Source organism: Imhoffiella purpurea, from assembly GCF_000585215.1.
Lineage (GTDB): Bacteria > Pseudomonadota > Gammaproteobacteria > Chromatiales > Chromatiaceae > Imhoffiella > Imhoffiella purpurea.
The window spans coordinates 1-57671 of sequence record NZ_AONC01000021.1; the positions used below are offsets into that span (position 1 = coordinate 1).

The 57671-nt window shown below is 65.3% G+C and carries 48 protein-coding genes and 1 pseudogene (1 of these 49 running past the window's edge); 18 read left to right on the forward strand and 31 right to left on the reverse strand.

Annotated elements, in window-relative coordinates; translation table 11 throughout:
* The 4 genes from D779_RS06900 to D779_RS06915 all read right to left on the reverse strand — a co-directional run.
* On the reverse strand, positions 1 to 559 hold a 559-nt coding region (locus tag D779_RS06900; RefSeq protein WP_043751580.1), incomplete at its 3' end, for a hypothetical protein.
* A 19-nt stretch (positions 560 to 578) separates the two neighbouring features.
* Positions 579 to 1040 carry an OsmC family protein gene (locus D779_RS06905; RefSeq protein WP_043751583.1) on the reverse strand — a complete coding sequence of 154 codons (462 nt, stop codon included), beginning with the start codon at positions 1038 to 1040 and terminating at the stop codon, positions 579 to 581.
* A gap of 50 nt (positions 1041 to 1090) precedes the next feature.
* Entirely contained in the window at positions 1091 to 1543 is a 453-nt protein-coding gene (locus D779_RS06910) for a gamma-glutamylcyclotransferase family protein (RefSeq protein ID WP_043751588.1), read from the reverse strand.
* 6 nt (positions 1544 to 1549) lie between these two features.
* Entirely contained in the window at positions 1550 to 2137 is a 588-nt protein-coding gene (locus tag D779_RS06915; RefSeq protein ID WP_043751592.1) for a DJ-1/PfpI family protein, read from the reverse strand.
* 174 nt (positions 2138 to 2311) lie between these two features.
* Here D779_RS06915 and D779_RS06920 point away from each other — a divergent pair, with 174 nt between their 5' ends.
* Together D779_RS06920 and D779_RS06925 are read left to right on the forward strand one after the other, a co-directional pair.
* A complete protein-coding gene (locus tag D779_RS06920; protein ID WP_052347912.1) occupies positions 2312 to 3136 on the forward strand; it encodes a DMT family transporter in 825 nt (274 codons plus the stop codon).
* A 78-nt stretch (positions 3137 to 3214) separates the two neighbouring features.
* On the forward strand, positions 3215 to 4270 hold the full coding sequence (locus D779_RS06925) for a quinone-dependent dihydroorotate dehydrogenase (RefSeq protein ID WP_043751790.1): 1056 nt from the start codon (positions 3215 to 3217) through the stop codon (positions 4268 to 4270).
* Between the two features lie 40 nt (positions 4271 to 4310).
* On the opposite strand, the gene D779_RS06930 is transcribed toward D779_RS06925, so the two are convergent.
* The 8 genes from D779_RS06930 to D779_RS06965 form a co-directional block, all read right to left on the reverse strand.
* Positions 4311 to 7337: an EAL domain-containing protein gene (locus D779_RS06930; RefSeq protein ID WP_232424101.1), complete on the reverse strand. Its 3027-nt coding sequence runs from the start codon at positions 7335 to 7337 to the stop codon at positions 4311 to 4313.
* Between the two features lie 70 nt (positions 7338 to 7407).
* Positions 7408 to 10410, reverse strand: a complete 3003-nt coding sequence (locus D779_RS06935) for a chemotaxis protein CheB (protein WP_043751597.1) — start codon at positions 10408 to 10410, stop codon at positions 7408 to 7410.
* A 320-nt stretch (positions 10411 to 10730) separates the two neighbouring features.
* Positions 10731 to 12179: a glycosyltransferase gene (locus tag D779_RS06940; RefSeq protein WP_043751600.1), complete on the reverse strand. Its 1449-nt coding sequence runs from the start codon at positions 12177 to 12179 to the stop codon at positions 10731 to 10733.
* A 508-nt stretch (positions 12180 to 12687) separates the two neighbouring features.
* A complete protein-coding gene (locus D779_RS06945) occupies positions 12688 to 12942 on the reverse strand; it encodes a YfhL family 4Fe-4S dicluster ferredoxin (RefSeq protein WP_043751604.1) in 255 nt (84 codons plus the stop codon).
* Between the two features lie 124 nt (positions 12943 to 13066).
* Complete coding sequence (gene coaD / locus D779_RS06950) at positions 13067 to 13543, reverse strand: pantetheine-phosphate adenylyltransferase (RefSeq protein ID WP_043751606.1); 477 nt, start codon at positions 13541 to 13543, stop codon at positions 13067 to 13069.
* Positions 13544 to 13803: 260 nt separating this feature from the next.
* The gene (gene rsmD, locus D779_RS06955; protein WP_043751610.1) at positions 13804 to 14379 is read right to left on the reverse strand and encodes a 16S rRNA (guanine(966)-N(2))-methyltransferase RsmD; all 576 of its coding nucleotides are present in this window, start codon (positions 14377 to 14379) and stop codon (positions 13804 to 13806) included.
* Positions 14369 to 15739: a M16 family metallopeptidase gene (locus D779_RS06960; RefSeq protein WP_043751793.1), complete on the reverse strand. Its 1371-nt coding sequence runs from the start codon at positions 15737 to 15739 to the stop codon at positions 14369 to 14371. Before D779_RS06960 ends, rsmD begins: the two co-directional genes overlap by 11 nt.
* Positions 15729 to 17108 (reverse strand): M16 family metallopeptidase, encoded by a 1380-nt coding sequence (locus D779_RS06965; protein WP_043751613.1) that lies wholly within the window; start codon positions 17106 to 17108, stop codon positions 15729 to 15731. Before D779_RS06965 ends, D779_RS06960 begins: the two co-directional genes overlap by 11 nt.
* Positions 17109 to 17300: 192 nt before the next feature.
* Between D779_RS06965 and ftsY the strand changes: the two genes are divergently transcribed.
* The 3 genes from ftsY to ftsX are packed head-to-tail and all read left to right on the forward strand — an operon-like array spanning position 17301 to position 20313.
* On the forward strand, positions 17301 to 18647 hold the full coding sequence (gene ftsY, locus D779_RS06970) for a signal recognition particle-docking protein FtsY (RefSeq protein ID WP_043751616.1): 1347 nt from the start codon (positions 17301 to 17303) through the stop codon (positions 18645 to 18647).
* Positions 18648 to 18675: 28 nt separating this feature from the next.
* Entirely contained in the window at positions 18676 to 19344 is a 669-nt protein-coding gene (gene ftsE, locus D779_RS06975; RefSeq protein WP_043751619.1) for a cell division ATP-binding protein FtsE, read from the forward strand.
* A gap of 3 nt (positions 19345 to 19347) precedes the next feature.
* Positions 19348 to 20313 (forward strand): permease-like cell division protein FtsX, encoded by a 966-nt coding sequence (ftsX, locus tag D779_RS06980; RefSeq protein ID WP_043751621.1) that lies wholly within the window; start codon positions 19348 to 19350, stop codon positions 20311 to 20313.
* Here ftsX and D779_RS06985 read toward each other — a convergent pair.
* The 10 genes and pseudogenes from D779_RS06985 to D779_RS07020 all read right to left on the reverse strand — a co-directional run bounded on the left by D779_RS06985 (position 20310) and on the right by D779_RS07020 (position 30033).
* Complete coding sequence (locus tag D779_RS06985) at positions 20310 to 21107, reverse strand: endonuclease/exonuclease/phosphatase family protein (RefSeq protein WP_043751624.1); 798 nt, start codon at positions 21105 to 21107, stop codon at positions 20310 to 20312. The two genes, ftsX and D779_RS06985, sit on opposite strands and share 4 nt — an antisense overlap.
* 186 nt (positions 21108 to 21293) lie before the next feature.
* Entirely contained in the window at positions 21294 to 21920 is a 627-nt protein-coding gene (locus D779_RS06990) for a c-type cytochrome (RefSeq protein WP_043751626.1), read from the reverse strand.
* 272 nt (positions 21921 to 22192) lie between these two features.
* Positions 22193 to 22612, reverse strand: coding sequence for a copper chaperone PCu(A)C (locus D779_RS06995; protein ID WP_232424102.1), 420 nt, complete (start codon positions 22610 to 22612; stop codon positions 22193 to 22195).
* 105 nt (positions 22613 to 22717) lie between these two features.
* Positions 22718 to 23347 (reverse strand): SCO family protein, encoded by a 630-nt coding sequence (locus D779_RS07000; RefSeq protein WP_043751632.1) that lies wholly within the window; start codon positions 23345 to 23347, stop codon positions 22718 to 22720.
* A 33-nt stretch (positions 23348 to 23380) separates the two neighbouring features.
* On the reverse strand, positions 23381 to 24022 hold the full coding sequence (locus D779_RS07005) for a carbonic anhydrase (protein ID WP_043751635.1): 642 nt from the start codon (positions 24020 to 24022) through the stop codon (positions 23381 to 23383).
* Positions 24023 to 24140: 118 nt separating this feature from the next.
* Entirely contained in the window at positions 24141 to 24551 is a 411-nt protein-coding gene (locus D779_RS07010) for an OsmC family protein (protein WP_043751637.1), read from the reverse strand.
* A gap of 168 nt (positions 24552 to 24719) precedes the next feature.
* Positions 24720 to 24893 carry an ATP-binding protein gene (locus tag D779_RS21590; RefSeq protein ID WP_081763377.1) on the reverse strand — a complete coding sequence of 58 codons (174 nt, stop codon included), beginning with the start codon at positions 24891 to 24893 and terminating at the stop codon, positions 24720 to 24722.
* Positions 24859 to 28182 (reverse strand): EAL domain-containing protein, encoded by a 3324-nt coding sequence (locus D779_RS23105; RefSeq protein ID WP_198295683.1) that lies wholly within the window; start codon positions 28180 to 28182, stop codon positions 24859 to 24861. Before D779_RS23105 ends, D779_RS21590 begins: the two co-directional genes overlap by 35 nt.
* Before the next feature lie 424 nt (positions 28183 to 28606).
* Positions 28607 to 28747 (reverse strand): annotated as a pseudogene (locus D779_RS21595) (Txe/YoeB family addiction module toxin); the annotation flags it as partial.
* Positions 28748 to 28983: 236 nt separating this feature from the next.
* Entirely contained in the window at positions 28984 to 30033 is a 1050-nt protein-coding gene (locus D779_RS07020; protein ID WP_043751640.1) for an NAD(P)-dependent alcohol dehydrogenase, read from the reverse strand.
* A 268-nt stretch (positions 30034 to 30301) separates the two neighbouring features.
* On the opposite strand from D779_RS07020, the gene D779_RS07025 reads away from it, so the two are divergent.
* Positions 30302 to 31186 carry an AraC family transcriptional regulator gene (locus D779_RS07025; RefSeq protein ID WP_043751800.1) on the forward strand — a complete coding sequence of 295 codons (885 nt, stop codon included), beginning with the start codon at positions 30302 to 30304 and terminating at the stop codon, positions 31184 to 31186.
* Positions 31187 to 31301: 115 nt separating this feature from the next.
* Here the strand turns inward: D779_RS07025 and D779_RS07030 are convergent, their stop codons facing one another.
* Both D779_RS07030 and D779_RS07035 read right to left on the reverse strand, forming a co-directional pair.
* Positions 31302 to 32444: a YibE/F family protein gene (locus tag D779_RS07030; protein ID WP_043751644.1), complete on the reverse strand. Its 1143-nt coding sequence runs from the start codon at positions 32442 to 32444 to the stop codon at positions 31302 to 31304.
* Positions 32445 to 32566: 122 nt separating this feature from the next.
* Complete coding sequence (locus D779_RS07035; RefSeq protein ID WP_043751646.1) at positions 32567 to 34087, reverse strand: alkaline phosphatase; 1521 nt, start codon at positions 34085 to 34087, stop codon at positions 32567 to 32569.
* Between the two features lie 522 nt (positions 34088 to 34609).
* On the opposite strand from D779_RS07035, the gene nifB reads away from it, so the two are divergent.
* From nifB to draG, 8 genes are all read left to right on the forward strand, one after another.
* A complete protein-coding gene (gene nifB, locus D779_RS07040; RefSeq protein WP_043751804.1) occupies positions 34610 to 36103 on the forward strand; it encodes a nitrogenase cofactor biosynthesis protein NifB in 1494 nt (497 codons plus the stop codon).
* 13 nt (positions 36104 to 36116) lie between these two features.
* A complete protein-coding gene (locus D779_RS07045) occupies positions 36117 to 36395 on the forward strand; it encodes a 4Fe-4S binding protein (RefSeq protein WP_043751649.1) in 279 nt (92 codons plus the stop codon).
* Between the two features lie 77 nt (positions 36396 to 36472).
* On the forward strand, positions 36473 to 36910 hold the full coding sequence (locus D779_RS07050) for a thioredoxin domain-containing protein (RefSeq protein WP_043751652.1): 438 nt from the start codon (positions 36473 to 36475) through the stop codon (positions 36908 to 36910).
* Positions 36907 to 38202 carry an FprA family A-type flavoprotein gene (locus D779_RS07055; protein WP_043751654.1) on the forward strand — a complete coding sequence of 432 codons (1296 nt, stop codon included), beginning with the start codon at positions 36907 to 36909 and terminating at the stop codon, positions 38200 to 38202. Before D779_RS07050 ends, D779_RS07055 begins: the two co-directional genes overlap by 4 nt.
* Positions 38203 to 38431: 229 nt before the next feature.
* A complete protein-coding gene (locus tag D779_RS07060) occupies positions 38432 to 38716 on the forward strand; it encodes a 2Fe-2S iron-sulfur cluster-binding protein (RefSeq protein ID WP_014778533.1) in 285 nt (94 codons plus the stop codon).
* Between the two features lie 16 nt (positions 38717 to 38732).
* Positions 38733 to 39080, forward strand: a complete 348-nt coding sequence (locus D779_RS07065; protein ID WP_043751661.1) for a 2Fe-2S iron-sulfur cluster-binding protein — start codon at positions 38733 to 38735, stop codon at positions 39078 to 39080.
* A 2-nt stretch (positions 39081 to 39082) separates the two neighbouring features.
* Positions 39083 to 39664, forward strand: coding sequence for a nitrogen fixation protein NifQ (locus tag D779_RS07070; protein ID WP_043751807.1), 582 nt, complete (start codon positions 39083 to 39085; stop codon positions 39662 to 39664).
* A complete protein-coding gene (gene draG, locus D779_RS07075; RefSeq protein WP_043751664.1) occupies positions 39642 to 40592 on the forward strand; it encodes an ADP-ribosyl-[dinitrogen reductase] hydrolase in 951 nt (316 codons plus the stop codon). The genes D779_RS07070 and draG overlap by 23 nt, the downstream gene beginning before the upstream one ends.
* Before the next feature lie 191 nt (positions 40593 to 40783).
* On the opposite strand, the gene D779_RS07080 is transcribed toward draG, so the two are convergent.
* The 3 genes from D779_RS07080 to D779_RS07090 all read right to left on the reverse strand — a co-directional run bounded on the left by D779_RS07080 (position 40784) and on the right by D779_RS07090 (position 45054).
* Positions 40784 to 41914, reverse strand: a complete 1131-nt coding sequence (locus D779_RS07080; RefSeq protein WP_043751667.1) for an acyltransferase family protein — start codon at positions 41912 to 41914, stop codon at positions 40784 to 40786.
* A 154-nt stretch (positions 41915 to 42068) separates the two neighbouring features.
* Positions 42069 to 42956: an SIR2 family protein gene (locus tag D779_RS07085; protein WP_043751810.1), complete on the reverse strand. Its 888-nt coding sequence runs from the start codon at positions 42954 to 42956 to the stop codon at positions 42069 to 42071.
* A 205-nt stretch (positions 42957 to 43161) separates the two neighbouring features.
* Positions 43162 to 45054 carry a DEAD/DEAH box helicase gene (locus tag D779_RS07090; protein ID WP_043751671.1) on the reverse strand — a complete coding sequence of 631 codons (1893 nt, stop codon included), beginning with the start codon at positions 45052 to 45054 and terminating at the stop codon, positions 43162 to 43164.
* Positions 45055 to 45285: 231 nt separating this feature from the next.
* Here D779_RS07090 and D779_RS07095 point away from each other — a divergent pair, with 231 nt between their 5' ends.
* A complete protein-coding gene (locus tag D779_RS07095; protein WP_043751674.1) occupies positions 45286 to 46614 on the forward strand; it encodes an ABC1 kinase family protein in 1329 nt (442 codons plus the stop codon).
* 91 nt (positions 46615 to 46705) lie between these two features.
* Here the strand turns inward: D779_RS07095 and D779_RS21000 are convergent, their stop codons facing one another.
* Positions 46706 to 50815 (reverse strand): PAS domain S-box protein, encoded by a 4110-nt coding sequence (locus D779_RS21000; RefSeq protein ID WP_052347914.1) that lies wholly within the window; start codon positions 50813 to 50815, stop codon positions 46706 to 46708.
* Positions 50816 to 51022: 207 nt separating this feature from the next.
* On the opposite strand from D779_RS21000, the gene D779_RS07105 reads away from it, so the two are divergent.
* The 3 genes from D779_RS07105 to D779_RS07115 all read left to right on the forward strand — a co-directional run bounded on the left by D779_RS07105 (position 51023) and on the right by D779_RS07115 (position 54240).
* A complete protein-coding gene (locus D779_RS07105; RefSeq protein WP_043751677.1) occupies positions 51023 to 52720 on the forward strand; it encodes a cation:proton antiporter domain-containing protein in 1698 nt (565 codons plus the stop codon).
* Between the two features lie 117 nt (positions 52721 to 52837).
* Positions 52838 to 53503 (forward strand): protein-L-isoaspartate O-methyltransferase family protein, encoded by a 666-nt coding sequence (locus D779_RS07110; RefSeq protein ID WP_043751680.1) that lies wholly within the window; start codon positions 52838 to 52840, stop codon positions 53501 to 53503.
* 158 nt (positions 53504 to 53661) lie between these two features.
* Entirely contained in the window at positions 53662 to 54240 is a 579-nt protein-coding gene (locus D779_RS07115) for an isochorismatase family protein (RefSeq protein ID WP_043751683.1), read from the forward strand.
* Between the two features lie 52 nt (positions 54241 to 54292).
* On the opposite strand, the gene waaA is transcribed toward D779_RS07115, so the two are convergent.
* The 3 genes from waaA to hldE form a co-directional block, all read right to left on the reverse strand.
* Positions 54293 to 55615 carry a lipid IV(A) 3-deoxy-D-manno-octulosonic acid transferase gene (gene waaA, locus D779_RS07120; protein WP_232424103.1) on the reverse strand — a complete coding sequence of 441 codons (1323 nt, stop codon included), beginning with the start codon at positions 55613 to 55615 and terminating at the stop codon, positions 54293 to 54295.
* Positions 55612 to 57321 (reverse strand): methyl-accepting chemotaxis protein, encoded by a 1710-nt coding sequence (locus D779_RS07125; RefSeq protein ID WP_043751688.1) that lies wholly within the window; start codon positions 57319 to 57321, stop codon positions 55612 to 55614. Before D779_RS07125 ends, waaA begins: the two co-directional genes overlap by 4 nt.
* A gap of 93 nt (positions 57322 to 57414) precedes the next feature.
* Positions 57415 to 57671, reverse strand: the final stretch of a protein-coding gene (gene hldE / locus D779_RS07130; protein ID WP_043751817.1) for a bifunctional D-glycero-beta-D-manno-heptose-7-phosphate kinase/D-glycero-beta-D-manno-heptose 1-phosphate adenylyltransferase HldE. It continues 1165 nt past the right edge of the window; the window shows 257 of its 1422 coding nt (coding positions 1166-1422); the start codon falls outside the window, past its right edge; the stop codon is at positions 57415 to 57417.

The following is a 57671-nucleotide window of genomic DNA, read 5'->3' on the forward strand; positions in this document are numbered from 1 at the left end:
CCACGTCCGGGGCCGTGATCCGGCCGCCCGCCGCGACCAGGGTCAGGATCGGTCGGCCGCCGGCCAGCGCAGCCGCGGCCGCATCGATCCAGGGGGATTCGTCGCCCCAGCGCTCGCCCGGAACCAGCAGGAAGTGCGAGTGATCCGGATCGAGCCGGGCGCCATCCACCCAATGTTCGGGCCGGACGGCCGGATCCACCTCTTGGACGGGGACCCCGGCCGGAAGACTGCCGCCATCGACCGTGCCGACCGCCGCGACCCCGATCAGAGGAAAACGTCCACCCAGCCGGCGGCGCGAGTCCCCGATCAGACGCATGACCCCGAAGGCCGTTCCGCCATCGACCAGGGCCGCGCCGATCCGGTCGATCACCGGAACCAGCGCGTCGAATGCCAGACGCAACGGCCCCTCGACATGGGGCTCCAGATTGGCGGCGCCGCCGACCAGCACCAATACCGGCAGGGGATGGATCAGGCCGAGCCCGGTCAGGGCCGCCGTCAGCTGGGTTCGGCCGACCCTAGATTCGGGGCCGACGGGCGGCCGTCTGGAGGCGTCCCTCATTCGAATCGACTCGAGGCCGTCATTCGGAGGCGTGCAGAACCTCGCCCTGCCGGTCCACGAGGGTCACCTTCATGGGAATCCCCTGGCGAATGCTGGCCGAGACCACGCAGAAGTCCTCGAACAGATCCTTGCAGCGCGCGAATCGGGGCGACTCCTTGACCACGTCGGCGACGATGAGCCTGATCTCCATCCCCCCGATCCGCAGCTTCTTGCGCTCGTTGCGCACCATGATGCAGGTGGCCTCGGCCGTCAGACAATTCTCCGGTGGCTCCTCCTTGAAGACGCAATAGAGCAGGCTGGCGCTCAGACAGTTGGCGGCCGCGGCCGCCAGCATGCGCGAGGCGTTGGGACCCTGCTGTTCGCCGAGCGGTGGCGGTTCGTCCATCAGCAGATCGGGGACCCGCTTCCAATCGAACGCGACCTTGATCTGAAAGCCTTCCTGCTGCTCCAGTTGAATGGTGAAACGACCTTCTTCGGACATGCGGCCTCCTGGATGCGGGCCCACGAGTAGATTGACGGATCGGCCCCTTCTCAGCGGCCCCCGGTGCCGACGAGCAGACGTTCCTGGCGACGATGCCGGGTCTTGGAGTCACGGGTGCTCCGCACCCCCGCGGCCCGGATCGAGTCCGGGTCCGCGGCGAAGGCGCGCCAGTCGCCGCCGCGGATCAGGGGCCGGTTCTCCAGCGATCCGCGATAGAGGTAGATCCAGGCCCAGCCATAGGGGGTCGGAATCCTTTGCCGATCGTAGAGACGCGGATAGTCCTCCAGGTGATCGAGCCGTCTCAACCCGGCACCGTCGACCCGAAAAACCTCGCCCCGGACCGCGGTCGTCCCGCCCCGCGCGATCCCGGGATAGGCGCCCAACAGATAGAGCCCGAAACAGGGTGCCGTGCGATGCGGCCCCAGGAACTCGGCACCCTCGAGCAGATGGTGATTCACATCGCCACGCAATAGCGTGCCGTAGACGAAGACGCGATGATGCATGGCGGATCAGGATTCGATGCGGGTGCCCAACACCTCGAGGAATCGGCGGATCCACTCGGGATGTGCCGGCCAAGCGGGGGCCGTGACCAGGGTGCCGTCGACATAGGCGTTGGAGAAGGTCTCGTTCACCTCGCACCAGGTGCCGCCGGCCTGCTCCAGTTCCGGACGCACGGCCGGATAGGCGGTGCAGCGCTTGCCTTCGAGCACGCCGGCGGCCGCCAGGATCTGCTGCCCCTGGCACACGGATGCGATCGGCTTGTCTCCGGCGGCGAAATGACGCACGATCTCGATGACCCTCGGATTCAGGCGCAGATACTCGGGCGCCCGGCCGCCGGGGATGACCAGCGCGTCGTACTTGGCCGGATCGACGGTCGCGAAATCGGCATTGATGGCGAATCTGTGCCCCGGCTTCTCGCTGTAGGTCTGATCGCCCTCGAAGTCGTGGATCGCCGTGCGCACGAAATCTCCCGGCATCTTGCCGGGGCAGACCGCGTGGACCTTGTGACCGACCATCTGTAGCATCTGGAAGGGCACCATCGCCTGGTAATCCTCGACGTAGTCGCCGACCAGCATCAGAATCTTGCGTGCAGCCATGGGATGTGACCTCCGTCGGATCGCATCGATTGGAAAGGCCAAACTATAGCATTTAGTCCTGCCGGGCTTGGACATCTAATCTCCGTGCGATCCGCCCCATCTCCAGACTCCGATCCAGCTCCGCGATCCCCGACGGCCGCCATCGAGCCATCGCTCGGACGCGCAGCGCTCTGGATGGGACTGGCCCTGGCCTCCTTCGCCGCGCTCGCCGTCTCGGCGCGCGAGCTGCTCGATACGCTGACCCCGGTCCAGTTCCTCTGGATAAGGACCGCGCTCGGCCTGCCGCTGCTGATCCCGGTCGCACTCGTTCTCGCGCCCGGCTTCCACCGCACCCGGCGTCTGCCCCTGCACCTGCTGCGCAACCTCTTCCATTATCTGGGACAGGTCTGCTGGATCACCGCCATCGGCCTGCTGCCCCTGGCGCTGGTGTTCGCCCTGGAATTCACCACACCGGTCTGGGCCGCCATGCTGGCCGTCGCCTTCCTCGGCGAGCGTCTGAATCGGCGACGCATCGCCGCGCTCATTATGGGACTGGCCGGGATACTGGTCATGACCCGTCCGGGACTGCGCGAGCTGGACCAGGGCACCCTGATCGGACTGCTGGCGGCCGTCGGATTCGCCGTCAGCCTGACCAGCACCAAGGGTCTGACCCGACACGACGGCGTCTTCACCATCCTCTTCTGGATGCTGACGATGCAGCTGGCGATCGGTCTGGTCCCGGCGCTCTGGGCCTGGTCGCCGCTCGACTGGTCCGACCTGCCCTGGCTGCTGGTCGCCGCCGTCACCGGGATCAGCGCCCATTTCGGGGTCGCCAAGGCCTTTCAGCATGCCGACGCGACCCTGGTCCTGCCGATGGATTTCCTGCGCCTGCCGCTGATCGCCGTGATCGGTGCGCTCTTCTACGGCGAGGGCCTGGATCCCTGGGTGCTCGCCGGCGCCGCGCTCATCCTGACCGGCAACGAATACAGCCTCCGCGCCGAGCGGCGCAAGGGCCGCTGACGGTCAAGCCCGCAGCCGCCCGCCATCACATTGCAGACCGACTCCCGTCGCACACTCGAATATGGATACAGCTCGATCATGAAGACACCCGATCCCTGGACGCTCCTGAAACCGCTCGCCTTCAAGATGGACCCCGAACGGGCGCACCAGACCGCGCTCGGTCTGCTGTCGCGCTGGTCGCGTCTGTTCGACGGCACGCCGGGGCCGGGCGACATCGCCCGCAACCCGAGCCTTGCCGTCGAGGCCATGGGTCTCCGCTTTCCCAATCCGATCGGACTCGCGGCCGGGCTGGACAAGAACGCCGAGGCGGTCCCGGCCTGGCAGGCGCTCGGGTTCGGCTTCGTCGAGGTGGGCACGGTCACGGCGCTGGCCCAGCCGGGCAATCCGCGCCCGCGTCTGTTCCGGCTGCCACGGGACCGGGCCATCGTCAACCGCATGGGATTCAACAATGAGGGTGCCGAGGCCATGGGCCGGCGGCTGGAGCGATTGCGCGAGCGCCGATGCCTGCAGGTCCCGCTCGGGGTCAATCTCGGCAAGTCCAAGGTCACGCCCGCCGAGGAGGCGGCCCAGGACTATCGGCGCAGCTTCGAGCGGCTCGGAGAGCTGGCCGACTATGTGGTGGTGAACATCTCGAGCCCGAACACGCCCGGGCTGCGCGACCTGCAGCGCGTCGACGAGGTCGAGCGCATCATCGGCGCCATCCAGGGGCCCAATCAGCGTTTGAACCGACCACGACCGCTCCTGGTCAAGCTCGCCCCCGACCTGACCGACGAGGACGCCGTCGCCTGCGCCCGTGCCGCGCTCGGTGCCGGCTGCGTCGGCCTCATCCTGACCAACACCACCATCCGCTTCGAGGGACTCGAGAGTCCCACCGAGGGTCTGAGCGGAGGACTCTCGGGACGCCCGCTGCTGGAGCGCAGCACCGGACTGCTCGCGCGCGTGCGCTCGGAGCTCGGCCCGGATCCGTTATTGATCGGCGTCGGCGGCATCATGGACCCGGAAGGCGCGGCCGCCAAGCTGGCCGCGGGCGCCGACCTGATCCAGATCTATACCGGCCTCGTCTATGGCGGGCCCGGATTCGTCCGCCGGCTGCTGGCCGAGCTGGCCAAGCCTCGAGAATCAGCGGACAGCTGAATCCGCCTCTCGGCTGGAAGCTGATCGCTGGCGGCTTGCCTCAAGCCGGCCAGGACCAGACGAGATCCCCGGGCGGCAAGGGCTCGCAGAAGAAGAATCCCTGTCCCTCTTCGCAGCCCTCGCCGATCAGGAGGTCGGCCTGCTCTCGGGTCTCGATGCCCTCGGCGAGCACCGACAGCCCCAGGCTGTAGGCCAGGGACACGATGGCACGCACGACCAGCCGCTGGTCGGAGTCCGCGGCCAGGGCCGCCACGATCGAGCGATCGATCTTGAGCCGCTTGAGCGGCAGACGCTGCAGTAGCGTCATCGACGAAAAGCCGATGCCGAAATCGTCGACGGCCAGACGAACGCCCAGCTCGCGAATACCCTTGAGGTTCCCCACCAAGGCATCGGCGCAGCGCATCAGCTTGGATTCGGCCACCTCCAGCTCCAGCCGTTCGGGCGCGATCCGGTAGCGCTCCAGGATCTCCCGCACCCGCGCGACGGTTTCCCGCCCGGAGAGCTCGCGCATGCTCAGATTCACCGCCAGGCGCGGCACCCGAATCCCGGCGCGATCCCAGCTCGCGAGCTGCCCGCAGCTCTGCTCCAGCACCCAGCAGCCGAGTTCCTTGATCAGCCCGAGCTCCTCGGTCATCGGCAGGAAGCGCTCCGGCGGCAGCAGGCCCAGCTCGGGATGCATCCAGCGGCAGAAGGTCTCGACGCCGCGCAGACGGCGACCGTCCAGGCTCAGCTGCGGCTGATAGTGAAGCACGAACTCGTTGCGCTCCAGGGCGCCGCGCAGCTGGTGCTCGAGCCTCATCCGCCTGGCGAGCCCATCGGACATGAGCGGCTCGAAGAAGCGGAAGGCATTGCGGCCGGCGCTCTTGGCCTGATACATGGCGATATCGGCATGCCGCACCAGGCTGTCCATGTCCTGACCGTCCTGCGGATAGACGCTGATACCGATGCTCACCGTGATGAAGAGTTCCTGCTCGACGACGATCATGGGCTGAGCGAAGACATCCATCAGTCGATCGGCGAAACGGGCCGCGAAACGGGGCTCGGGGATGTCCTCCAGGATGACGACGAACTCGTCCCCGCCCAGCCGCGCGATGGTATCCACCACCCGCACCTGCTGCGCCAGAATCTCGGCGACCTGTTTCAGGAGTGCGTCGCCGAAGGGGTGTCCCAGCGTATCGTTGACGTCCTTGAAGTGGTCGAGATCGAGAAACAGCAGGGCGAACTGGCGCTTGTAACGCTCGGCGCGCTGAATGCACTGCTGCAGGCGCTCCTGGAACATGGAGCGGTTCGGTAGCTCGGTCAGCGGATCGTGATTGGCGAGGAATTCGAGCCGCTCCTCGGCGCGCTTGATATGACTGATATCGCTGAAGACGCCGACGTAATTGGTGAGTTCGCCCGCATCGTCCAGCACCGAGCTGACGGTCAGCAGCACGGGGAAGAGATGGCCCTCTTTGTGGCGGTTCCACAGCTCGCCGCGCCAGTGTCCCCGATTCGCGAGGCTGTCCCACATGCCCGAATAGAATCCCGAATCCTGGCGTCCCGAGCGGAGCAGACCCGGGGTTTCGCCGAGTGCCTCTTCCTCGGCATAGCCGGTGATTTCGGTGAAGGCCCGGTTCACGGCCAGGATTCGGGCGCGCGGATCCGTGATGACGACGCCCTCGTCGGTGCTCTCGAAGACCCGGGCCGCCAGCCTGAGCGACCGTTCCGCCTCGATCCGCTCGCTGATATCCCTGTTCACCCCGCGACGCCCGAGGAAACGGCCGTCATCGGCGATCACCTGATTGCAGATGTGCTCGATCCAACGCTCCCGCCCGTCACGGGTCAGCAGGCGGAATTCCAAGCCGTCCAGTTCGCATTCATCATCCCGTCTCTGGTGCTCCGCATGGGCGATCCAGCGCGCACGATCCTCCGGATGGATCAGGCGCGTCAGCAGCTCGGGATCGGCCTCGAACTCGGCGGCGGAATGACCGGTGATGCGCTCGCAGGCCGGCGACACGTAGAGATAGCGCCCCTCCGGACCGAGCCAATATTCCCACTCCGAACTGAACTCGGCGAGCACGCGATAGCGTTCGCGGGTCTCGCGCAGCCGCTCCTCGTCGCAACGGCGTCCGAGGAAGCTGGTCACATGGGCCGCCACCGCCTTGAGCAAGCGTCCCTCCTCGGCGAGGAAGGGCTCGTCCTCCTCGACGACCGGCGGACGCTCGCGGTAGACGACCTGGATTTCCCCGGCCCGGCCATCGGACAACTTCAGCTCGACCGACTGGCGCCAGTCGCTCCGAACGAAGCCGGCGGTCTGGTAGCCAGACCCGGCAACCTGGATGCGCGCCTCGGCCAGATCGGGAAAGCGCCATGCGTCCGGCAGACGCTCGACGACATGCTGCAGGACCTCGCCGACGGATGCCTCGTGACGCGCCGTCTCGGCCAAAACGTCGTGCAGGGCGGCCAGCTCCTTCAGACGCTCGCGCAGAACCGAGTCGCTGCGGCGCAGACGCTCGCTCGACTCGTAGAGCGAGCGACGCTGGGCGACCGCCTCGCTGCGATCGAGCACGGCGCAGACATACTGTCTGATCTCGCCCAGGGGGGATGCGAGCGGGGCGATGTGCAGATCGCCGATGAAACCGCCGTCGCCGAGCCTGCGGAAACGGATCTCGGGAAGCCTGAGATTCTCGTCGACGCTCAGCTTGGTCCAGGCACCGACCACGGCACCGCGATCGACCTCCTCGATCAATCGGGCGAGGAAATGCTGATTCAGATGGGCCTTGCTCAGACCGAAGAGCGCCTGGGCCTCGGGGTTGGCCTCGAGCACCAGTCCCTTGTGGTCGATCACCAGTTCGGCCACCGGAAGGGTGTTGAAGAGCGACGCGAAGCGCGCCAGGGACTCTTGGATCTGGCGCTGGTTGCGCAGCAGTTCCTCGTTCTGGATCTCGAGCTCCGCCTGATAGACCCGCAGATTCTCCACCAGCGAGACCAGATCCAGATCGGACCGGGCCAAGAGGTCGTCGGCCAGCTTGAAACGGCCTTCCCGGAGCACCTCCATGGCGCGTCGACGAATCCGTTCGTCGGACATCTCTATGATCTCTTCGAGCGCGCCATGCAAACCCGGATCCTCACGCCCCGCCCGATCGAAATCCGGATCCCTAGGATTCTTCATTCACCCCACCGGACCATTTGGTGACCTCGATGTGGCTCACCACCACCCCCCCATTGGGATGATCGATGGGGGCGACATGCATAACGAACCAGCGCTCCTCATCCGGCGAATGACAGGGATATTCGAGGGCGAAGGAGTCCGACTCGCCGGACAGGATCTTGGCGATTCCCTCGCTCGCCTCGGAATCCTCCTCCTGATCGCAGACATCGAGATAATTCACCCCGATCCCCGAGCGCTTCAGCTCCGGATCGCCGTTCTCGGCCGCGAAACGGCGCCAGCTGCTGTTCACCATGGTGATGACACCCCTGCGGTCGAGCACGGCCACATGTTCCGGCAGGGAATCCAGCACCGCCTGCAGACGCTCGACGTCACGCAGCGTGGTGATGTCCACGAAGGTAGCGACCGCGCCGCGCGACTCGCCGGAGCGCATGAAATACGGCAGAACCCGCGCCAGGTAGTTCCGACCGTTGGCGGCATGGATCTCGTGCTGCAGCATCTCGCCGGCATCGATGGTGCGCCTCAGTTCGGGCATGAACTCCGGATATTGCAGCATGTTGCTGAAGTCGTCGATCGGACGCCCCAGATCCGCGTCGCGGATCTTGAACAGGGACGTGGCCTCCGGGGTGAAGCGCGTCAGCCGCAGCTGCGAATCCACGAAGATGGTCGCAATCGAGGCCGCCTTCGCCATACCGTCGAGATCGGCGTTGAGCCGGTTGAGGATCTCGATCTTCTCCTGGTTCTCGGCGTTGACCGTATAGAGTTCCTCGTTGACCGACTGCAGCTCCTCGTTCGAGCTCTGGAGCTCCTCGTTCGAGGCCATCAGCTCCTCGTTGGTCGCCTGCAGCTCCTCGTTCGCGGTCTCGAGCTCCTCGATGGTCGCCTGCAGACTCTCGCGGGTCGCCGCCAGTTCGCGCTCCAGGTTCTCGAGACGCTGGGCGGTCTCGCGGTCGAGACTGATGACCTCGATGTCGGTACGGCTCTTCTTGCCCTCCAGCGCCAGGGCGGCGGCCCGGGCCTCGCCCTCGACCTCCGTCTCGACCCCGACCTCGATGTCCGGCTCGGGCATCACCTCGGGCTCGAACGAGAGCAGCAGATGCAGCTCGCCATGCGCGGGCTCGACCGGGCGGGCCACCAGACGCAGACGCTCGGTGCCGCGCTCGGAGAGCGTCACCCCGAGCAGATCCGAGCGCAGCGGCACCCGGTCGCGAGCCGCCTTGTAGAGCAGGGCCTTGGCGATTGGAACCAGGGCGCTGGGCAGCAGCTTGCCGAGGTCGAGACTGACGCTGCCCTCGCCGATGCGCAGATAGTGCCCGACGTCGCCGAAGACGTGCAGCAGGTCGTGGCGCTGATTGAGCAGCAGGCTGGTGGGTGCATAGGTATGGAGCAGAAGCGCCTGGGCCGCGTCGATCACGGCCGCGTCGCTGACCGGCGACTGCTGCTGGGTCAGCATGCGCGGCTTGGCGCCCACGACCGAATGCCGCGACAGGGGCGCGTTGGCCGCATCCAGCGGCAGGGAGACGTGCCGCAGGATGCGATAGATCTTGTGCTTGGAGCTGACGGCCGTGAAGTCGGTCTGCAGGTTGGCGATCGTCTCGCTCGGCCCGAGCAGCAGGAAGCCGCCGGGCGCCATGGCGTACTGCAGCCGCCGCAGTGCCCGTTCCTGGGCCTCGGGACGAAAATAGATCAGCAGGTTGCGGCAGGACACCAGATCCATCCGGGTGAAGGGCGGATCCTCGAGCAGATTGTGCCGGGCGAAGATGATGCTCTGGCGGATCTCCGGCCGGACCACGAAATGGTTGCCGCGGCGCATGAAGAACTGATCCAGACGCTCGGGCGAGATCTCGGCTGTGATCGCCTCCGAGAAGACGCCGGCGCCGGCGGTCTCGACGTTCTGGGGCTCGACATCGGTCGCGAACAGCTTGAAGTTGGGCCAGCGGCGCGCGCGCTCGAAGGCCTCGGCGAAGAGGATGGCCAATGTATAGGCTTCCTCGCCGGTGGCGATGCCGGGCGCCCAGACCCGGATCGGCTGATTGTCGCCGCGCTCGGTGACGATGGTCTTGATCGCGGTCTCGGCCAGGGTCTCGAAGGTCTCGGGATCGCGGAAGAAGCTGGTGACCGGGATCAGCAGCTCGCGACGCAGCGTGGCCAGCTCGCCGCGGTCCGACTCGAGCAGCCTGGCGTAGCTCAGCAGGTCCGGGGTCTGGCGCACCTGCATGCGCCGCTCCATGCGCCGCATCACCGTCGCCGGCTTGTATTCCCTGAAATCGATGCCCCCCGAGTGCTGGAGCAGATGCATGATCTCCTCGTGGGCGCTGTCCTTGTCGATCTCGTGATAGAGCACCGGGGTATGGATCTTGGCCTGGGGCAGCTGATGGATGTGCTCCACCAGACGCGGCCCCAGATCCTCGGGCGGCAGAATGGCGTCGACCAGACCGGTCGCGATCACGCTTCGGGGCATGCCGTCGAACTTGGCCGACTCCGGATCCTGGGCCAGCAGGAAGCCGCCGGCATCGTTGATCGCGACCGCCCCGCGCGTGCCGTCCGAACCTGTACCGGAGAGGATGACTCCGATCGCCCGATTGCCGAACTCCTTGGCGAGCGAGCAGAAGAAGAGGTCGATCGGAAGCGTCAGACCGCGCGGATTCTTGGGGCTCAGCCTCAGCGAATCGCGCGAGACCGTCATGAGACTGGCCGGAGGGATCAGATGGACCCGGTCGGCCTCGATATGCATGTCGTGGGCGACGGTGACCACGGGCATCGGGGTATGACGCGCCAGGAGGCTGGCCATCATGCTCTTGTGGTCCGGCGACAGATGCTGGATGACCACGAAGGCCGCACCGGTCTTCTCGGGCAGACCCTGGAAGAAGCGCTCGAGCGCGTCGAGCCCGCCCGCCGAGGCGCCGATGGCGACGACATAGCCATCGAATGGATTGGATCGCTCGTCGGAACGCTGCTCGCTCGAACGCTCGGTGTCGGTTATCTCGGACATAGGGGAATCCCGCGCTGACTGCTAGATCTAACCTGATGAATCGCGTATCGCCATGAACGTTCCGCACGGCACTTGAATGGAAGCATACCGGATCGGGGATCGCGGAACCGCATCCGGACACGCATCCGGTGTGTATTACCGGAATCTTCGGTCGAAAGCATGATAGACCGCAAGAGCCGCAATAGGAGCCGACACGCCTTTCGGCGTTCCTCGTCGAGACCCCGGCCGCGCGGTTATGCGGAATGGCGATATCAGGGTGGGGGAGAAATGTGAAGGAGCGACCGATTCGATCCCGGCACGGGATCGAATCGGCACATGGCTCAGTGACGCGGCCCCGGCGGCTTGGAGAGAGCGATGCCATCCAGCATCTGCATGGCACCAAGACCGAGCAGACCGCCGATGACCATGGCCAGATAGAGGACGGCGAACGGTTGCTCGAGCAGGGCGAAGCCGAGCAGCCCCAGTCCGGCGGACAGCTCGATGGCGCCGTTGCGCCAGCGCATCTTCGGCGACGAGCCCGGCTGCGTGCGCGCCTTGGGTGTACGGACGAATTCGGTTTGATGTCCCATCAGCGCCTCGATCCCGGCGCGGGCGTTGGAGAGCAGCAGACCGCTGGTCAGGACCAGGGAGCCCAGCACCTCGGCCGCAGTGCTCCGGACCGGACCCCGGGGGCCGGCCAGGATCAGAAAGGCGATCGGGGCGGCGAAGCCCAGAATCGAGGTCAGGATGGCGACCCGTCCCAGGGTCTCTCCGCCGACCGCCGCTCCGGCCATGAAGGGCAGCCCCATGAAGAGGCAGCCCCCCCCCACCACGAAGGCGAGCGGCTGCCCCATCTGCAGACTCACCATCAGTCGTTGCCACAGCGGCAGCGGACTGCCGCGCCAGATCATGGGCGTCAGCTTGACGAAGCACTGGACGAAGCCCTTGGTCCAGCGGAACTGCTGAACCCGCCAGGCGCGGGCCGAGTTGGGCAGCACGCCGGGCACCGTCAGATCCATCATATAGGCGGATCGCCAGCCGCGCAGACGCGCGCGCAGGCTCAGATCCAGATCCTCGGTCAGGGTATCGCCCTCCCAGCCGCCGGCATCCAGAATGGCCTCACGACGCCACAGACCGCAGGTTCCATTGAAGGGAACCGGGAGTCCCAGACGCCAGCGCGCCTCCTGCTCGACGCAGAAGTGCGAATCGAGCAGACGCGCCTGGATCCGCGTCAGCAGGCTCTCCTCGCGGTTGATGTGTGCCCAGCGCGTCTGGACATAGGCCAGATCGGGTCCGGCGAGGAGCGCGCCGACCGTCTTCCGCAGAAAATCCCGGGGCGGAATGAAATCGGCGTCGAACACGGCGACGAAGGGCGCGTCCGAGCGCTCCAGTCCCGCCGCCAGGGCGCCGGCCTTGAAGGCGGTCCGCTCGACGCGATGCAGCAGCTCGATCCGCACGCCGCGCTGGCGCAGCTCGGACACCGCATGGCGGCTCACCGCGAGCGAACCGTCGATGCTGTCGTCGAGCACCTGGATCTCGAGCCGATCGCGCGGCCAGTCGAGCGCCATGACGGCGCCAAGGATCCGCTCGACCAGTTCGCCTTCGTTGAAGAGCGGAAGCTGGACCAGAACCTTGGGCAGTTCAGCTTCCTCGGGCACTGAGATCGCGAGCCGACGAGCCGGTGCCAGCAGTCTGATCAGGGAGAGAAGGGCGAGGTTGGATGACAAGATCGCCAGGATGACGAGACCGAGTGTCAAAAAGAGCTCGACCGATGGTTCAGCCGCAAGCATGGGTTGCCTGTCCGTAAGTTTGAGTAGCAGGTTAAGGAGTGTCTAGGCCACGAGCCGGGCAGCGCATCGATCGAGGACGGAGAGGAAACGCGCCGGATGAGATTTCGCGCACCTTGATGGAATGCCGTTCGTTTTCGAGAGCGGACAGCATAGGACCCCCGGATAACCAGGGCAAGCCCCATCGACAGAGGGTGGCCGAGCGCGCGACCGGAAGAGAAAGAGCCATCCATGGCGCGATGTAGCAACTGGCTGCCCCGCTCGGCCGTGACGAGGGTTACGTCATCACCATCGGGAAAACGCTCACGCGAGTGGCAGCGAGCGGCCGACCCTCTGGTTACCAGAATGACATAGCCGGATTCGACACGGCGGAAACACGAGGACTGACTGTTCGAACGGATTCTGGAAGCGGAACGAAGACCCGATTCGCAGTGGATATGGACCCCGCAGGCGGGCCTCGTCGGATCTGCCTGCTGGGGTCACGGATTCGAGATCCGCAAGAGGACGGAGGTCAGCCTTGGTCGCCGGTGATACGGTCGTACTTGGCGCGCAGCTCGTCCTCGGTCTCCTCGTGATCCGGATCCTTGATGATACAGTCGACCGGACACACCTCGACGCACTGCGAGGTTTCGTAATGGCCGACGCATTCGGTGCAGAGGCCGGGCTCGATCACATAGGTCTCGTCGCCCTGGGAGATGGCGCCATTGGGACACTCGGGCTCGCACACATCGCAATTGATGCATTCATCGGTAATCATCAATGCCATGGAATAACTCCTTATCTGCTCGTACTGTGGTTACAGCTCGTTCTCTGATGTCAGCTCGCTCATTGGAGCCGAGCTGTTCTGTGATGGCTTCCGGTGCGTGGATCTTGGACCACGCCCTTGGATGCTATCCAAACCGTTCCTTCAATGCAGCCTGCACCACCGGGGCGACGAAGGCCGACACATCGCCCCTGAGACGGGCGATCTCCCGGACCAGCGACGAAGAGATGTAGGTGTATTTCTCGGCCGGGGTCAGGAACAGGGTCTCGATATCCGGCGCCATGTGACGGTTCATTCCGGCCAGCTGGAACTCGTACTCGAAGTCCGAGACCGCCCGGAGGCCGCGCATGATGACGCTGACACCGAGCTTGCGCGTGAATTCGACCAGAAGTCCAGAGAAGGGCGTGATCTCGACGTTCTGGCAATTCCCGACGCTCTCACGCACCAGCGCCACGCGCTCATCGGTCGAGAACATCGGCGTCTTGCCCGTATCGGCGGCGACAGCGACCAGAACGCGGTCGAAGAGACGCGATGCCCGATGGATGAGATCGACATGGCCGTTGGTGATGGGGTCGAACGTCCCCGGATAGACCACACTACGCAAACCTTTGATCCTCTTGGATGATGAGCCGGTCCAACCACCCGCCACGAATCTCGAGCCACCACGAAGACCATCTCGACGACACCGGGACGGGCGGCGCCGAGGCCCGATCCGAGGCAGTCGCGTCCAGCGTATCTTTCACCGGCCTGGGCCATCGAGGGCCCCGAGTCCCGCTATCGGCGCGCACCATAGCACAATCCCGAGTGAAACGCTGAGCGCATTGCGTGCCCGCGCCCGAAACCCAGCCGGCCGGGCCGGCCGCTCTATCCGCCGGCGTCTTCCCCGACCAGAGCCAGACCATAGCGCACCTGACCCGCCGTCTTGTCACGCACCAGTTCCCAATCGTTCGGCAATGGAGGAAACCCGGGTTTGGCGGCCGCCTCCAGATAGATCCGGGAACCGGGCGTCAACCAGCCGTTGGAAACGAGACGCTCGCAGACCGGCTCGAGCAGACCATCGGCGAACGGGGGATCCAGGAACACCAGATCGAAGGGACGCCCCCTGCCCCCCAGCCATTCCAGGCTGTCCACCTGATGGATGCTGGTGCCGTCCAGCCCGAGTAGCCGGGCATTGCGCCTCAGCAGGCTCACCACCCGAGGCGCACGTTCGAGCATCACCACCTCGCCCGCGCCGCGCGAGGCGGCCTCGAACCCGAGCGCGCCGCTACCGGCGAAGACGTCGAGACATCTGGCCCCGGCGATGACGGGCGCGACCCAGTTGAACAGGGTCTCGCGCACCCGATCGGATGTCGGACGCAGACCCGGCTGGTCGGGGAAGCTCAGACGGCGACCGCGATGGCGTCCGCCGACGATGCGCAGCTGATTGCCTTTAGCGGCCACTGGCCAGAGACACCCGCTGAGGCTGGCCGCCCACCGTGACGATGGCGAGCCGATCGGGATGGACGTGGCGTGCGAATGCATCGCGGATCTGTTCGACGCTGACGCTCTCGACCCGGGCGTTGAAACGGTCGAGATAATCGAGCGGCAGACGGTAGAAGCCGATCACGGCCAGATACTGGATGATGTCGCCGTTGCTGGCGATGCGCAGCGGAAAACCGCCGGTCAGGTTCTTCTTGGCGGCGGCCAGTTCCTCCTCGGAAGGACCTTCGGCGATGAATCGCTCCAGTGTCCCGAGCAGTACCGCCCGCGCCTCCTCGGCCTGATCGTTGCGCGTCTGCAAGGCCAGGATGAAGGGTCCGCGCCGGGCCAGGGGCAGGAAGGCGCTGTAGGTGCTGTAGGAGAGTCCGCGCCGTTCGCGGATCTCCTCCATCAGGAGCGACACCAGACCGCTACCGCCGAGGATGTGATTGCCGACATAGAGAGAAAAATAGTCCGGATCGCCCCGCCGCATGCCCGGCTGCCCCGCCAGGACGCTGGTCTGGGTCGAGGGGAAGGCGATCGGATCCAGACTGCCCTCGGCGAGATCGACGACCTCGGGCAGCGCGGCCGGACGCTCGCCGACGGGCAGACCGGCGGTGATGCGCTCGGCCAACGCCTCGGCCTCGGCACGGGTCAGGTCGCCGACCATGGCCACCAGCGCGTTCGCCGCCACGTAATAGCGGGCATGGAAGGACTGGAGATCCTGGCGCGTCACCGCCGAGATCGACTCGGGCGTGCCGGACGGATCGGCCGCATAGGGGTGCTCGCCGTAGATGGCGCGATAGAGGGCCTTCTGGGCGACGCTGCTCGGGGATTCCTCTTGCTGTCGCAGCCCGGTGAGACGGTTCCTGCGCACCCGCTCGAGGGCATCCGCCTCGAAGCTCGGCCGGGAGAGCACCCCTTCCAGGGTCTCGATCGCGGTCTCCAGTGCCGGCTCCCGGATCAGGGTGCGCAGCGCGACGGCGCTCATGTCGCGGTCGACGCCGGCCGCCAGCGAGGCGCCGACGCCCTCCAGCCGATCCGCCAAGGCATCCGCGTCCCAGTCGCCGGCACCCTCGTCGAGCATGGCGGCAGTCATGGAGGCCAGCCCGGGTCGATCGCCGTCGCGCGCGCTCCCGGCGTCGAAGACGACCTTGATGTCCAGCATGGGAATCTCGTGAGCGGCGACGAACAGGACCCGAGCACCCTTGCTCGTGCTCCAGGACTGGATCTCGGGCGTCGCCTGAGCCAGTCCGACCCACAGCAGAAGCCCGACCCCCAAGAGCACAATCGAGCGACGGGACCGCCCCTGTCCGAGCGCGTGTCTCGCATCAACGTACATGGCCATGTCCTCCCAGAGCCGTCGGGTTCGTTGCATGCTGACGGCCGTCGAGCGGCAGCGGATCCAGGACGGCGACCGTCAGCCGATCGCTGTCGAGATATTTCCGGGCCACCGTCCGGATCTGGTCGGCGGTCACCGATGCCAAACGGTCGACATAGGTCTCGGCCAGTTCCCAGTCGAGACCGATGGTCTCCAGCATCCCCAGCTGCATCGCCTGATAGAAGAGCGAGTCGCGCTGGTAGACCTTGGCCGCGACCACCTGGGTGCGCACCCGCTCCAGCTCCGAGGCCGCGACCGGCTCGGTCTTGAGGCGCTCGATCTCGGCACGGATGGCCTGCTCAAGCTCGCCGGCATCATGTCCCTTGGCGGGAACGCCTTCCAGCAGGAACAGACCCGGAAGCCGCTCGAAGGCGTCGTAGCCGGCACCGACCGAGGCCGCGAGCTGACGCCCGCGGATCAGATCGCGCGAGAAGCGGGCACTGTCGCCCCCGTCCAGGACAGACGCCAGCATCTCCAGCGCATAGGGCTCCCAGTCCTCGGACGCGTTCCCCACCGAGGGGGTCTTGTACCCCATCAGCAGATAGGGCTCCTTGGCCGGGACCTCGACCCGGATGCGTTTCTCGCCGCGCTGCTCCGGCTCGCAACTGATCTTGGACGGGGTGAACGTCTCGGCCTTCAAGGGACCGAAATAGCGCTCTGCGAGCGCGAACACCCGATCCGGATCCACATCCCCCGCCACCACCAAGACCGCATTGTTCGGGGCATACCAGCGCCGATACCAGCCGCGCACATCCTCCAGGCTCAGCTGCTCCAGATCGGAGGCCCAGCCGATGACAGGATTGCGATAGGGCGAGACGGCGTAGGCCGCGGCCGAGAATCGCTCGTAGACCAGGGACTGGGGATCGTCGTCGGTACGCATGCGCCGCTCCTCCTTGACCACCTCCAGCTCCTTGGCGAACGCCTTCTCGTCGAGACTGAGGTTGCGCATCCGATCCGCCTCCAGCGCGAAGGCGGTCTCCAGCCGGTCGCTGGCGAGATTCTGGTAGTAGGCCGTGTAATCGCTCCCGGTGAAGGCGTTCTGTTCGCCCCCCTGCTCGGCGACGATGCGCGAGAAGCTTCCCGCCGGATGCCGCTCTGTCCCCTGGAACATCATATGCTCAAGGGCATGAGACACCCCGGTGATGCCCGCGTGCTCATAGCTCGAACCGATGCGATACCAGACCTGGGAGGTCAGGATGGGGGCGCGATGGTCCGGCTTGACCAGCACCTCGAGGCCGTTGGCCAACTGGCGCTCGTAGACGGCGGGTGCGGCCGGGACGGCAAGCGGCAAGAGACTCAGAAGCAGGAGAAGCATGGAACGTCGTGGCATGAAGACTCCGATCGTATAGTCTTGGACCGATGACCTCGGATGAATCGGGCACTCTATGGGCAAGCCCCGACCCGGCTAAGTTCCCAGGCGCAGGCCCGGACGCGCATGGGGCCGATCTGTTAGCATTGGCGCTCGCCAATTCCGGCCATCTCCGGATTTCCTCGAACATCAACCTCTTGAAGCGAACCTTCTATGTTCGGTTTCGGCAAGAAGAACAAGACCCCCGATCTGCCCGAGAAGACGCCAACGGCCCAGCCGGACGTGGCGCCAGCACCCGCGCCCGAGCCGCCCCCAGCCCCGGAACCGGCGGAACCTCAGACCGGCAAGATCAAGAAACCCTGGTTCGGCAAGCTCTTCCGCTCGCAACCGGCACCGACGAAGGCCGACGAGCCCAGTCCGGCCAAGGGCGCACCCGCCAAAGATGCGCCCGTCAAGACGGTCCCCGAACCGCCACGGACCAAGACTACTCCAGCCCCTAAGGCCCCGGCCCCTGCGGTCACGACGACCGAGCCGCCGATACAGCGCCCGGAGACCGCGCCGGCGCCGGCTCCGGCCAGCCGGAAGACGCGCGAGAAACCCGCGCCCGCCAAGGCCGGCGCGGACGACCAGACCGAGGGCGCCAAGCGCGGCGTCTTCACCCGGCTGCGCGACCGTCTGTCGCGCACCCGCAACCAGCTCGGCGACGGGCTCGGCAACGTCTTCCTCGGCCGCAAGAAGATCGACGACGAGCTGATGGAGGATCTGGAGACGCTCCTCATCACCGCCGACGTCGGCATGGATTCGACCACGCGCATCATCTCGGATCTGACCGAGCGGGTGAAGCGCAAATCGCTCTCCGATCCCCAGGCGCTGCAGGTTGCGCTCAAGGAGGAACTGAGGACCATCCTGCGCGCGGCCGACGGCCCGGTCCGCCAGCCCCAGCCCGGACGCCCCCAGGTGGTCCTCATGGTCGGGATCAACGGTGCCGGCAAGACGACCACCATCGGCAAGCTCGCCAAGCGTCTCCAGGAGGAGGGCAACAGCGTCATGCTGGCCGCGGGCGACACCTTCCGCGCCGCCGCCGTGGAGCAGCTCGAGACCTGGGGCGAGCGCAACCGGATCCCGGTCATCGCCCAGCACACGGGCGCCGATTCGGCCTCGGTCATCTTCGATGCCCTGCAGGCGGCCACGGCACGCGGTGTCGACGTGCTCATCGCCGACACCGCCGGCCGGCTGCACACCAAGTCCAACCTGATGGACGAGCTGTCCAAGGTCGCGCGCGTCCTCAAAAAGATCGATCCCGAGGCGCCGCACGAGGTGATGCTGGTGGTCGACGCCACCACCGGCCAGAACGCACTGAACCAGGCCGAGCACTTTCACCGCGCGGTCGGGCTCACCGGCATCACAGTGACCAAGCTGGACGGCACCGCCAAGGGCGGCATCCTCTTCGCCATCGCCGACAAGCTCAAGGTGCCCATCCGTTTCATCGGCGTCGGCGAGTCCATCGAGGACCTGCGTCCGTTCGATCCCGACGAGTTCCTCGACGCACTCATCGGCTAAACGCAGCGATCGCCAGGGGAGTCATTCGGTGATCCGATTCGAGCATGTCTTCAAGCGCTACCCGGAACGCGGCGAGGCGCTCGGCGACATCAGTTTCGAGATGAATCCGGGCGAGATGGTCTTCCTGACGGGCCATTCGGGCGCCGGCAAGAGCACCTTGCTGCGCCTGATCGGTCTGCTGGAACGGCCCTCGCGCGGGCAGGTCATGGTGAACGGTCGCAACCTGGCGACTCTGCCGCGGCGCCAGATCCCATTCCATCGCCGTCAGGTCGGCATGATCTTCCAGGACCACCGACTGCTGCCCGACCGCAGCGTCTTCGAGAACGTCGCCCTGCCGCTGGTGGTCATGGGCCTGGGACACAAGGAGATCGGCCGGCGTGTGCGCGCCGCGCTGGACCAGGTCGGACTGCTCAGGCGCGAGCGGGCCACGCCGGTCGCCCTCTCCGGCGGCGAGCAGCAGCGCGTCGGCATCGCCCGGGCGGTCGTGGCCCGCCCGCCGGTCCTGCTCGCCGACGAGCCGACCGGCAACCTCGACCCGGATCTCTCGCGCGAGATCTTCGTCCTCTTCGAACGCTTCCATTACGTCGGCGTCACATTGCTGATCGCCACCCACGACCTGAATCTGGTCGAGAGCATGCGCCACCGCACCATCACGCTCGACGAGGGACGGCTGGTGAACGATACCGGGGACTGGTGAACCATGGCCAAGAAGCGCACCGTCCGCAGCCACAACCCGAGTCTGCTCGATCTGCCCGGAATCTGGTTCGGTCATCACCTGCAGAGCGTCATCGCCACCCTGGGACGCCTGATGGACACGCCGCTCCCGACCGGGATGACCGTGGCCGTGATCGCCATCTCGCTCGCCCTGCCGGCCTCGCTGTTCGTGATCACCGAGAATCTGCGCACCATGGCCGGCGGCTGGGACCAGACGGCGGCCATCTCGCTCTTCCTCAAGCTCGACACCGGCGACCGCGACGCCAAAACCGTCGCGACCCGACTCCAGTCCTGGCCCGAGATCGCGAAGGTGCATCTCATCACACGCGATCAGGCGCTGGCCGAATTCCGCGCCCTGGGCGGATTCGAGGAGGCCCTGGAGCAACTCAAGAGCAATCCGCTCCCGGTCGTGCTCGCCATCTATCCCAACGCCTTCAATTCGACGCCCGAGCGACTGGAGCGCCTGCAGGCGCGCCTGCTGAAGCAGCCCGAGTCGGATTTCGCCCGCATGGACACCCTTTGGCTGAAACGTTTCCAGGCCATCCTGGATCTGGTCCAAAGCGCGGTCATGCTGCTGGGCGGACTGCTTGGGCTGGGCGTGCTGCTCATCGTCGGCAACACCATCCGGCTCGAGATCCTCAACCGGCGGATCGAGATCGAGATCATGGAGCTGGTCGGCGCCACCCATGCCTTCATCCGCCGCCCCTTCCTCTATACCGGGGCCTGGTATGGACTGCTGGGCGGCATCACCGCCTGGCTGCTGGTCAGCATCGCCGTGCTGCTGCTCCAGCAGCCGGTCTCACGCCTCGCCACCCTCTACCGCAGCGAGTTCGATCTCCAGGGACTGGGACTGGGGGCGACAGGGGTCATCCTCGGCGGCAGCATCCTGCTCGGCCTGATCGGCAGCTGGATCGCGGTGAACCGTCATCTCGAGGGCGCCGAACCCGGTTAGGCCGCTCCCGACACAGAGGCATGCGTCGTCTGAAAGGACTCGGCGAAGCGCAGGCCGTCGGGTAGCTCGACGACCATGCTGAGCGGCAGATGGTCCGACAGGGCATAGTCGATGACGCGCGCCGACACCAGCTTGAGCGGCCGCGAGATGAGGATGTGGTCCAGGTTGTGACGCGGCCGCCAGCTCGGAAAGGTCTTGAGCTCGCAGTCCATGCCGCGCATCTGGGCGTTGCGCAGCATGTTGCGCAGCCCCTTGGAATCGCAGCCGCAGTTGAAGTCGCCCATCATCACCAGATAGGGATGCTTGTCGGCCAGCCGGGCGAGATAGTCCAGCTGGCGCCGTCGCGCGCGCCATCCCAGCGCGAGATGGACGATCGCCACCGCCAGATGCTCGCCGTTGCTCAGTGGATACTCGGCGCTGACCGCGCCGCGGCCGGGTAGTCCTGGGAGACGATGCTCGGTGATGTGGACCGGACGCAGGCGGCTGAGCAGGCCGTTGCTGTGCTGGGCGAAGGGTCCCAGATTACGGTTGACCTGGCGATACCAGTGGGGAAACCCGCCTTGGCGGGCGAGATACTGGATCTGGTCGATATAGCTGCTGCGCAGACTGCCCGCATCGACCTCCTGCAACCCGACCAGATCGAATTGACGCAGAACCTGCGCGATGCGGGCCAGATTCACCAATCGCTCCGGATGCGGCAGAACGTGCTTCCAACTGTTGGTGAGATAATCGCTGTACTGACGGGAATAGATGCCCGCCTGCACGTTGTAGCTCAGCAGATTCAATCGCTGCATGCCGGAACGCCGATCGACCCTCGGGTCGTGAGACTTCTGATGCGATCGACCCTAGCACAGCCGCGCTCGGTGACCAAGTCCGGGCAAACCGCAACGGAAAAAGGCCGTTTAAACGGCCTTTTTCCTTCACCAGCCCCAACTGAAAACGGTCCGAACGGGGATCCGAAGCGCGAGCCGATCAGCCCGTCAGTTGCCCAGACCCTGAACGTATTGGGACACGGCCGCCATCTCGGCATCGGTCATCTTGGAGGCGACACCGCGCATCATGCCATTGGGATCGTTCTCGCGCTCCTGGTCGCGGAACAGGCCCAGCGTCTGCTTGACGTAGTCGGCATGCTGACCGGAGAGCCGGGGGAACTTGGAGAGGCCCTGACCCATGCCGGCCGGGCCGTGACAGCCGCTGCACGCCGGAACGCCGGTCTCAGGATTGCCGGCGCGGTAGATCTTCTCGCCCAGCTTGACCGCCTCGGGATCGGCCTGACCGCCGGTCTGCGTCTGAGTGGAGAGATAGGCCGCAACGTCGACGACCTCCTGCTCGGTCAGGGGCATCGCCATGGGCGTCATCTGGACGTTGTAGCGGTTGCCCGCCTTGAAATCGGCCAGCTGCTTCTTGATGTACTCCTCGTGCTGGCCGGCGAGCTTCGGCCAGGTGGTCACGATGCTGTTGCCCTGAGGGCCATGGCAAGCCATGCAGATGCCGTTGACCTTCGCCTCGCCCGCCTCGACGTTGGGCTCGAGTTGCTCAGCGGCCTGAACCGCGCCGCCGGCCAAGGCGGCCGCCACCGAAATCGTTATCAGCCAAGTCTTCTTCATCGCTAATGCCTAAATCTAATCGTGTTCGGGGCCCCGTCGCATCCGTTGACGGTCGGCCGATGGAGTTAGGGTGCAGAAAATCCGGCGATATATATCAGATATTTGGCACATGGGTCAAACCGCATGCCGCTTCGAGTGACGGCATTCGACCGGCTCCGCACCCGTGCGTAGACCCGCATATGGGCAGAAAAATCCCGCTGGCGAAATAACTCGAAGAGAGGTGACACCGGACCCCGTCCAGCCGAATCGGCGGCGCACGGCTCATGCCGATCTCAGTGAGCCGTCCCCGAACGATGCATCTGACCCATCTCGATCCGGCGCACGGGCACCTCCAGATCCAGGGTCTCGCCATCGTCGAAGCGCAGCTCCAGATCGATGTCCGTCCCCGGATCGAGCGGCTGCCCGAGACCGATCAGCATGATGTGCAATCCGCCCGGCGCCAGGGTCGCCGTGCCGCCGGCCGGGATGTCGATCCGTTCGATACGGCGCATCTGCATCATTCCGTCCGCCATGACATGGGTGTGCAGTTCGACCGTCTCCGCCACCGGGCTCTCGGCGGCGACCAGTGCCCGATCCTCTCCGGAATGATTGCTCAGCACCATGAAGGCGGCGCTGTTGCGCTGCCCCGCCGGCACGGCGCGTGCATAGGGATCGGTCACCTGGATCTCGGCCGCCAAGGGACCTGCGGACAAGACCGAAACCATCACTGAGGTCAGAATTTGGAGCGATCGAAACATGAGTGACCTCTTGTCGTGTGCGATGAAGGGCCGCTGGACGATCGAAATGGATCCGGGAACCTAATTCTCGGCGAGCACCTCGCGGATCACCTCTCTGATCCGGCTCGGCGAGGTGGCGTGATCGAGCCTTCGAACCAGACGCCCGGATGTGTCGACGACATAAGTGTAGGCCGAATGATCCACCAGATAGCCCATCGCCGAACCGCTCAGCGGGACCTTCCGATAGGCCGCGCCGTAGAGCTCGGCGACATGGGCGACCCGGTCCGGGGTTCCGGTGATGCCGACGACGTTCGGATGGAAATAACGGCCATAGGCGGCCAGATGATCCAGGCTGTCGCGCTCCGGATCGACGCTGACGAAAAGCACCAGCACCCGATCCAGCTCCTGCGGGGTCAGATCCTGGAGCGCCGACGCCAGATAGGCCAGGTTGGTCGGACAGATATCGGGACAGGCGGTATAGCCGAAATAGATGAGCACGACCCGGCCGCGCAGATCGGCCAGACGCACCGGCCCGTTCTTGGACTGCAGGGTGAAATCGCCGCCCTTGGGCTGAGCCGACAGCGCCAATCCGCCGCTGCCCAGACCCAGCCGCTCGGGAAGGGATCCACCCAGCAGCCAGAGGCCGACGCATCCCGCGAGGAGCAGGACGAACACCGCGACGACAAGACGCCGGCCTCGTCTCAGAGACATGGGATACAGGCCATCGTCAGGGTTTCCGCCTCGCTACAGATCCTCGCCGGACAGGCCGTCGAAGAAATCCACCAGCCCGGTCTCGAGCGAATACTCGGCACCCACCACCAGGAGATCCTCCTTCTGGATCAGGGACTCGATGATCGAGGATCCGTGACGCAGATGGTCGGCCGACGCCCTGACGTTCGCGCGCACCGCGGCCCGATGCAGCGCGGACCGATCATGACGCAGCTCGGTATCCAGCAGGCTCTGCACCGAGGGCTTCACCCGGTTGACGATGGAGGCGATGTTGTTGGACTCGGTATCCTCGTCGTCGAGCAGCGTCTCGATGGTGGCCGACACGGCACCGCAGTGCGAATGCCCCAGCACCACCACCAAACGGGTGTGATAGCGCGAGACCGCGAACTCGACGCTCCCCACCTGGGAGGGCGCCACGATATTGCCCGCGACCCGGATCACGAAGAGATCGCCAAGCCCCTGGTCGAAGATGATCTCGGCCGGAACGCGCGAGTCCGAGCATCCCAGGATGATGGCGAACGGCTCCTGCCCGGCCAGGAGATCGGCGCGCTGCTGATGCGACAAGCGACCTTCGAAGGTGTTCGAATTGTTCGCGAAGCGCAGATTGCCTTCGCGCAGACGCTTCAGCGCCTCGATTGCGGTAAGGGATGTTGCCATGTAGATACCGGATACTTGCCGCACTGGCAGGAAGATGACGAAGGGGTATGTAGCCGGCGGAACGGGAGACGGCCAGCCGTCGCCCGGGCCGGTGGAATCGACCCGCAACGGGCTCGGCTCAGCCCCGGTCGCCCGAATCGATTCGGCTCTCGAAACGTGGCGGCGTCTCCATCGTACGCTTGACCGCACAGAGATCCATGGCCCGGAGGATACTGGACTCATAGCGCTCGGGGAAGCCATGAGGCAGCGTCAGGCTCAAGATGATGCGCGAATCGGCCAGATCCTTGGGGTTGGACTCCCAGTCCATGCGAAGACTCAGCCCCTCGGTCGAGAGATTGCGGCTCTGACAGAACTTCAGGGCGAAGATACCGGCGCAGGTGGCGATCGAGGACAGAAAGAGGTCGTAGGGCTGAGGGGCGCTCTGATCGCCGCCGTGCTCCCTGGATTGGTCGGTCCGGATCGAAAACTCGCGGATCCTGGCATCCACGCGCTGACCGCCCGGGAAGCTGACTTCGATGGATTCTGACATGATCGGTTTTCTCCGTTGGGACGCAAGACATATCTCGACGCCGCTCGGCGGCGGGACGACCCATGATCGCACGCGAAGGGGTATCCGGACACTTCGGACTCGACGCGGCCCGCGGATGTCGGAGAGCGATCCCGCAAGATCCTCCACCCGGAGCGGGATCTCGAGCGATCAGGGCGAGGCATTTCTCAATCGGGCCGCGAACCAAAAGGTACTGCCCGCGTCGGGCATGCTCCGGGCCCCGGCCGAGCCGCCCATCAGCTCCGCAAGGCGCTTGGTGACGAAGACACCGGCACCAAGTCCACCGAAGCTACGGGTCGCCGATTTCATCCCGATCTCGCGCATGATTCTCCGAGGACCGACGAGACGCTCCGTCCCTCACCCTGGCCGTTCTGAAGCCGGATTCCAGCGCTTGCAGAAGCATATCCCGCAAGCCATGGAGTTCATTCAGCCTCCCGATGCCCCTGGCATGCTGTCCTTGGTCCTTGAGTTCCAGCAGCTCTTCCGCCAGCGCATGGATCCGTCGATGCAAGGTCTCGAGCCGCCGTCCCGAGCCCGGATCACAGCATTCCGCCTGTCCCTCGGCCGCCAGCCAGCGACCGAAGCGGCACTGGTATGGGTCCATCGACGGCCGGACGTCCCGAACTCCCCGCAGAGATTGCTCGACGGCGACCACCCAGGCGTTGTGATCGACCCCAGCATAGACCAGGGAACGCTCTTCACGCCCGACCGCCCCGAGTCCCGACCAGCGCGGATCGGGCGTCCAGTCGCGACACCAGCGGACGACCTCGTGTGCGGGCATGGGGCGTGCGATTCCGTATCCCTGCGCCAATTCGCCGCCGAGCATCTGCAGCACGGTGCCATGGGCCACGGTCTCCACCCCTTCGGCGATGACCTCGCGCCGAAACACGGCGGCCAGACTGAGAATGCTCTCCACGATGGCCAGCTCCTCCGTATTCTCGAGCATCTCCCGCACGAAGCTCTGGTCGATCTTAATCTGACCGACCGACAGACGCTTGAGATAGGCCAGCGAGGAATAGCCGGTGCCGAAATCATCCAGGGCGCAGCGAATCCCCAGGGCATCGCAATCCGCGATAACCTGGGAGACGTGGGACAGGTCCTCCAGCGCCGTCGTCTCCAGCAGCTCGAGCTCGAGCCGGCCGGGAGGGATCCGCGGATGCTCCATCAGCTGGCGGCGCAGACGCTGGACGAAATCCGCCTGCTGCAGCTGACGGGCCCCGACGTTGACGCTGACCGGCAGATCCAGGCCCTCCTCGCGCCACAGATCCATCTGCGTCAAGGCGCGATCGATCACCCACTCGCCGAGCTTGATCGCCAGGGGATGATGCTCGACCACGGGCAGGAAGATGCCCGGGGCCAGTAGACCGCGCTCGGGATGCTGCCAGCGGATGAGCGCCTCGAGGCCGACGACGTCGCCGGTGCGCAGGTTCACCTTCGGCTGATAATGGAGGACGAACTCATCGGCGGCCAGGGCGGCGCGGATATGCTCCAGGCTTTCGTGAAAGCCGCGGGCGCTGCGGTCGTATTCCGCATCGAAGAAGTGATAGCGGTTCTTGCCCGTCAGTTTGGCCTGATACATGGCCTGATCGGCCTGACGCAGCAGCTGGTCGCCATCGACCGTCTCCGCTTGAGGGTAGAGGGTGACCCCCGCGCTGGCCGACACCTGGATCAGGAGATCGCCGACCAGCAACGGCTCGGCAGCCGCGGCGAGCAACCGGCGCAGCAGTGCCTTGCTGGCCGCGGGCGCATCCAGATCGAGCAGGACGGCGACGAATTCGTCCCCGCCCAGACGGGCCAGGGTGTCGCCTTGACGCAGGGTCTGACGCATCCGCTCGGCGATGACCCTCAGGAACCGATCCCCGACGGCATGCCCGTAGCCGTCGTTGATGGTCTTGAACCCATCCAGATCGAGATAGACCACGGCCAGCTGCCGACCGCATCGCCGGCTCTCGGCCATCCCCTGCTGCAGACGCTCGGCCAGCAGGATCCGGTTGGGCAGCGCGGTCAGGGCGTCATAGTGAGCGATCTGCTCGAGCCTCCGTTCCTGCTCCTTGAAGGCGGTGATGTCGCGCACGATCCCCTGGAGGAAGACCTCTCCTCCGATCGTCATGCGGGTCAGAAGCACGGTCGCCGGGAACTGGGTACCGTCGGTGCGCCGATACATCCACTCGAAGTCGTACGCCCCCTCGCTCAGGGCGGTCTCGATCACCTCATGGATCTTCTCGTCGGATCGGCGGCCGTCCGGCTGGAATTCAGGCGAGAGATCCCAGGCGCCCAGCCTGACGAATTCGGCCCGATCCTGGATGCCAAACAGCTGACAGGCGGCGTCATTGCCGCTGGCGAAGCGCCAGCTCGGCGGCGTCAGGGTCATCATGGCATCGCGGGACTGCTCGAAGAACAGCCGATGGCGCTCTTCGCTCTCCTGCAGCTGCCGTTCCGCGAGCTTGCGCTCGGTGATATCGATGGTGTAGCCGCCGAGCAGGGTTTGGCCATCCTGAACGATGGGAAAACGGATCGAGGTGTAATGGCGATCCTTGAAGGTCTCCTCCTGGCAGAGGACCTCGGCATTGGCGACGACCCGCCAATCATCGGCAGCGACCCGGGCGGCGAATTCGGCGGGAAACAGTTCGGCCATGGTCTTTCCCTCCATGTCGCACTCAGCCGCCCCGATCATCCGATGGAAGTTGTCGCTCGCCTTGACGACGCGGCTCTCCGTCGGCGTCACCCTTTTGACATAGGCGTATACGGGCGAATGCCGCAGGAAAAGATCCAGGATCTCCTGGCTTTGACGGCGTGCCAGCTCGGCCTTTTTCTGGCTGGTGACATCACGAATGATCTCGATCGCGCCGATGACCTGGCCCGAGGGATCATGCAGAGGAGAGGCCTTGGCCACGACCCAGGCTCCGCGATTGCGGTACAGAGCGTTGCAGAAGACCTCCGCGATGAGACTCTCTCCCTCGCGGCGGATATGGGGATAGAGACTGGCCACCTCGGCATCGTCCAAGAAGACCAGATCCATCAGCTGTGAGCGCGCCTCGCCATAGAAGGGAAGGGTGTAGGCATAGTCCCCCCGGCCCAGCATCTGGGCGGCCGGAACGCCCGTCATCTGCTCGATCGCCTGGTTCCAGATGATGACCCGCTTGTCCCGATCGATGGCCAGCATGGCATCGGGCAGGAAATTGAGGAGATCCTGCAGACGCTGCTGATTGGCCAGCAATGCCGCTTCGACCCCTTTGTGCTCGGTGATGTCGACGAGGATGCCGTTCCAAAGAACGCTGCCATCGGACTGGAGCAGAGGCAATGCCTGGCCGCGGATCCATTTAAGCCGGCCGCTTTTCGTCAGGATCCGATAGTTGTGGCTCCAGGCATCGAGCTTGGCGAAGGCGGATCCCACCGAGGCGAAGTGCGCGGCTCGGTCCTCCTCCAGAATGCAATGCATCAGCAGCCGATAGTCGGCATAGGCCTCCTCCGGGGTCACCTCGAACAGGCCTGTAAGGCCCGGGCTGAGATAGAGAAACCGCCCACCTTCCTCCCGACTCGCCCGAAACTGATACACCACCCCGGGGATGGCGGTTAGAAGGTGCTGTAACTGCTCGATCGAGACTGGATGCATAACACTCGTGGGAACTGCCGCCCCAGCGAACGCATAACGCATGGACGCGGAAAAAACGCCGACGGGACGAAAAAAGCCATTGATTTCATTAGAAATCACATTCGCCCATCTCGCGAGACGCCAAACCGGACCGGTGACTCCATTGCGTTGGGCATATCTGCTGAGTGTGCCAAAGTCATCGGGGATGTGCAGCGGTACCTGCTCCGAGATCGCCCGGATCCTGAAGACATGCGCCCTCACCATGACCCAAAGGTTCGGTGGCGTGAAGCCCCTCTCCGATCGAACGCCTCCGTCACATGGCCGTCCGGCCGAAAGGCCATTTTCCCGCCCAAGGCAGCATCGGCATGCATGCCGGTCGACGCACTGCTGAAGGAGGGTGCTATTTCGGTTCGTATCGAGATGGCCGATCGCTAGGATCTATGGTTCAGCCGTCGTAATGAAAGCGGCAAGCGATCATGACCAATTCGGTGTCGGCCGCGCGATAGACCAACCGATGGGTGTCGTCGATCCGACGCGGCCAGTACCCCGAGAGATTTCCGCGCAGTGGTTCGGGCTTGCCGATTCCGGAACCCTCTCTAGCCCCTGCCGGGGTCCATGGACTCGAAGTCCTCCGGGAAGAAGCTGAGATCGTTGAAATCTTCCACGGAGGATTGTTGCCCCAACGCAAAGATCCATGCAATCGATCCTGTTCGCGCTCGGTCCGGTCCGACATGAGGGAAACGCCATCAATGAGCGTTTCCTCAGCCTCCTTTGCGTCTTAGCGGCTCGAATCCCCTGCAGGGCAGGAAGGCCCGAGACGCGCTAATCGACGCTGAGCGAGGACATGTCGATGACGATGCGATGCGCAAAGTCGCCCTTGGCCAGATGCGCGAAGGCATCGTTGATCTCGTCCATCTTGATCATCTGACATTCCGGGTAGATCTGATGCTCGGCACAGAAATCCAGCACCTCCTGGGTCTCGGCGATACCGCCGATCAGGGATCCGGCCACGCGGCGGCGGCCGAAGACCAGGGGCATGGTCATGGGCTCCTCCATCGGGCCGATCTGACCGACGATGACCAGCGAGCCGTCGACGTCCAACAGCGGCGTGTAGACATTCAGGTCGTGCTTCACGGGCACGGTATCGATGATGAGGTCGAACGAGTTGGCGGCGGTCTGCATGGCCTGCTCGTCTGTGGAGGCGAGAATGCCCCGGGCGCCGCTGGCCTTGGCTTCCGCCTCCTTTTTCGTCGAGCGGCTGATCACGGTGACCTCCGCCCCCATCGCCGCAGCGAGCTTGACGGCCATGTGGCCGAGTCCGCCGAGACCGATGACGCCGACGCGCGTCCCCTTGCCGACATTCCAGGTGCGCAGCGGCGAGAAGGTGGTGATGCCGGCGCACAGGATCGGGGCGGATCTGGAGAGATCCAGGCTGTCGGGGATGCGCAGCACGAACTCCTCGCGCGCCACGATGTGCTTGGAATAGCCGCCCTGGGTGATCTCGCCGCTGATGCGATCCGGCGCGCCGTAGGTCGGCGTCATGCCGTTACGGCAATACTGCTCTTCGTGGTTGTGGCATTGATCGCATTCCTGGCAGCTGTCGACCATGCAGCCGACCGCCACCCGATCGCCCTCTTTATAGTTCTTGACCTCGGGCCCCACGGCGCTGACGACACCGACGATCTCGTGGCCCGGCACCACCGGATAGGGTTGCGGACCCCAATCGCCGTTCACGGTATGCAGGTCGGAGTGACAGACACCGCAGTACTGGATGTCGATGGCGACATCGTTCGGGCGTAGCTCCCGGCGCTCGAAATGATAGGGAACGAGCGTCGCGTCGGCCGAATGGGCCGCGTATCCGATGGTTTTCATGATAGTCAGCCTGATTTCGTCGGTGGGTTGGAAGTGGAGAGCCAGCCTTGGTGTCGATTCCCGTGGCCGGCAAGGATGGCTCGGCTGGATGTCGGGTCTGATCATCCGCGAGCAATGCGTCGAGGATGAGAATAGGGCCCGACGCTCGGCGTTGAGATACCCGATCCTCCAGATCTTTTGCCTATTTCTGCCTGGACTCCGGTTTCAAGTTGCCTTGACCGTCCAAATCTTATCTAAAGATCGCATGACCAATCAGAGCGAGCTTGAGATGTCACAAACTTCGACCTTGCTGAAACACTTTCCGGCGATGGAGACCGGAGTGCTGGAATCGCCCCTGCAGGGGGTGCGGTTCTTCAAATCGACACAGCCGATTCCACGTCGTCCACTGATCTACGACCCGAGCATCTGTATCCTTGCCCAGGGCCACAAGACCGGTTATCTGGGAGGCCGGCAGTTCCGCTACGACGCCAACAACTACCTGGTCACCTCGGTCACCATGCCGTTCGAGTGCGAGACCTTCGGATGCCCCGAGGAACCGCTGCTGGGGCTCTACATCGATATCGAGATGGGACAACTGAACGAGCTGATCAGCGAGATGGGACTGCAGACCGAGATGGGCAAGGCGATCGAGAAGACCTTGCCGCGCGGAATCGGCCCGGCCGCCCTGGACGAGGAGATGGCGGACGCCGTCGGCCGATTGATCAAGGCCCTGGGATCGGAGGCCGAGGCCAGGCTTCTGGGACCGGGGCTGGTGCGCGAGGTGCTCTTCCGCGCCCTCGGCGGCACCCAGGCGCCGGTGCTCTATTCGCTGGCGATGTACAGCGGCAACTTCTCCAAGGTCGCCCAGGTACTGAAGATCATGCAGACGCACTATGCCGAGAAGCTCGACGTGGAACACCTGGCCGACCGGGTGCACATGAGCTCCTCGGCCTTCCACCGGGCCTTCAAGGAAGTCACCTCCGAATCTCCCATGCAGTATCTGAAGAAGATCCGGCTGACGAAGGCGAGAGACCTGATGGTGCGCGAGAGCATCAAGGCCTACATGGCCGCCGACCGGGTCGGCTACGAGAGCCCCTCCCAGTTCAGCCGCGAGTTCAAGCGCTACTTCGGGCAGAGTCCCGCCGAGATGACGCGCGAACTGCGGGCAGCCTGAAGTGGACACCATCTTCCAGGCCGTTGAAAAAGTCGCCCAACCTATTATGGATAATGGCTTGCTTCATCTTCGAGGCACAATTCGTAGTGGGCAATCGCCTTTTTTCAACGGCCTGCTACCGCGAAATGCCCGCACGCAGGCTAGCCCGGTAGAGAAAGGCTGCGACCAGCGCGGTGAAAGGCGCCACCGTGATCAGCCCGAAGCTGCCAACCAGAATGTTGAGCACCTCGGCGGCGACGAAGGGGGCGTTGAGGATATTCACGCCCGGAAGCCCCTTCGCCATGAAGAGCAGGAACATGGCGATATGGCTGCTCGAATAGGCGAGCAGCAGCGTGGTGGTCATGGTACCGATCACCGCCCGGCCGACCCGCAGACCGGATGTCAGATGCTCGACCAGGCCGATGTCCGGATGCTTGCGCTTGATCTCGTCCATGCTGGCGGCAATGTCCATCGCCAGATCCATGACCGCGCCGGATGAGGCGATGAAGATGCTGGCGATGAAGATATCGGTCAGCCTCAGATCGTAGTAGCCCGAATAGAGCAGGGTCTCGGCGAACGGCCGGACCGCTCCGTGCAGATGGAGTGCGTCGGTGAACCAGACCGCCAGTCCGCAGGTCAGCAGCACGCCCAGCATGGAGCCGGTGAAGGTGGCGATCCCGCGACGGTTGAGCCCTCCGACCGAGAGCGTGATGACGAGCGTCAGCAGCGCGACCAGCGCCAGGCCGGTCGGAATCGGTGGATAGCCCAGCAGCAGCAGCGGAAAGAAGAGCTTCCACAGCACCAGTGCTGCGAACACGAAGGAGAGCGATGCCTTGAGCCCGGTGACCCCGGCGACCGCAATCAGGAGTGCGACGAAAATGCCGATCAGCAGCAGCTGCAGATCCAGACGATAGTAGCCGCGAGCCATCGCGTTCTTCGGCTTGCCGTTCTGGACGCCGTATTCCACCAGGATGACCTGGCCTTTCTCGTAAAACTCGTCGAGCTCCATCTTTCCGGTCAGAATGTTGGTGACGTCCAGTTCCTGCCCCTCGCAAGGCCCGTCGAGCAGCCGGACCCGGAGGAACTGATCCTCGGTCTTGACGATGAGGTTGACCCTCACCTGGCTGTTGTCGACAGCGGTCACCAGTGCACGGGAGTGCAACCCCGTCTCGGCGGGAGGCGCGGGCGAGAGATCGAGCAGATAGAGCGCACAGCAGAGGAACGCGATGACCAGGGCGAACAGCCAGTCGCGACTCAACACGAAAGGAAGGGGTTTCATCAGGGCTCCGTGACCGATTCCGGACACCCTCCGTATCGAATCGACGACAGGGGCCGGAAAACGAGAACGGCGCCGTCGCGGGAACGGCGCCGTGTGGCGGGCGAAGGGGATGGTGGGAGGTCTTACTTGGCGACCGGCAGGGTCTCCCTGAAGCCCATGGCCTTGGACAGATTCTTGGCGATATCCGTATTGTCGTAGAATCCGGCGAAGAGGTCGGCCTGACCACCCTGGGCGAAGACGGGGACGGGGACGCCAGTGTGGGAGTAGGAGGTCCAGCCGATGCTGGCCACCTCGTTCAGGATGTGGGTGATGGTGACGATGATGGGCTCGTAGCTGCCGTAGAGCAGGGTGTTCTCCGCCTTGCTGTTGTCGTTCTCGTCCGTCATGGACATATCGTAGGCGTCCTCCAGCTTCTGCTTCTGGTAGTCGTTGAGGTCGTTCCAGACGAGCCCGAAGGCGCTCTCCAGCAGACCGACCATCTCCGAGTTGGAGGCGAGGTTGTCTTCCTGCGTCCAATCGTACCCCTCCTCGTACTTCGCCTTGTGGGCCTCCCATTGGTTGGCGGCGAAATACTCGAAGCTGTTCTCCTGACCGAAGAGCTTGTCGTAATAGGCGGTGTAGGCCGTCGTGGCATGACCGATGGTCATGCCGCCGGTCTCGTGGTCGCCGGTCACGACGATGAGGGTGTCCTTCGGGTGCGCCTCATAGAAGGTCAGCGCCTTGGCGATGGCCTGATCGAAGTCGAGCACGTCGCCGATCGCGGCGACGGCGTCGTTGGCGTGACAGGCCCAGTCGATCTTGCCGCCTTCCACCATCAGGAAGAATCCGCGGTTGTTCTTCTCGTAGAGATACTCGATCGCGACCTCGGTCATTTCGGCCAGCGACAGGTTGGTCTCGGGACGATCGATCGAATAGGGCATGGCCGAGGAGCCGTCCAGGGTCTCGTTGATGGCGACGACCATCTCCGGGGCGCCAGCACCCTTCAGATCGAGGATGGACGCGCGATCGTTGAGCACCGTGTAGCCGTTCGCGGTCAGCAGATCCCAGACGTTGTTCGCCGTGTCACCGCTGCGCGCGGCACCTGTCGGAGCCACCAGCCCGCCGCCGCCGAAGAAATCGTAGCCGGATTCGGCAAGCTGGGTCGCGACCTGATTCATGTAGCCGCGGCTGGTCACGCTCGCGTAATAGGAGGCCGGGGTCGCGTGATCCAGCGAGACGCTGGAGATGATGCCGATATTGCGACCATGCTCGTGCGCGATCTGGGCGATGCTCTTGTAGCTGGTGGTCAGGGTCTCGTCCATGCCGATGACCCCGCTCTTGGTCTTGATGCCGGTGGCGAAGGCGGTACCGGCCGAGGCCGAGTCCGTCATGAGCGCGCCGGCGTCATAGGTGGTCTGCATTCCCAGAACGGGCAGCTGGGTCATGTTCAGACGGTTGTCCGCGTTCAGCAGATCGATCGCCTTGGTCGCCGAGCCGCCGTTCCTGGTGGTCAGATAGGCCTCGGTCGCCTGGATCTGGGCGCTCGCCATGCCGTCGCCGAGGAAGAAGAAGACGTATTTGGCCGAAGACGCCGCATTGGCCAGTCCAGCGAAGCAAAGCGCTGCCGTAGCCAGCAGCAGCCTGGAGATGGAATTGGGGTACACCTTGCCTGACTCCTGATGAGAGTTCGCGCACCGCCCCAACCTGGGGACGAGCGAAATGAGAGGGCTGGCCCAAGAGACCCGCCCTGGTATTGGCGCAGGCAATCTAACGAATAACCTTTGCAGCGGTATGACAATTAGGTGAATTCACTCAATTGTAATAAGAACACTTTTCGTCAATACCGCCCTATCTCAATGAATGAGATTCATGAACATACAGATACACGTATTGAGTGATTACGCTGAGCTCAAAGAGCCGATCGTGGATCCAGTGAACCGTCTCGTGAAGACCGCCCGAATACCGCCTAGGCATTCGAGCGAATCGCGATCAGCTGTCCAGATTCCCACAAGCTCCTATACAGCAACCTGTCGCAATTCTCACAAAGGGAACCGACATGTCAGAAAATAAAATTATTTATCAACGAGATAGCTAGCAATAAAATATCGGCATAGACTTTGCTTAAGCTAAATCCGGATTCTTCGATTCACTGGGGCGGGTGCCCCCGATTTTCTGGAGGCAGCGTGATGGAGTTGAAGGTAAAGAGCCAGGGCGGTTGCGCATCGAGCGGTTGCGGCAGCAGCGCGGACCGGCTTGCCCACCTACCGGAGGCGATCCGCGCGAAGATCGACAACCACCCTTGTTTCTCGGAAGACGCGCATCATCACTATGCGCGTATGCATGTCGCGGTCGCACCCGCCTGCAATATCCAGTGTCATTACTGCAATCGCAAATACGACTGTTCCAACGAATCGCGTCCCGGCGTCGTCTCCGAGCTGCTGACCCCGGACCAGGCGGTCAAGAAGGTGCTGGCGGTCGCCGCCAACATCCCGCAGATGACCGTACTCGGCATCGCCGGCCCCGGCGACCCGCTAGCCAATCCGGAACGCACCCTGGAGACCTTCCGCCAGCTCTCCGAGAAGGCGCCGGACATCCGGCTCTGCGTCTCGACCAACGGACTGGCCCTGCCCGGCCTGGTCGACGAGATCTGCAAGCACAACATCGAGCACGTCACCATCACCATCAACTGCGTGGACCCGGACGTCGGGGCCAAGATCTATCCCTGGATCTTCTGGAACAACCGTCGCATCAAGGGGCGCAAGGCGGCCGAGATCCTGATCGCGCAGCAGCAGAAGGGTCTGGAGATGCTGGTCGAGCGCGGCGTGCTGGTGAAGGTCAACTCGGTGCTGATTCCGGGCGTGAACGACGCGCACCTCAAGGAGGTCAGCCGCATCGTCAAGGAGAAGGGCGCCTTCCTGCACAATGTGATGCCCCTGATCGCCGAGCCCGAGCACGGCACCTTCTACGGCCTCATGGGTCAGCGCGGCCCCACCAACGAGGAGCTCCAGACCCTGCAGGACGCCTGCGCCGGCGACATGGCCATGATGCGCCACTGCCGTCAGTGCCGCGCCGATGCGGTCGGCATGCTCGGCGAGGACCGGGGTCACGAGTTCACCCTCGACAAGATCGAGGCCATGGAGATCGACTACGAGGCGGCCATGGCCCGCCGCGCCCAGATCCACGCCGAGATCGAGGCCAATCGCGCCGCGCAGCGGAAGCAGACCGGCGAGGCCTTCGTCTCGCTCGCCTCGCTCAAGCGCCAGGTCCCCAAGAAGGCCGAGACGCGCCCGGTCCTGATGGCCGTCGCCACCGCCGGCAGCGGGGTCGTCAACCAGCATTTCGGCCATGCCCGCGAATTCCTCGTCTACGAGGCGTCCGCCACGGACGTGCGTTTCATCGGGGCGCGCAAGGTCGACCTCTACTGTTCCGGCGGCGACACCTGCGGGGACGCCGAGACCACGCTGCAGAAGATCATCCGCACCCTCTCGGGCTGCGAGGTCGTGCTCTGCTCCAAGATCGGCTACGAGCCCTGGGGTCAGCTGGAGGCCGCCGGCATCGTCCCGAACGGCGAGCATGCGATGGAGCCGATCGAGGATGCCGTGGCCGCCGTCTATCGCGAGATGCTCGCCGCCGGCCAGCTCGAGCCCACACTCGCTCCCGAACAACGCATGTCCGCCTGAGAGGAGACGCACCATGGCATTCAAGATCATCGACAGCTGCGTCAACTGCTGGGCCTGCGAGCCGCTCTGCCCAAGTCAGGCCATCCTCGCGGCCAAACCGCACTTCGTCATCGACGCCAAGAAATGCACCGAGTGCGAGGGCGATTTCGCCGAACCCCAGTGCGCCAGCATCTGCCCGATCGAGGGGGCGATCCTCGACGCCTCGGGCCTGGCGGTGAATCCGCCGGGCTCGCTGACCGGGATTCCGCCCGAGCGCCTGGCCGCGGCCCGAGCCGAGATCCGCGCACGCTGACCAGGCGTCCGCACGGCGCGAATGCAGACACACGCCGAGGGCGTATCGACACAGACGAACTAGAGGAGAATGGCAAGGTGAGCACGACGCTGGTCTTCTACGAGAAGCCCGGATGCATCTCCAACGCGAAGCAGAAATCACTGCTGGAATCGCTTGGGCATTCCTTGAGCATTCGAAATCTGCTGTCCGAGCCCTGGACGGCCGAGCGTCTGCGTCCCTTCTTCGGCGATCGCCCCGTATCCGACTGGTTCAACCCGACCGCCCCCCGGATCAAGCGGGGCGAGGTACGCCCGATCGAGCTGGACGAGCCGACCGCCCTGTCCCTCATGGTCGCCGACCCGCTGCTGATCCGCCGTCCGCTGATCGAGTGCGCCTTCGGCCGGGGCTGCGGCTTCGAAGCCAGCCCCTTGCTGGAGGCGCTCGGCGTCCGTCTGGACGAGGATCTCCAGTCCTGCTCGAAGACCGGCCCGGATCCGCATTGCGACCTGCCGGCCGCCGAAGAGAGCCCCAGATGAGCAACCCTCCTTCGGCATCGCCCACCGACATCGCCCGCCGTGGCGAGGCGATCGAGATCCTGCCCGGCGTCCACTGGATCGGGGCGCTGGATCCGGCGCTGCGCGCCTTCGACATCATCCTGCGCACGGCCAACGGCACCACCTACAACGCCTATCTCGTTCGCGGAAGCCACGGGGTCGCGGTGATCGACACCGTCAAGGCGGAATTCGCCGACGAGTTCTTCGCCCGTCTCGAGTCGGTCGCAGATTACGACGAGATCGAGGTCATCGTGCTCAACCATCTGGAGCCGGACCACACGGGCGCGCTGCCCGAACTGATGCGGCGCGCGCCCCAGGCGCGGCTGCACATCTCGAGCCGCGCCCCGGCCATGCTCAAGGCGCTGCTCAAGCCGCGGGAGGAGGATCCGCTCGAATACCGGACGGCCGACACCGGGGACGAGGTGTCGCTCGGCGAGCGTACCCTGCGCTTCCTGCACACCCCGTTCCTGCACTGGCCGGACACCCAGTGCACCTATCTGGTCGAGGACGGGGTGCTCTTCTCGGGAGACGTCTTCGGCTGCCATCACTGCGACAGCCGCATGTTCAACGACCGGTGCGCCGACTTCCGCTTCGCCTTCGACTACTACTACGCCCACATCATGCGTCCCTTCAAGACGCACGTGATGGACGCGCTCAAGCTCATCGAGCCGCTGGCGCTGAAGATCATCGCCCCCACCCACGGCCCCATCCTGCGCGATCGGCCCAGACGCTATCTGACACGCTATCGCGAGCTCTCGAGCGCCAGTTTCGCCGAGCGGATCGGCAACGAGGATCCGACCCTGGTGGTCTTCTACATGAGCTCCTACGGCAACACCGCCCGCATGGCCGAGGCGGTCTGCGCCGGGGCCGAGGAGGCGGGGGCGCGCGTTTCCCTCTACGACCTGGAGGGCGGCGAGATCCAGCCCTTCGTGGACCTGATCGAGACGGCCGACGCATTGGCCTTCGGCTCGCCGACCATCAACGGCGACGCCGTCAAGCCGATCTGGGATCTGCTCTCCTCGCTCGCCGTGGTCGACCTCAAGGGCAAGCTCGGAGCCGCCTTCGGCTCCTACGGCTGGACCGGCGAGGCGGTACGCATGATCGAGGACCGGATGCGCGGATTGAAGATGCGGGTTCCGGTGGCCGGGCTGCGGATCAAGCTCATCCCGACCGACGAGGAACTGGAGGAATGCCGCGAATTCGGCCGCGCCTTGGCCAGCGCCATCGTGAGCGGAGAGAAGGGCCGGGTCATCGACTTCGCCGACCTGGGCTGAGCGGGAACGAGGATACCGAATCAGACTGCGGAGCCTATGCGCATGGCTAGGCTGCGCCCCTCTCCCGCGGTCCTTCTCCCGTCCGCGGGGGAGGTCGGTGCGCGCCCGGCTCACGCCGGGCCGGGGAGAGCGGGAAATGGAGCGGACAGCGATGCCGGCCCGCCCGGGCGGGCGCCGATCGCCAGTCATCGACCATTTCAATCATTTGAAACTTAAGGAGTCTGACATCATGGCGAAAGCCAAAATCACCTTTACGGACATCGACCAGACCGTGAACGTCCCGGCGGGCACCCGTGTCATCGAGGTTTCCGAGAAGATCGGTGCCGGCATCATCTACGGCTGTCGCGAGGGCGACTGCGGCACCTGCATGATGCATGTGGAAGAGGGCTGGAACAATCTGACCGAGCCGTCGGTGCTGGAGGAGAAGGTCCTGCGCGAGAACATGGCCAGCCGTCACGACCGGCTCGCCTGTCAGGCGCAGATCCTCGGCGACTGTCGCGTCAAACCCGCCTGATAACCGGAGAAGTATCGTGGCACTCGTAACCTTTTCGAATCCCGAGTACAAGGACAAGACCGTATACGCCGTGGCAGGAAGCCACACCGAGACCCTGCTGAAGCTGGCCAAGGAGCACAAGATCCCGCTCCATCACGACTGTCAGGACGGCGAGTGCGGCAATTGCGTCGTGCGCGTCTCCAGCGTCGACAACAAGCAGCGGATGGGTTATCACTTGACCGAGAAGGAGCAGACCGTTCTGCGCCACCTCGGCAAGCTGACCAAGGACGACATCGAGAAACTGGCCCTGGACGACATGCCTAGCGAATGGCGTCTGGCCTGTCAGATGATCGTTCGCGACGAAGATATCCTCGTGGAGTACTGATCATGTCGACCCTGGCCTGCGACCTGACGCGTGAAGCCGACCGTGTCTTCGCACGTTTGATGGTACGTGCGGCCGGGGACGGCAATGATCGGGCCTTCGCGGCGATGATCTCCACGCGCGCCGCCGGAGGCGGTGCGCTTCCAGCCTGGCTGGGATTGGAACTGGGCGACTTCCGCAACCTCATGGCCCACCATTTCCCGGGCGTCTCGCCCGATGTCCTCAGCGCCATCGATTCCGGCCCGCCACTGACCGGCGCGCGCGGGGACGAGCGCGAGGAACTGGTCGAACTCATGCTTACGAATCGCGCCAGCCTCTCCATCTCGGAGGTCTGGATGGCGCAGGTGGTCGCCGCCGGATGCATGGCCAGCGACCATCTATGGCAGGACCTCGGCCTCTGGGAGCGGCCGGAGCTGACCGCCCTCATGAACCGCAACTTCCCGACACTGGCCGAGCGCAACACTCAGGACATGAAGTGGAAGCGCTTCCTCTACAAGCAGCTGTGCGAGGCGGAGGGCATCTATGTCTGCCGTTCGCCCTCCTGCGAGGTCTGCGCCGACTATCATGTTTGTTTCGGACCTGAGTGACTCGCCTCCCGCACGCCAGGAGACCGCGCAGCTGCAGCAGCGCGCGATCGGCGCCTATCTGGGTCTGGCCGTGGGCGACGCCCTCGGCGCGACCGTCGAGTTCCTCACCCCGCGCGAGATCCGGGACCAGTACGGCGAGCACCGCGACATGGTCGGCGGAGGCTGGCTGCGTCTGCGCAAGGGACGGGTGACGGACGACACCGAGATGAGCCTGGCGCTCGGATGCAGCATCCTTGAGGCCGGTCGAGTCGATGCCCAGGCGGTCGCCGAGGCCTTCAGCGACTGGATGCGCACCAAGCCGGTCGACATCGGCCATACCGTACGCCGCGGAATCAGCCGCTTCCGCCGCACCGGCGAGACCGAGGGGCCCGAAAACGAGCACGACGCCGGCAACGGCGCCTGCATGCGCGCCCTACCGATCGCCCTGGCGACGCTCGGTGACGGGCCGGAGGCGCTCGACGCAGCCAATCGGTTGCAGGCCCATGTTACCCATCACAGCCCGCTGTCAGACCTCGGCACCCTCGCCGTGCTACGCATGGTGCAAACCGCCCTGCTCGGCGGCACCAAGGGACAACTGATCAAGATCGCGACGGAACTGGCCACCACGGAGCCGCGTTATCGCTTCGACCGGCGCCGCGTGGAGAATCCCGACGGATATATCGTCGAAACGCTGAAGGCCGTGATCCAGGCACTGTTTGATACCGACGACTTCGAGCCCGCCCTGATCGACGTGGTCAACCGCGGTGGCGACGCTGACACTACGGGCGCCATCCTCGGCATGATCGCCGGCGCCCTCTACGGCCCCGCGGCGATCCCGAGGCGCTGGCTGAATGCGCTGGACAAGGAGATCGCCCAATCCTGCCGGACCCAGGCGGCCGAGCTACTCATCCTGTCGCCCCACTATGGTGCTCTGCGCGCCTCGCGCTAAGATCCGCATGAATCCAGACTGCCCCATCCCGCATCCACCGGACTGGGCATCCCTCCCCCGCCCGAGAACCGGAGCCGCCGCTAGGAGGCTGTCCGACTTACGATGGAGATGGAGTTCGTACGCAAAACTTGGAGATGTTTTCGTTTTCGGATGAAACTGCTCTGAATTTCGCGTACGCACATCGAAATTGCTCATCCCTTATCCAGTTTCCTGCCTCCAGCGCCTAAGTCGGACAGCCTCCTGGACTCGACCACCTCGGACCCTGAGGGTGTTCTCGCACGAGCCGCAAGGGCGCGCCCATAGTCGCGCATCGGCTGCTCGATCAGCACATGGGCGATCCCGGCGAGGGCCACAACCGCCGCCGAGCACAATAAATAGGCGTAGGGGCCGGGCAGGTCGAGCTCCGAGCCCTCGTAGAGACGCAGCACTAGGATGTGCAGCAGATAGACCCCGTAGCTCAGGGCGCCAAGCGTCAGAGCGATCCGCATGCACAGCGGCCCCCGGCAACGCACCCTCATCAGCATCCAGAACAGGATGAGCCCGTAGCTCAGCGCCGCGAGGAAACTGAAATAGGAGCGCAGTAGCAGGCTGGCGTTGATGCCCGGATCGCCACGATAGGCGAAGAAGAGCGCCAGGACCAGCCAGAGCGCAACGCCGGCAGCCAGCGCTGCCGTCGGCCAGCGCCCGCCGCCCGTCGCGTTGCAGCGTCGGTAGGCCCAGTAGAGCAGCACCCCGACCAGGAACTCGATCAAGATGCCCGGCAGATGGAACCTGAAGATCGTCAGCAGGTTCGGGTCGGGGGCCGAGAAGGATGTCGCGCCCGAAACGATCACCAGACGCAACCCGAGGAAGAGGACGAGCAGCAGCACGACCCAGAGGATCCGCCCCCGCAGAAGCCAGGCGAGTAGCGGCAGGGCCAGATAATACTCGACCTCGACCGGCAGGCTCCAATAGGCCGGATTAAAGAAAAATGCCTCCCGGGCCGATTCGGTGGTTCCGAGGAAGAGCAGATGCTTAACAAAATAGAGCGGCTTGCTCGGATCCCCAGGGGTCATCAGCGCGTAGAGAAGCAGCGAGAACAGATACAGTGGATAGATACGGAACAGCCGGCGGATCGCGAAGGGGCCGAGCGCGAAGCCGCCGGACAGCAGTAACGGCGCGAAGACGAAGCCGCTGATGACAAAGAAGAGATCCACACCGCTCCACATGAAGCTCAGCAGCGACGGACCGCTAATCACAAGCTTGCTGTAATGGGCAGTCAGCACCATCCAAGCGGCGAGCCCGCGCGCCAACTCGATGATGGGGTTCAGTTTGGGGTCCATCGCTCAGATATCCTGCTCAGGCCGCAATGCCCGGCACCTCACCATGGTGGCACCCATGCCCACAGTACCATGCTTCCTCCCAACCGGCTCGCCCCCGAAACAGATCAGCTACGAACCGACACATCAATGATGCGCCCTATCCTCACTCCCGCCATCAGCAGCCGATCTCATGACCGCCGGGGATGAGTTCGCGCATCGGATCCGAGACCCCTGCCACCGCGAGCAGGTCGCCGATATCGGCCTCCAGGATCTCGACGTTCTTGGTCGCGCAGAACCTGCGCTCCTTCTCGGTCGGCTCCGGGATCAGCGCCCAGCCGGCGGGAGACCCGGCGCCGTAGATCATATCGGACATCACCATGCGCTCGGTGTCGCGGGTGAAGCGCAGCCCGAGGAAGAGATAGCGCTTACCGGTCCGGTAACGCTTGACGAAGGACGGGATGCCGAAGCCGCCCATCAGTTCGGTGAGGTAGTCCACGAAGTCGGCATCCGAGGCGATATAGGTGGCATCGGGTCGGGGGCTGCCCATCGGCTTGAACAGCACCGGCAGGCTGGGATCCACCTCGTCCTGGGCCACCTCGCGATAGGTCTCGCCGTCGTAGGCGTGGATGCGGAAGCGATAGTCTGTCCCGCCGGTGCGGGCGATGCCGCGCACCAGGGTGTGGGGGGCATCCGCGTAGGAGTCCTGGAGCTGGAGATCGCGATTGATGTCGATGACATAGGGCGGGCGGATCGACTGCAGCCAGTCGTGAAGCGGCGAGCGGGTCCAGGATCGCGTGTCGTAGGTCGCCTCGAGGAAACGGTGGACGGCACCGCGTCCGCGCTTGAGCTCGACGTCCATGGCCGCCCGCGAGAACTCCCACATGAGCCTGGGCGACATGGGCCTGCCGTTGTTCATGGCCAGTATGAGGCTGTCGCTGTCGGCGGGAATGGGCTCCTGGGTGGCCGTATCCACGGACCCGGTCAGGGCTCCAGGCCCCAGATAGGGAACCAGCTCGCCACTGGCCAGTTCTTTGACGAAGTTTTCGAGTCGAGCGGACACCATGCGCATACCCCTGGGCTAAGATTCGACCCTGAGGCTAAAGCAATAACCACGCCATCAATATAGAAATCGACGAAAGCAGATCAATATCCTTTCGATTCAGTCGACTATATCGACTCGGCGAGAGCGGGAGTCGCGGCTCGACCTGGAGCGCTTCGGCGCCGACTGTCGCAAAGACGACAGAGGCGCCCAACGACATGCCCGAGCCTCAATCGCGCGGCTTGCGGCCCGGGGCACGGTCGCCGCGAACCCCCTTCGAGTCCTTGGCCTGGAAGGGCTTGCGCGAACCGCCACCCTCGCCGCCCTGGCGACGGAAACCGCCCGGCTGACGGGCCGGCTTGGATCGGTCCTGGCCGCCCCGGCCGAATCGCGGCGCACCGGATTCCTTGCGCGGCTCCCAGGAGGCGCGCGATTGCCCGCCCTCCGCCGCCGAGGAGATGCGCAGCGCCTGGCCGCGCACATAGACGCGCTTGAGATGATTGAAGACCTCGTGCGGCATGCCGTCCGGAAGATCCACGATCGAATGGTCGTCCTGGATCTCGATGCGGCCGATGAAACGTCCCTCCAGCCCGGATTCGTTGGCGATGGCGCCGACGATCTCGCGCGGCGAGACCCCATGCTGATAGCCGACCTCGATGCGATAGCTGACCAGGTTTTCGTTTCCGGTCCGCCCCTGGCCCCGCTCCCGGCGCGGCGGCCGATCGTCTTGACCCTCGCCGCGACGACCGCGCTCCGGACGCTTTTCCGACCATTCGCGCCGTGCCGGGCGGGGCGGATCCTCCTTGACGTTCAGCGGGCGCTCGCGCTGGTAGAGATAGGCCAGCGAGGCGGCCACGTCCATCATCTCGATCTCCTGCTCCTGACCGATCCGCGCCAGCAGGCGATAGAAGAAGTCCAGATCCTGCTCGGCCATGGTCTTCTGGACCTCGGCGATGAAGCGGTCGATGCGCGACTCGCTCAATGCCGCGGCGGACGGCGGATCCATCGGCGGCACGCGGCGGCGAATGGTGCGTTCGATCGCCTTGAGCAGGCCGCGCTCGCGCGGCTCGACCAGCAGGATGGCGCGCCCGGTGCGCCCGGCACGGCCGGTACGACCGATGCGATGCACATAGGCGGACGGATCCGTGGGGATATCGTAGTTGACCACGTGGCTGATGCGCTCCACGTCCAGACCACGGGCGGCGACGTCGGTCGCGACCAGGATGTCGAGCTGACCCTGCTTGATGCGATCGACGGTACGCTCGCGCATCTCCTGATTCATGTCGCCGTTGAGCGGCTCGGCGGCGAAGCCGTGGGCCTTGAGCTTGTCGGCCAGCTCCGTGGTCTGATTCTTGGTGCGCACGAAGACGAGCATGCCGTCGAAGGGCTCGAGCTCGAGGATGCGGGTCAGGGTGTCGAGCTTGTGGAAGCGGGTGACGACGCAGTGATGCTGATCGATGGTGTCGACCGTCTCGGAATCGGCCGCGATGCGCACCTCGATCGGGTCCACGAGCCGCTCCTGGGCTACCTTGCGGATCGCCGGCGGCATGGTGGCCGAGAAGAGCGCCACCTGGCGCTTCTCGGGCGCCTGGTCGAAGATCCAGTCGATGTCCTCGGCGAAGCCCATGTTGAGCATCTCGTCGGCCTCGTCCAGCACCAGGGTGCGGATGCTCTCCATCGACAATGTGCCGCGGCGGATGTGATCCATGACACGGCCCGGCGTGCCGACGATCACCTGCGGATTGCGCTTGAGCTGGGTCAGCTGCAGACCGTAGCTCTGTCCGCCGTAGATGGGCAGGACGTTGAAACCCTGCAGATGACTGGCGTACTGCTGAAAGGCCTCGGCGACCTGGAGCGCCAGCTCGCGGGTCGGCGCCAGCACCAGTACCTGCGGCCGTCTGAGATCGGGATCGATGCGGCTGAGCAGCGGCAGGGCGAAGGCCGCCGTCTTGCCGGTTCCGGTCTGGGCCTGACCCAGGAGGTCGCGGCCGGCCAGGAGGTGCGGGATGCACTGGCTCTGGATGGCAGTCGGGGATTCGTAGCCGAGCGCTTGAACGGCTTGGGCGATAGCGGGAGAAAGACCGAGTTCGCCGAAACCGATGCTCGTGTCGGGGGTGTCCATGGTGGTGCCTCGAAGGGAAGGGTGCGTCCTCTAGGCCGACCGATGCAACCATTGGGACGATTCGCGAAAGTAACAGAGCATTATCCTCTTAAAAAAATATCATTGCAAGTAAATAATGCTTGACATCCCCGCTCGGCTTACAGCAGGAACCTGACCCGCCCCAACGGGTCTATCGGCACCGAGGCCCGGCCCCCGAGAGGCCATCCACACACAGATCAGGAAGACCAACCCATGCCCGAATCCTCCGCTCCACGTGGTACCGCCGTCCCCAGCAAACGACTGAGCCGTTTGTGGCATCTCGGCCGGGCGACCGGCGACTTGGCCGCGGGAATTGGCGTCAAGGGGATGCTCGAGCTGGCCCGCAGTCGCAAGGGCGACCAGCCGGCCCGCATCCAGCTCTCACCCGAACACACCCGCCGTTTCACCGACCGGCTCGCCCGCATGCGCGGCGCCGTGATGAAGATGGGCCAGCTGATGTCGATGGACGGCTCCGACGTCTTCACCGCCGAGGCCGCCGAGATCATGAGCGCATTGCGCGAGAGCGCCGAGCCCATGCCCATGAGCCAGCTGGTCCAGGTGCTCGAGGGCGAGTACGGTCGCGACTGGAATCACCGTTTCAAGCGCTTCGAGTTCAGCCCCATCGCCTCGGCATCCATCGGTCAGGTGCATCGGGCCGAGACCAGGGACGGACGACGTCTCGCGCTCAAGATCCAGTTTCCGGGCGTGCGCGAGAGCATCGACAGCGACATCGACAATCTGGCCTTCCTCGGCCGCTCGCTCGGCATGGCGCCCAAGGGGATCGACATCGCCCCCTTCCTCGACGAGGCCCGCCGTCAGCTGCACCGCGAGGCGGACTATGCTGCCGAGGCCGAGGCGCTGGAGCGCTACCGGACACTGATCGGCGAGGACCCGGATCTCTTCATCCCAGGCGTCCATCACGACCTCACCACCCACAACATCCTCGCCATGGATTTCGCCGACGGGGTCTCGATCGACCGGCTCGCCGGCCCCGACTACCGCCGCGCCGAACGCGACCATGCCGCCGAATCCCTGATGCGGCTGACATTGCGCGAGCTGTTCGAATTCGGACTGGTGCAGACCGATCCCAATTTCGGCAACTATCTCTACGATTCCGCCTCCGGACGCATCACACTGCTCGACTTTGGCGCCACCAAGCCGGTCGCGCCGGAGCTGGTCGAGCTCTATCGGCGCATGGCCAGGGCGACGATCGATGGCAATCGCGAAGAGATGCGCGCCGCCTGCGTGGCGATCGGATATATCGGCGAGGACGATCCGCGCGAGCACGTGGACACCATGCTCGACCTGCTGCAGATGTCGGCCGAGCCATTGCGTCACGAGGGTCTCTACGACTTCGGTGCCTCGGACCTGTTCGAGCGGACCTACAAGAATGGACGCGCCATGTTCCATTCCGGCGCCTTCAGCACCGCGCCCCCGCCCGAGACGCTTTTCCTGCACCGCAAGTTCATGGGCTCCTTCATGCTCTCGCGCCGTCTGCGCGCCCGGATCGATCTTGCCGAGATGGCCGCGCGATTCATCTGACCCCTCGTCGAGAAGAAGGAGGTACGCGCCCATCTCACCCAAGGAGCCAGACAGGCGGCCTCCGAGACGCAGCCGGACATTCTCGGTCTCTTCAGCCCGGCAACCGCCGCAGCAGTTCCTCGACGCCCTCGGCCAGGCGCTCGGCCAGTTCGAACGCCTGGGGCGATTGGTCGCGTGCCGCCCGCTCGGTGGACTCGGCCAGCCGATGCAGCCCCCAGGCCATGAGGTTTCCGCTCATCCCCTTGATGCCGTGGGCCTCGCTGGTCAGTTGCGGCCAATCCCGCTCGCGTACAGCGGCGCGCAGCCTGACCGGAGACTCGCTCTGGGTGCGGTGCAGGACGCCGGCCAGCTTCGCCACGAATCCGGGCTTGTCGCGATAGCGCTCGTTCAGCGCATCGAGATCGATCAGCGGCAGATCCTCCGCCACGCCGGACTCATCCGGCGCGGACGGGGACGGCGACGGGGACTCGGGATCGGCCGCACGATCCGCACGCACACGACCGAGAGAATTCGCCCCGCCCGGCTCGGAGGATATCGGCAAGGATCTCGCGTAGTCCTGGATGACGGCGACCAGAAGGTCGATATCCACGGGCTTGGACACATGCTCGACCATTCCCGACTCTAAACAGCGGCGGCGTTCCTCCGGCAATGCATGGGCGGTCAGACCCACCACGGGGAGATCCGGATACAGCTCCATGCAACGCCGGGCCGCCCTGTAGCCGTCCATGCGCGGCATCTGGATATCCATCAGCAGGATCTGATAGGCACCGTCGCCGACACGCGCCAAGTGCTCGAGCAGCGCCGCACCGTCCTCGAGACAGACCAGGCGCGCGCCCTCGGCCTCCAGCAACTGGCCCAGCACCATCCGATTCACCTCGTTGTCCTCGGCGGCCAGGACGCTGCAGTCCTTCAGACGTTCAACCGGCCGCGGGGCCATGGACATGGAGTCATCCTCCCCGAGCATCAGGGCGATCAGATGGCGCGCGCGGAAAGGCGCCTCCAGCAGCGAGACCCGACGAGGAAGCGGCTCGGGCAGCACGCCTTCACCGCCCGCTCGATAGACCGCGATCTTGACTCCCGTTTCGACCAAGGCGGCGAGCGACTCCGGGGCTGTCAGCCCGGTCAGAATCAGATCCAGTCCGGCCGGATCCGCCCCCTCCCGGAACGTCGCCACATCGAGCCCGCGCTCCTTCAGGGATCCGGCGATCCGGTCGCTCTCCTCGGGCGGCAACCCCATGAGACCGACGCGTCCGCGAGGCAAGGCATCCGCCTCCAGAGGCTCGATCAGTGGCAGACGAACCGAGAAGCGGCTGCCCTCGCCCGAGCGGGACGCCACTTCGATGCGGCCGCCCATGAGTTCGACCAGACGCCGACTGATGCTCAGTCCGAGCCCGGTTCCGCCGAAACGGCGCGTGGTCGAGCCGTCCGCCTGCTGGAAGGGACTGAATAGCCTGGACACTTCCTCCTCGGACAGGCCGATCCCGGTGTCCGTGATCGCGAAGACGAGGGCGTCGTCGCCATCGCGATCGATCGAGAGCCGCACCGAGCCGCGCTCGGTGAACTTGATGGCGTTGGACAGCAGATTGACCAGAACCTGGGACAGACGCAGCGCATCCCCCATACAGGAGCGCGGCAGATCCACCTGTTCCTCGACCGCCAACCCCAGCCCCTTGCCATGGGCCTGGTCCGCGACCAGGGAGAGCGCCTGGTCGACGACCTGCCCCAGGTCCATCCGCTGACGCTCCAGGACCATCTTGCCGGCCTCGATCTTGGAGAAATCCAGGATACAGTTCACCACCCCGAGCAGATGCTGGCCGGAGCTCAGGATGAGATCGAAGGTTTCCTGGATCTTGCGTCCGGCGCTCTGGCGATGACCGACGCGCGCCAAGCCCAGCACCCCGTTCAAGGGCGTGCGAATCTCGTGGCTCATGTTGGCCAGGAATTCGCTGCGAACCCGAGCCAGCCGCTCCGCCTCTGCGAGCGCGGCCTCGCGCGCCCGCTCGGACGCCTTCTGAGCCGTCATGTCGATGAAATTGACGACGACCCCGGTCACCCGGCCATCGCGGACCATGGGGTGAGCCGTATAGGTGACCGGAACGGCCCTCCCGTCCGCCCTCCAGAAGACCTCGTTGTCGACCCGAATCATGCGGCTTTCGCGGGCCGCAAGTATCGAGGGACATTCCTCGGCCGGATAGGGCTGGCCATCGGGACGGCTGTGGTGGATCAGGGCATGCATCTCCCGCCCCATGATGGCCTCGGGCTCATAGCCGAGGATACGGCAGGCGCCCGGATTCACGAACATCGCACGCCCCTGCCGATCCATGCCGAAGATCCCGCCGGCGCTGGAGTCAAGGATGAGGCGCATCTGCGACTCGGCGGCCTGCAGCTCGGCCGTCCGCGCCACGACCATCTCCTCCAGATGGGTCTGCTGGAGCTCCAGCGCGGCGCGGACCTCGTGGGCCTCGGTGATGTCGTGCAAGCTCACGACCACCCCCATCACCGCCCCATCGAGCAGAAACGGTCGGTGCTCGACATCCATCCAACGCAACCGTCCCTCGGGATAGCGATGACAGATCTGAAATCGTTGCGGCTCGCCCGCCAGGGCGGCCATGAGATGGGGCTCCACCTTGGCCCAGGCCTCGGCGCTCAGCAGATCGCTGACGCGGCGGCCCTGCAGCTGCTCCGGGGTTCTCCTGTAGAGGCTGGCATAGGCCGGATTCACCACCCGCAGCCGAGTATCGGGATCGATGAAGATGAGCTTCTCGGACGAGGTCTCGACGATCTGCCGGAAGCGGCTGAGCTCCTGCTCCGCCTGGACGTTCTCGGTCACGTCCTCGGCGAAGATGCCGATCCCGGCGATCTGGCCGTGACGCTCGAACCAGGGCCGAACCTCCCAGCGCAGCCACAACCGCGACCCGTCGGCACGCTCGAAGGGATCCTCGCGCGCCGAGATCACCTCGCCCGCCAATCCGCGCCGGTAGATCAGACGCCAGCGCTCGGGGAGATCCGGAAAGACCTCGTAGTGGCTGCGTCCGATCAGCGTCTCTCCGACCAGACCGAAATCCTTGAGCCAGCGATCGCTGACCGCCAGATAGCGCATCTCGAGGTCGAAGATGGCGAGCGCCGCAGGTGCGTGCTCGATGAACATCCGCAGCCGAGTCTCGCGCTCGCGCAGCCGATTTCGCGCCGTCCAGCGGGATTGGACCAGCACGCTCAAGATCAGACTGAGCGCCAGGCCGAAGATCAGGATCGGTACCGGCGAACCGGTACCGCGAAAGTAGCCGGGGGCGGGCGTCGCGATCACCTCGAGCGAGCGTCCGGCCACATGCAGCCTAGCGCTCACCTCCAAATCCGCACCGCCGACCTGCCGATCGAGCGCATTCGCTCCCCCGCCCGCCCGATGGACGTATATGAGCGCCGGTTCGCGGCCAGGCACTCGATGGTAGAGCCTCAGATCGAGATCCTGGGGATACGATCTGGCCATCACCGACTCGACAAAGCGTCCGATCCGCACCATTCCGACCGCGAACCCCAGGAGCTCGGACCTGGGGGGCCCCCACCGCGAATCCGAGCTCACCATCCGGTACTGAGGCACCAGGATCTCCAGACCCCGAGGGCCTTCGGGATCCTGGGGCAGCGGCAAGGGCGCCGTCGCGACCGGCCGGCCGGTCCGGATGGCGGTCAGGAAATCCGGGCCTCGTGCGGCGTCGCCAAGTGGATCGAACCCGATCAGTGACGCCTTGCCGCGCCTGGGCTCGATGCGCAGTATCGGGAAATACAGGTCCCGCGTCCCAGCGGGGCGAAGATGACCATCCACCAGATCCCTGATGGCGAAATCCTCCAGCCCAGCCGACCGCGCCTCACGCTCGAACGCAGCCCGCTCGGCGCCCTCGACCCGGGGCAGCCACTCGATCGCATCGAGCTCCGGATCCCGCTCGAGCGAGAAGCGCGCGAAGAGTGCGAATTCGTCCGCCGAGACGGATTCGGAGGCGGCGAAGAAACGTCCCAGCGATTCGATCAGGACGAGGATCCGCTCCAGCTTGGATTGGATGGCATCGATGTGGATATAGGCATCGCGCTCGAAATCGATCTCGCGCAACCGCAGATCCCATGCGCTGGCCGCGCGATAGGCCGCCAGACTCATCACCAGCCCAAGGAGCACCACCGTCAAGGCCGGCAGCCGCCGCCCGATCGAGGCCATGGGCGCAGACCACCGGGGAACCGTCTCGGAACCTGGACGCGCTGGCGGACGTCCGATCGTCATAGACATTCCTTCGCTACCCTTGAATCACGGCCGGTCATGCCGGTTCCCATGCGCCCCGTCCACCGGCGTAACGGGAGACCCGACGCCTCGTGGATGAAGCGAGTCGCGCACCCCGGGAACGGGTTCCTGATACATTAACATTCTATGGAACTCAGCAGCTTCGTCTTCTCGGCCATCGTCCTGCTCACAGCGGCGGCGGTTTCGGTCGCGCTCTTCAAGCACCTGGGGCTGGGCTCGATCCTGGGGCTCCTGGTAGCCGGTATCGTGGTGGGTCCGCATTCGCCCGGCCCCTATGTCACCGAACATGTGGACGACGTCCGCAACTTCACCGAACTCGGCGTGGTGCTGCTGCTCTTCATGATCGGGCTCGAGATGCAGCCCAAGCGTCTCTGGGCGCTGCGCCGCGAGGTCTTCGGGCTGGGGACCATCCAGATCCTGATCAGCGGTCTGGCCATCTCGGCCTACATCTCGCTCTACGAGACCTCCTGGCAGGCCACGCTCATCATCGGGATGACGCTGGCGCTGTCCTCGACGGCACTGGTGATGCAGCTGCTGCACGAACGCGGGGATCTGGCGACCCGTCACGGCAACGCCGCCTTCGCCGTGCTGCTGATGCAGGATCTGGCCGTGGTGCCCATGCTCGCCATCGTGCCCCTGCTCTCGGACCTGGGCACGGCAGCCACGCCCTCGATCGGACGCCAGTCCCTGATACTGCTCGGCATGCTCGGCATGCTCGTCCTGCTCGGTCGCTACCTGGTACCCTTCGCGCTCGAGCGTCTCCTGCGTCAGAACAACCGCGAGGCCTTCGCCCTGGTCGTGATGCTGGCGGTCCTGCTGGCCGCCTGGGCCATGCACGAGGCCGGGCTCTCGATGGCGCTCGGGGCCTTCCTGATGGGCATGCTGCTCTCGACCTCGCGCTTCAACTTCCAGATCCAGGCCTATATCGAGCCCTTCAAGGGGCTCTTGATGAGCCTCTTCTTCGTCGCGGTCGGCATGTCGATCGACCTGCCGGCCATCGCCTCCGAGCCCTGGCTGCTGGCCCAGCACGTGCTGGTGATCCTGGCGCTCAAGCTCGCCGTGCTCTTCCTCATCGCACTGGCCTTCGGCCTGCCGCGCGGGGTGGCGACCCGGATGGCCTTCCTGCTCGCCCAGAACGGCGAATTCGGCTTCGTGCTCTTCGGCTTCGCCAAGGCGCTCGGCGTGATCGATGCGCACACCTTCGCGATCGCCGTCAGCGTCATCTCTGTGAGCATGCTGATGACCCCAATGCTGGTGCGGCTGGGAGACGCCTTGGCCCGCCGCGCCGAGCGGCGCAAGAACGATACGCCCGAGTTCGATTTCGAGGCCACCGGCATCCAGCCCCAGGGGCGCGTCGTCATCGGCGGCTACGGCCGGGTCGGGCACACCATCGCAACCCTCCTCGAGGTCAACCAGATCCCCTTCATCGCCTTCGACAGCAACCCGACCAACGTCGACCGCGGCGTGCGCGACGGCCGCGCCGTCTTCTACGGCGACATCGGCGACCTGGAGCTCCTCACCGCGGCCCAGGTCGGCAATGCCGCGCTGGTGATCCTCACCATCGACCACGGCCCCACTGCGCTGAGGGCGGTCTCGCACATCCGCACCGCCTACCCACACGTCCCGGTGATCGCGCGAGCCCGCGACCTGGAGGCCTGCGGCAGCCTGATCCGCGCTGGCGCCTCGCGCGCCTATCCCGAGGCGATCGAGAGCAGCCTGCGTCTCGGCGCCGAGGCGCTGCAGATGCTCGGCGTACCGACCGGCGACGTGGACTCGCTGCTCCAGGGCGTGCGCAGCCAGGGCTATGTCCAGGTCGCCGAGTGAGCCTGCGGACAGCCCGATATCCCAGTGTCCGGGTCGGATCTGGTTGCCGTCACCCGGCAAACTCAGTAGGCTTCTCAGCTGCCTAAGAAAATCGATATATCGGGGGACCCGCTCCAGATGGAAGAGAGTACCGAGCTCGCTCGCTTCAATATGATCCACCAGCAGATCCGCCCCTGGGGTGTCCTGGACGAGCGCGTACTGGAAACGATGGCCGAGATCCCGCGCGAGTCGTTCGTTCCGGACGCCTATCGCGGCTTGGCCTATGCCGACATCGAGGTTCCGATCGGCATCGACAATTGCATGCTCGCGCCCAAGGTCGTCGGGCGCCTGCTGCAGGCGCTCGCGGTGAAACCGGGCGACAAGACCCTGGAGATCGGCACCGGCAGCGGCTATCTCAGCGCCTGTCTGAGCCGGCTGGGGGCGCGGGTCGTCAGTCTCGAGATCGACCCCGTCCTGGCCAATGCGGCACGCGCACGGCTCGAGCGCCTGGAGTTCGCCCGCATCGAGGTCAGGGAGGCCGACGGCCTGGCCGGCCCGGTCCAGGGCGGCCCCTTCGAGGCCATCGCGGTGACCGGTTCCATGCCCACGGACGCGGCGCTCGGCATGCTGCGGGACCAGCTCGCGGTCGGCGGCCGGCTATTCTGCGTGATCGGAGAGGAGCCGGCCATGCGGGCCATCCTCGTCACCCGGACCTCCCAGACCGGCTTCCGGCAACAGGCTCTGTTCGAGACCAGCCTCCCCTCACTGCTCAACGTCGTCGAGCCCGCCGGGTTCGAATTCTGATCCAATCCCGAATGCGGCTCGACTTGCGCGAGCCGCATTCGGGATTCCCTCGACTATTGTTCATTCCAATTCTTGATCTTTGCCAGCTTAATAGCGCACACTCCTTCGACCGCCCATAAGCGGGTCAATAAATACTAATTCGTCGGAGGACATACGCCATGAGCATCCATCAGGCCCAGATGCCGCTGTGCCAGCGGGCATCCTCGCAATTGCTCATCATCGACGCCCAAGAACGTCTCGCCGCCGCCATGCCCGCGGACGAGCTCGATGCGGTGGTCGAAAACATCAACCGCCTGGTGACCGCCGCCAAGATCCTCGGGATCCCGGTCATCGCGACCCAGCACTATTCCAAGGGGCTCGGCCCGATCATCGAGGACATCCGCGGCAACATGCCCGACACGGCGGACCCGACCGAGAAGACCGCCTTTTCCTGCTGCACCGCCCCGGGCTTCGAGCGCAACATCTCATCACATCCCGAGCGCCGCCAGCTGATCGTGGTGGGCATGGAGGCGCATATCTGCATCGTGCAGACCGTTTCGGGTCTGCAGCGCTGGGGCTATCAGGTCTTCGTGCCCGCCGACGGCATCATCTCGCGCAAGCCGGCCTACAAGGAGAACGTGCTCGAGCGCATGCGTCACTGTGGCATCCAGGTGGTCTGCACCGAGTCGGTCGGCTTCGAATGGATCGGCGACTCGACCGCCGCCGAATTCCGCGACGTCTGGTCGTTGTTCAAGTAAAAGAGCTTCCGGCCGGCCGCCAGCGACCGGCTTCCAGCGGCGGATACCCCATTCAGCTGGCAGCTGGAGGCTGGAGGCCGACCGCTTCCTCGATCACCTCCAGGAGACGATCCAGGGCGCCCCGATTGCGCTCGACCACGGCCAGGCCCCGCGCGCCCACCTCGGCGCGCAGGGCCGCGTCGGCGAGCCATGTCCGCAGACGCTCGGCGAGCGCCTCGGCATCGGGAACCCGCTCCGCTCCGCCCGCCTCCAGCATCATCTCGGTGATGGCGGCGAAATTGAAGGTATGTGGCCCGACCAGGACCGGGACGCCGGATGCGGCGGCCTCCAGCAGATTGTGCCCCCCGATCGGCACCAGACTGCCGCCGATGAAGGCCACGTCACCGGCGGCCAGCAAGGCCGGCAGCTCGCCCATGGTGTCGCCGAGAAAGACGGCCGTCTCCTCGCCGCAGACCTCCTGACGGCTGCGGCGAGCCAGCGCGAGCCCGTGCCGCGCGACCAGAGCGGCGACCCGGTCGAAGCGCTCCGGATGGCGCGGCACCAGGATCAGCAGGGCGCGCGGAATCCGCGCCAGGAGACGGCGATGCGCCTGGAGCAGCATGGACTCCTCGCCTTCGTGGGTGCTGGCCGCCACCCAGACCGGACGCTGTCCCCACAGCCGCCGCAGGGCCTCGGCGCAGTCGCGCTGACTGGCCGGCTGGCGCAGATCGAACTTGATGCTGCCGGTGACCCGCACCCGCTCGGGCGCGGCCCCCAGTGCCATGAATCGCTCCGCGTCGCCCCGGCTCTGGACCGCGATCCGGCTGAAACGCTCCAGGGTCTCGCGGCTCAGCTCCGCCACCCGGGCATAGCCATGCGCCGAGCGCTCGGACAGACGCGCGTTGGCCAGCACCACCGGGATCGCGCGCTGCTCGCAGGCCGCGAGCAGGTTGGGCCAGATCTCGGTCTCCATCACGATCGTCAGGCCGGGCCGGACCTGATCGAGAAAACGTCCGACGACGCCGGGCAGGTCATAGGGCGTATAGCGATGGGCCACACCCTCGCCGAACAGCTCGCCGAGCCGCTCGGCGCCCGTGGGCGTGGTGGTGGTGACCAGGATGCCGCTGTCCGGAAACCGGCTCTGAAGGCGGCGGATCATGGGACCGGCCGCCTGGACCTCTCCGACAGAGACGGCATGGATCCACACGGACGCCCTCGGTGCCGGCTCGCCCCAGGCCAGACGCTCGCCGACGCGGCGTCGATAGCCGGGCGCCTTGAGTCCGCGCCAATAGAGCCTCGCCAACGCCAGCGGGAGCGCCAGCCTCAGGATCAGGGTATAGAGCCCGCGCGTCGCCAGCCTCGGCCCGTCGTTGCGGACCACGCGCTCCTGCATCATGCGATCAGCCGGTCGAGCAGTGCCTGCAGATGCTGCGACGCGTCCAGCATCTGCCGATTGAGCGCCTCGGCCTGATCTCGATCGGCCGCATCGTGGGCCTTGACCACCGATTTGCCCAGCTCGTGGACCTGCCGGTGATGGGCGTCGATCTCATTGAACAGCTGGTTGTCGGCGAACCGTGCCTGCCCCGGCCCCTTGTACCAGAGACCGAAGGTGCAATTCAGATGGTCCGGCAGCGAATCGGCGTCGATGCGCTCGCGCCCCATCTGATGCTGCTTGATGCGGCGCACGAAGAGCATATGGGCGATCTTGGCCTTGTGGATGACGCTATTCACATTGTCCTCGCAATAGAACCGGCCGAGCGCGCCCTGCAGTTCCTGGAAGAGGGTCATCAGCTGCCCGGCCGTCGCCTCGGCCTGCTGCGACTGGGCCAGCGAGTCCTGGGTCAGGTCGTTGATCTGCGCGATGTTACGGGCCACCTCGTTGTTGGTCGCGGCCAGTTCCTCGGCCGCGGTGGCGATCTGGTCGATCTCGGAGCTGACCGCCTGAGCGCCGTCCAGGATGTCCTGCAGAACCAGGCCGGACCGGCCCGCCGCCTCGCTGCCACGCTCGGCCTCGCGCAATCCCTGCTGCATGGATTCGACCGCCGCCCCGGTCTCGGCCTGGATCGCCTGGATCATCCCGCCGACCTCCTGGGTCGCCTGATTGGTGCGGTTGGCCAGGGCTCGCACCTCATCGGCCACCACGGCGAATCCGCGTCCAACCTCGCCGGCGCGCGCGGCCTCGATCGCCGCGTTCAGGGCCAGCAGATTGGTCTGATCGGCGATCTCCTTGATGGTGCCGACGATGGTGCCGATCTCGTGCGACCGTACCCCGAGCGCCTCGACCGCCTCGGCCGAGCCTCGCACCCGCTCGGCGATGGCCTTCATGGTATCGACCGTCTCCCGCACCACCTCGGCCCCCTCGGAGGCGGTCCGGCTCGCCTGGCGGGAGCGCTCCGCCGCATTGGTGCAGCTCTGGGCGATGCTGTCGGTGGTGACCGTCATCTCCTCGGTCGCGGCCGCCATGCCGGTCATGCGGTCGGCCGATTCCTGCACCCGTACCAGCGCCTGGTGCGCCTCCATCTCCAAGTGGAAGACGGAGTCCACCGCCACCGTGCTCTGGCCGTGGACATCGCCCAACATCTCGCGAAGCCGGGCGTGGAAGGAGGCCAGCGCCTGGGCCACACCGCCCAGCGCGAGCCGATCGTTCATGGCATCCGACCGATCCCAGTCGAGCTGGCCATTGGCCAGCCTGGCGAGCAGGCTCTCCAAGGCCGATAGCGGACGAGTGATGGAGCGGGCGACAGCGGACGTGATCAGGGCGAAAAGGACCAGGAACAGCGGAATGAAGACATGCACCCCTGACTTCAGACGGGCGAATCCCGCATCCACGGCATCCTCCGCCACGCTCCGAGCGTCGGCGGCAAGCCCCGATAGACGGGCGACCCGATCGCGCGTCACCGTCCCGCCGCGATCGAGCTCGGCCAGCAGGTCGGCGGCCTGCCGGTCGAGCTCCGACATGCGCTCGACCGTCTCGATGGTCGAGCGCTCGAGCCCGTTCAGCGAAACCAGAAAAGCTGCATACCCACCGAGGAGAACGACGAGAACGAAGGCCAGGATCAGAGAGAACCGATGGGATACCTTCAGGCCGAGGAAAGGGTTCATGAGGCTTGCCTGCCGCAATAGACGCTAGTGTAGACAGAGTACGGGCAAAATATGACGCGGGGCCGTCCTACGCGGCGCGGCCGGGCTCTCGGATCAATCATCGCGGATGGCCCCGATGATACGGCTGGTGGACCGCCCCGGAAGGAACGCCAGGATCCGCACCTCGCCGCCATTGGCTCGGACGCATCCGGCGCCGGCGATCTGGTCCGGTCGATAGTCGCCTCCCTTGACCAGCAGATCCGGCTTGACCCGGCAGATGAGCGATTCAGGGGTATCCTCGCCGAAGGCGCAGACCCAATCCACCGACGACAGCCCGGCCAGAACCGCCATGCGCTGCTCGACGCCGTTGA

Bases quoted from the DNA above. Each gene is read 5' to 3' on its own strand.
- D779_RS07110 (WP_043751680.1), top strand. From the start codon at position 52,838: ATGGAAGAGAGTACCGAGCTCGCTCGCTTCAATATGATCCACCAGCAG.
- D779_RS07105 (WP_043751677.1), top strand. From the start codon at position 51,023: ATGGAACTCAGCAGCTTCGTCTTCTCGGCCATCGTCCTGCTCACAGCG.
- D779_RS21590 (WP_081763377.1), bottom strand. From the start codon at position 24,893: ATGCGCGAGATCGGGATGAAATCGGCGACCCGTAGCTTCGGTGGACTT.
- D779_RS07080 (WP_043751667.1), bottom strand. From the start codon at position 41,914: ATGGACCCCAAACTGAACCCCATCATCGAGTTGGCGCGCGGGCTCGCC.
- D779_RS06925 (WP_043751790.1), top strand. From the start codon at position 3,215: ATGAAGACACCCGATCCCTGGACGCTCCTGAAACCGCTCGCCTTCAAG.
- D779_RS07090 (WP_043751671.1), bottom strand. From the start codon at position 45,054: ATGGACACCCCCGACACGAGCATCGGTTTCGGCGAACTCGGTCTTTCT.
- D779_RS21000 (WP_052347914.1), bottom strand. From the start codon at position 50,815: ATGGCCTCGATCGGGCGGCGGCTGCCGGCCTTGACGGTGGTGCTCCTT.
- D779_RS07060 (WP_014778533.1), top strand. From the start codon at position 38,432: ATGGCGAAAGCCAAAATCACCTTTACGGACATCGACCAGACCGTGAAC.
- D779_RS07010 (WP_043751637.1), bottom strand. From the start codon at position 24,551: ATGTCAGAATCCATCGAAGTCAGCTTCCCGGGCGGTCAGCGCGTGGAT.
- D779_RS07055 (WP_043751654.1), top strand. From the start codon at position 36,907: ATGAGCAACCCTCCTTCGGCATCGCCCACCGACATCGCCCGCCGTGGC.
- D779_RS07030 (WP_043751644.1), bottom strand. From the start codon at position 32,444: ATGAAACCCCTTCCTTTCGTGTTGAGTCGCGACTGGCTGTTCGCCCTG.
- D779_RS06905 (WP_043751583.1), bottom strand. From the start codon at position 1,040: ATGTCCGAAGAAGGTCGTTTCACCATTCAACTGGAGCAGCAGGAAGGC.
- draG (WP_043751664.1), top strand. From the start codon at position 39,642: ATGTTTGTTTCGGACCTGAGTGACTCGCCTCCCGCACGCCAGGAGACC.
- D779_RS07045 (WP_043751649.1), top strand. From the start codon at position 36,117: ATGGCATTCAAGATCATCGACAGCTGCGTCAACTGCTGGGCCTGCGAG.
- D779_RS06940 (WP_043751600.1), bottom strand. From the start codon at position 12,179: ATGCTTGCGGCTGAACCATCGGTCGAGCTCTTTTTGACACTCGGTCTC.
- D779_RS07085 (WP_043751810.1), bottom strand. From the start codon at position 42,956: ATGGTGTCCGCTCGACTCGAAAACTTCGTCAAAGAACTGGCCAGTGGC.
- D779_RS07005 (WP_043751635.1), bottom strand. From the start codon at position 24,022: ATGGCAACATCCCTTACCGCAATCGAGGCGCTGAAGCGTCTGCGCGAA.
- D779_RS06990 (WP_043751626.1), bottom strand. From the start codon at position 21,920: ATGAAGAAGACTTGGCTGATAACGATTTCGGTGGCGGCCGCCTTGGCC.
- waaA (WP_232424103.1), bottom strand. From the start codon at position 55,615: ATGATGCAGGAGCGCGTGGTCCGCAACGACGGGCCGAGGCTGGCGACG.
- D779_RS07020 (WP_043751640.1), bottom strand. From the start codon at position 30,033: ATGAAAACCATCGGATACGCGGCCCATTCGGCCGACGCGACGCTCGTT.
- D779_RS06935 (WP_043751597.1), bottom strand. From the start codon at position 10,410: ATGTCCGAGATAACCGACACCGAGCGTTCGAGCGAGCAGCGTTCCGAC.
- D779_RS06930 (WP_232424101.1), bottom strand. From the start codon at position 7,337: ATGTCCGACGAACGGATTCGTCGACGCGCCATGGAGGTGCTCCGGGAA.
- D779_RS06960 (WP_043751793.1), bottom strand. From the start codon at position 15,739: ATGTACGTTGATGCGAGACACGCGCTCGGACAGGGGCGGTCCCGTCGC.
- D779_RS07115 (WP_043751683.1), top strand. From the start codon at position 53,662: ATGAGCATCCATCAGGCCCAGATGCCGCTGTGCCAGCGGGCATCCTCG.
- D779_RS06945 (WP_043751604.1), bottom strand. From the start codon at position 12,942: ATGGCATTGATGATTACCGATGAATGCATCAATTGCGATGTGTGCGAG.
- D779_RS23105 (WP_198295683.1), bottom strand. From the start codon at position 28,182: ATGCATCCAGTCTCGATCGAGCAGTTACAGCACCTTCTAACCGCCATC.
- D779_RS06910 (WP_043751588.1), bottom strand. From the start codon at position 1,543: ATGCATCATCGCGTCTTCGTCTACGGCACGCTATTGCGTGGCGATGTG.
- D779_RS06965 (WP_043751613.1), bottom strand. From the start codon at position 17,108: ATGCCACGACGTTCCATGCTTCTCCTGCTTCTGAGTCTCTTGCCGCTT.
- ftsX (WP_043751621.1), top strand. From the start codon at position 19,348: ATGGCCAAGAAGCGCACCGTCCGCAGCCACAACCCGAGTCTGCTCGAT.
- D779_RS06920 (WP_052347912.1), top strand. From the start codon at position 2,312: ATGGGACTGGCCCTGGCCTCCTTCGCCGCGCTCGCCGTCTCGGCGCGC.
- D779_RS07000 (WP_043751632.1), bottom strand. From the start codon at position 23,347: ATGTCTCTGAGACGAGGCCGGCGTCTTGTCGTCGCGGTGTTCGTCCTG.
- D779_RS06915 (WP_043751592.1), bottom strand. From the start codon at position 2,137: ATGGCTGCACGCAAGATTCTGATGCTGGTCGGCGACTACGTCGAGGAT.
- nifB (WP_043751804.1), top strand. From the start codon at position 34,610: ATGGAGTTGAAGGTAAAGAGCCAGGGCGGTTGCGCATCGAGCGGTTGC.
- D779_RS07125 (WP_043751688.1), bottom strand. From the start codon at position 57,321: ATGAACCCTTTCCTCGGCCTGAAGGTATCCCATCGGTTCTCTCTGATC.
- D779_RS06985 (WP_043751624.1), bottom strand. From the start codon at position 21,107: ATGCAGCGATTGAATCTGCTGAGCTACAACGTGCAGGCGGGCATCTAT.
- D779_RS07095 (WP_043751674.1), top strand. From the start codon at position 45,286: ATGCCCGAATCCTCCGCTCCACGTGGTACCGCCGTCCCCAGCAAACGA.
- D779_RS07070 (WP_043751807.1), top strand. From the start codon at position 39,083: ATGTCGACCCTGGCCTGCGACCTGACGCGTGAAGCCGACCGTGTCTTC.
- D779_RS07025 (WP_043751800.1), top strand. From the start codon at position 30,302: ATGTCACAAACTTCGACCTTGCTGAAACACTTTCCGGCGATGGAGACC.
- ftsY (WP_043751616.1), top strand. From the start codon at position 17,301: ATGTTCGGTTTCGGCAAGAAGAACAAGACCCCCGATCTGCCCGAGAAG.